Source organism: Streptomyces sp. YGL11-2 (assembly GCF_050054615.1).
Taxonomy (GTDB): Bacteria; Actinomycetota; Actinomycetes; order Streptomycetales; family Streptomycetaceae; genus Streptomyces.
Window position 1 is genome coordinate 131,460 of the sequence record NZ_JBNHIN010000014.1, and the last position, 57,671, is coordinate 189,130.

Annotated in this window: 44 protein-coding genes and 2 pseudogenes (1 of these 46 only partly in view); 20 read left to right on the forward strand and 26 right to left on the reverse strand. The window is 72.0% G+C overall.

The genetic code is table 11. The features are described from left to right. Nucleotides 1-66: 66 nt before the first annotated feature. The 3 genes from ACO1BR_RS18310 to ACO1BR_RS18320 form a co-directional block, all read right to left on the reverse strand. Nucleotides 67-270: a hypothetical protein gene (locus ACO1BR_RS18310; protein ID WP_426796128.1), complete on the reverse strand. Its 204-nt coding sequence runs from the start codon at nucleotides 268-270 to the stop codon at nucleotides 67-69. 158 nt (nucleotides 271-428) lie between these two features. Continuing rightward, entirely contained in the window at nucleotides 429-908 is a 480-nt protein-coding gene (locus tag ACO1BR_RS18315) for an indole-3-glycerol phosphate synthase (RefSeq protein WP_426796129.1), read from the reverse strand. A gap of 156 nt (nucleotides 909-1,064) precedes the next feature. After that, the gene (locus ACO1BR_RS18320; protein WP_426796130.1) at nucleotides 1,065-1,925 is read right to left on the reverse strand and encodes a pyrimidine reductase family protein; all 861 of its coding nucleotides are present in this window, start codon (nucleotides 1,923-1,925) and stop codon (nucleotides 1,065-1,067) included. Nucleotides 1,926-1,992: 67 nt separating this feature from the next. Between ACO1BR_RS18320 and zapE the strand changes: the two genes are divergently transcribed. Further along, nucleotides 1,993-3,123, forward strand: coding sequence for a cell division protein ZapE (zapE, locus tag ACO1BR_RS18325; protein ID WP_426796131.1), 1,131 nt, complete (start codon nucleotides 1,993-1,995; stop codon nucleotides 3,121-3,123). A 221-nt stretch (nucleotides 3,124-3,344) separates the two neighbouring features. On the opposite strand, the gene ACO1BR_RS18330 is transcribed toward zapE, so the two are convergent. From ACO1BR_RS18330 to ACO1BR_RS18340, 3 genes are all read right to left on the reverse strand, one after another. Beyond that, the gene (locus tag ACO1BR_RS18330; RefSeq protein WP_426796181.1) at nucleotides 3,345-3,677 is read right to left on the reverse strand and encodes a hypothetical protein; all 333 of its coding nucleotides are present in this window, start codon (nucleotides 3,675-3,677) and stop codon (nucleotides 3,345-3,347) included. Between the two features lie 205 nt (nucleotides 3,678-3,882). Continuing rightward, nucleotides 3,883-4,551 (reverse strand): ABC transporter, encoded by a 669-nt coding sequence (locus ACO1BR_RS18335; protein ID WP_426796132.1) that lies wholly within the window; start codon nucleotides 4,549-4,551, stop codon nucleotides 3,883-3,885. After that, nucleotides 4,548-5,492 (reverse strand): ABC transporter ATP-binding protein, encoded by a 945-nt coding sequence (locus ACO1BR_RS18340; protein WP_426796173.1) that lies wholly within the window; start codon nucleotides 5,490-5,492, stop codon nucleotides 4,548-4,550. The genes ACO1BR_RS18335 and ACO1BR_RS18340 overlap by 4 nt, the downstream gene beginning before the upstream one ends. 393 nt (nucleotides 5,493-5,885) lie before the next feature. Between ACO1BR_RS18340 and ACO1BR_RS18345 the strand changes: the two genes are divergently transcribed. The 5 genes and pseudogenes from ACO1BR_RS18345 (at nucleotide 5,886) to ACO1BR_RS18365 (ending at nucleotide 11,882) form a co-directional block, all read left to right on the forward strand. Next, nucleotides 5,886-6,131: a helix-turn-helix transcriptional regulator gene (locus ACO1BR_RS18345; protein WP_426796133.1), complete on the forward strand. Its 246-nt coding sequence runs from the start codon at nucleotides 5,886-5,888 to the stop codon at nucleotides 6,129-6,131. Further along, complete coding sequence (locus tag ACO1BR_RS18350; RefSeq protein WP_426796134.1) at nucleotides 6,128-6,688, forward strand: hypothetical protein; 561 nt, start codon at nucleotides 6,128-6,130, stop codon at nucleotides 6,686-6,688. Before ACO1BR_RS18345 ends, ACO1BR_RS18350 begins: the two co-directional genes overlap by 4 nt. Nucleotides 6,689-7,403: 715 nt before the next feature. Beyond that, entirely contained in the window at nucleotides 7,404-8,087 is a 684-nt protein-coding gene (locus ACO1BR_RS18355) for a peptidyl-tRNA hydrolase (protein ID WP_426796174.1), read from the forward strand. Between the two features lie 181 nt (nucleotides 8,088-8,268). Then, a pseudogene (locus tag ACO1BR_RS18360) lies at nucleotides 8,269-9,784 on the forward strand (DUF692 domain-containing protein). Nucleotides 9,785-10,178: 394 nt separating this feature from the next. Beyond that, a complete protein-coding gene (locus ACO1BR_RS18365; RefSeq protein ID WP_426796135.1) occupies nucleotides 10,179-11,882 on the forward strand; it encodes an alpha/beta hydrolase in 1,704 nt (567 codons plus the stop codon). Nucleotides 11,883-11,980: 98 nt separating this feature from the next. Here the strand turns inward: ACO1BR_RS18365 and hemQ are convergent, their stop codons facing one another. Next, entirely contained in the window at nucleotides 11,981-12,715 is a 735-nt protein-coding gene (gene hemQ / locus ACO1BR_RS18370; protein ID WP_159507577.1) for a hydrogen peroxide-dependent heme synthase, read from the reverse strand. Nucleotides 12,716-12,717: 2 nt separating this feature from the next. Continuing rightward, on the reverse strand, nucleotides 12,718-14,178 hold the full coding sequence (gene hemG / locus ACO1BR_RS18375) for a protoporphyrinogen oxidase (RefSeq protein ID WP_426796136.1): 1,461 nt from the start codon (nucleotides 14,176-14,178) through the stop codon (nucleotides 12,718-12,720). Between the two features lie 406 nt (nucleotides 14,179-14,584). Here hemG and ACO1BR_RS18380 point away from each other — a divergent pair, with 406 nt between their 5' ends. Beyond that, complete coding sequence (locus tag ACO1BR_RS18380) at nucleotides 14,585-15,781, forward strand: thiolase family protein (protein WP_426796137.1); 1,197 nt, start codon at nucleotides 14,585-14,587, stop codon at nucleotides 15,779-15,781. A 153-nt stretch (nucleotides 15,782-15,934) separates the two neighbouring features. After that, a complete protein-coding gene (locus tag ACO1BR_RS18385) occupies nucleotides 15,935-17,395 on the forward strand; it encodes an aldehyde dehydrogenase family protein (RefSeq protein WP_426796138.1) in 1,461 nt (486 codons plus the stop codon). A gap of 183 nt (nucleotides 17,396-17,578) precedes the next feature. Here the strand turns inward: ACO1BR_RS18385 and hemE are convergent, their stop codons facing one another. Continuing rightward, nucleotides 17,579-18,625, reverse strand: coding sequence for a uroporphyrinogen decarboxylase (gene hemE / locus ACO1BR_RS18390; protein WP_426796175.1), 1,047 nt, complete (start codon nucleotides 18,623-18,625; stop codon nucleotides 17,579-17,581). Nucleotides 18,626-18,787: 162 nt separating this feature from the next. Between hemE and ACO1BR_RS18395 the strand changes: the two genes are divergently transcribed. From ACO1BR_RS18395 to ACO1BR_RS18420, 6 genes are all read left to right on the forward strand, one after another. After that, entirely contained in the window at nucleotides 18,788-19,444 is a 657-nt protein-coding gene (locus tag ACO1BR_RS18395; RefSeq protein ID WP_426796139.1) for a DUF3000 domain-containing protein, read from the forward strand. 347 nt (nucleotides 19,445-19,791) lie between these two features. Further along, nucleotides 19,792-20,454 carry a response regulator transcription factor gene (locus ACO1BR_RS18400; RefSeq protein WP_016573641.1) on the forward strand — a complete coding sequence of 221 codons (663 nt, stop codon included), beginning with the start codon at nucleotides 19,792-19,794 and terminating at the stop codon, nucleotides 20,452-20,454. Nucleotides 20,455-20,534: 80 nt separating this feature from the next. Continuing rightward, on the forward strand, nucleotides 20,535-21,809 hold the full coding sequence (locus ACO1BR_RS18405) for an HRDC domain-containing protein (RefSeq protein ID WP_426796140.1): 1,275 nt from the start codon (nucleotides 20,535-20,537) through the stop codon (nucleotides 21,807-21,809). 224 nt (nucleotides 21,810-22,033) lie between these two features. Beyond that, nucleotides 22,034-23,254 carry a thiolase family protein gene (locus tag ACO1BR_RS18410; protein ID WP_426796141.1) on the forward strand — a complete coding sequence of 407 codons (1,221 nt, stop codon included), beginning with the start codon at nucleotides 22,034-22,036 and terminating at the stop codon, nucleotides 23,252-23,254. Next, nucleotides 23,251-25,380, forward strand: a complete 2,130-nt coding sequence (locus tag ACO1BR_RS18415; RefSeq protein ID WP_426796142.1) for a 3-hydroxyacyl-CoA dehydrogenase NAD-binding domain-containing protein — start codon at nucleotides 23,251-23,253, stop codon at nucleotides 25,378-25,380. The genes ACO1BR_RS18410 and ACO1BR_RS18415 overlap by 4 nt, the downstream gene beginning before the upstream one ends. Before the next feature lie 260 nt (nucleotides 25,381-25,640). Further along, nucleotides 25,641-26,039: an NTP pyrophosphohydrolase gene (locus tag ACO1BR_RS18420; protein ID WP_426796176.1), complete on the forward strand. Its 399-nt coding sequence runs from the start codon at nucleotides 25,641-25,643 to the stop codon at nucleotides 26,037-26,039. Between the two features lie 119 nt (nucleotides 26,040-26,158). Here the strand turns inward: ACO1BR_RS18420 and ACO1BR_RS18425 are convergent, their stop codons facing one another. The 9 genes and pseudogenes from ACO1BR_RS18425 to ngcE all read right to left on the reverse strand — a co-directional run bounded on the left by ACO1BR_RS18425 (nucleotide 26,159) and on the right by ngcE (nucleotide 38,441). Next, nucleotides 26,159-27,721, reverse strand: coding sequence for an amino acid permease (locus tag ACO1BR_RS18425; protein ID WP_426796143.1), 1,563 nt, complete (start codon nucleotides 27,719-27,721; stop codon nucleotides 26,159-26,161). A gap of 207 nt (nucleotides 27,722-27,928) precedes the next feature. Further along, nucleotides 27,929-29,999, reverse strand: a pseudogene (gene dxs / locus ACO1BR_RS18430) (1-deoxy-D-xylulose-5-phosphate synthase); the annotation flags it as partial. Between the two features lie 221 nt (nucleotides 30,000-30,220). After that, nucleotides 30,221-31,492 (reverse strand): sugar ABC transporter permease, encoded by a 1,272-nt coding sequence (locus tag ACO1BR_RS18435; protein WP_426796144.1) that lies wholly within the window; start codon nucleotides 31,490-31,492, stop codon nucleotides 30,221-30,223. Next, nucleotides 31,489-32,289, reverse strand: coding sequence for an ATP-binding cassette domain-containing protein (locus ACO1BR_RS18440; RefSeq protein WP_426796145.1), 801 nt, complete (start codon nucleotides 32,287-32,289; stop codon nucleotides 31,489-31,491). Before ACO1BR_RS18440 ends, ACO1BR_RS18435 begins: the two co-directional genes overlap by 4 nt. A gap of 98 nt (nucleotides 32,290-32,387) precedes the next feature. After that, nucleotides 32,388-33,482: a substrate-binding domain-containing protein gene (locus ACO1BR_RS18445; protein ID WP_426796146.1), complete on the reverse strand. Its 1,095-nt coding sequence runs from the start codon at nucleotides 33,480-33,482 to the stop codon at nucleotides 32,388-32,390. 140 nt (nucleotides 33,483-33,622) lie between these two features. After that, nucleotides 33,623-34,822, reverse strand: a complete 1,200-nt coding sequence (locus ACO1BR_RS18450) for an ROK family transcriptional regulator (protein ID WP_426796147.1) — start codon at nucleotides 34,820-34,822, stop codon at nucleotides 33,623-33,625. 269 nt (nucleotides 34,823-35,091) lie between these two features. Further along, nucleotides 35,092-36,021, reverse strand: a complete 930-nt coding sequence (locus tag ACO1BR_RS18455) for a carbohydrate ABC transporter permease (RefSeq protein WP_426796148.1) — start codon at nucleotides 36,019-36,021, stop codon at nucleotides 35,092-35,094. 11 nt (nucleotides 36,022-36,032) lie between these two features. Further along, nucleotides 36,033-36,956, reverse strand: a complete 924-nt coding sequence (locus ACO1BR_RS18460; protein WP_159507592.1) for a carbohydrate ABC transporter permease — start codon at nucleotides 36,954-36,956, stop codon at nucleotides 36,033-36,035. A 51-nt stretch (nucleotides 36,957-37,007) separates the two neighbouring features. After that, the gene (ngcE, locus tag ACO1BR_RS18465; protein ID WP_426796149.1) at nucleotides 37,008-38,441 is read right to left on the reverse strand and encodes an N-acetylglucosamine/diacetylchitobiose ABC transporter substrate-binding protein; all 1,434 of its coding nucleotides are present in this window, start codon (nucleotides 38,439-38,441) and stop codon (nucleotides 37,008-37,010) included. Between the two features lie 422 nt (nucleotides 38,442-38,863). On the opposite strand from ngcE, the gene ACO1BR_RS18470 reads away from it, so the two are divergent. Beyond that, nucleotides 38,864-42,283, forward strand: a complete 3,420-nt coding sequence (locus tag ACO1BR_RS18470; RefSeq protein WP_426796150.1) for a GH92 family glycosyl hydrolase — start codon at nucleotides 38,864-38,866, stop codon at nucleotides 42,281-42,283. Between the two features lie 105 nt (nucleotides 42,284-42,388). On the opposite strand, the gene acnA is transcribed toward ACO1BR_RS18470, so the two are convergent. The 3 genes from acnA to ACO1BR_RS18485 form a co-directional block, all read right to left on the reverse strand. Continuing rightward, entirely contained in the window at nucleotides 42,389-45,103 is a 2,715-nt protein-coding gene (acnA, locus tag ACO1BR_RS18475; protein WP_426796151.1) for an aconitate hydratase AcnA, read from the reverse strand. Nucleotides 45,104-45,351: 248 nt separating this feature from the next. After that, nucleotides 45,352-46,044 carry a response regulator transcription factor gene (locus ACO1BR_RS18480; protein WP_426796152.1) on the reverse strand — a complete coding sequence of 231 codons (693 nt, stop codon included), beginning with the start codon at nucleotides 46,042-46,044 and terminating at the stop codon, nucleotides 45,352-45,354. After that, the gene (locus tag ACO1BR_RS18485; RefSeq protein WP_426796153.1) at nucleotides 46,037-47,191 is read right to left on the reverse strand and encodes a sensor histidine kinase; all 1,155 of its coding nucleotides are present in this window, start codon (nucleotides 47,189-47,191) and stop codon (nucleotides 46,037-46,039) included. Before ACO1BR_RS18485 ends, ACO1BR_RS18480 begins: the two co-directional genes overlap by 8 nt. Before the next feature lie 165 nt (nucleotides 47,192-47,356). Between ACO1BR_RS18485 and ACO1BR_RS18490 the strand changes: the two genes are divergently transcribed. Both ACO1BR_RS18490 and ACO1BR_RS18495 read left to right on the forward strand, forming a co-directional pair. Further along, the gene (locus ACO1BR_RS18490) at nucleotides 47,357-47,821 is read left to right on the forward strand and encodes a hypothetical protein (RefSeq protein ID WP_426796154.1); all 465 of its coding nucleotides are present in this window, start codon (nucleotides 47,357-47,359) and stop codon (nucleotides 47,819-47,821) included. Nucleotides 47,822-47,967: 146 nt separating this feature from the next. Further along, complete coding sequence (locus tag ACO1BR_RS18495; protein WP_426796155.1) at nucleotides 47,968-48,324, forward strand: YciI family protein; 357 nt, start codon at nucleotides 47,968-47,970, stop codon at nucleotides 48,322-48,324. Nucleotides 48,325-48,373: 49 nt separating this feature from the next. Here the strand turns inward: ACO1BR_RS18495 and ACO1BR_RS18500 are convergent, their stop codons facing one another. Then, complete coding sequence (locus ACO1BR_RS18500) at nucleotides 48,374-49,333, reverse strand: sigma-70 family RNA polymerase sigma factor (protein ID WP_426796156.1); 960 nt, start codon at nucleotides 49,331-49,333, stop codon at nucleotides 48,374-48,376. Between the two features lie 385 nt (nucleotides 49,334-49,718). Here ACO1BR_RS18500 and sigJ point away from each other — a divergent pair, with 385 nt between their 5' ends. Then, nucleotides 49,719-50,636 (forward strand): RNA polymerase sigma factor SigJ, encoded by a 918-nt coding sequence (sigJ, locus tag ACO1BR_RS18505; protein WP_426796177.1) that lies wholly within the window; start codon nucleotides 49,719-49,721, stop codon nucleotides 50,634-50,636. A 62-nt stretch (nucleotides 50,637-50,698) separates the two neighbouring features. Here sigJ and ACO1BR_RS18510 read toward each other — a convergent pair whose 3' ends face one another. Beyond that, nucleotides 50,699-51,919, reverse strand: coding sequence for an RNA-guided endonuclease InsQ/TnpB family protein (locus ACO1BR_RS18510; RefSeq protein ID WP_426796157.1), 1,221 nt, complete (start codon nucleotides 51,917-51,919; stop codon nucleotides 50,699-50,701). A gap of 311 nt (nucleotides 51,920-52,230) precedes the next feature. Between ACO1BR_RS18510 and ACO1BR_RS18515 the strand changes: the two genes are divergently transcribed. Further along, entirely contained in the window at nucleotides 52,231-53,511 is a 1,281-nt protein-coding gene (locus ACO1BR_RS18515) for an MFS transporter (RefSeq protein WP_426796158.1), read from the forward strand. A gap of 45 nt (nucleotides 53,512-53,556) precedes the next feature. On the opposite strand, the gene ACO1BR_RS18520 is transcribed toward ACO1BR_RS18515, so the two are convergent. Further along, nucleotides 53,557-53,916 (reverse strand): GntR family transcriptional regulator, encoded by a 360-nt coding sequence (locus ACO1BR_RS18520; RefSeq protein WP_159507602.1) that lies wholly within the window; start codon nucleotides 53,914-53,916, stop codon nucleotides 53,557-53,559. Between the two features lies 1 nt (nucleotide 53,917). Beyond that, the gene (locus tag ACO1BR_RS18525; RefSeq protein WP_426796159.1) at nucleotides 53,918-54,904 is read right to left on the reverse strand and encodes a DUF1648 domain-containing protein; all 987 of its coding nucleotides are present in this window, start codon (nucleotides 54,902-54,904) and stop codon (nucleotides 53,918-53,920) included. 101 nt (nucleotides 54,905-55,005) lie between these two features. On the opposite strand from ACO1BR_RS18525, the gene ACO1BR_RS18530 reads away from it, so the two are divergent. Beyond that, nucleotides 55,006-56,535 carry a helix-turn-helix domain-containing protein gene (locus ACO1BR_RS18530; protein WP_426796160.1) on the forward strand — a complete coding sequence of 510 codons (1,530 nt, stop codon included), beginning with the start codon at nucleotides 55,006-55,008 and terminating at the stop codon, nucleotides 56,533-56,535. A 150-nt stretch (nucleotides 56,536-56,685) separates the two neighbouring features. Here the strand turns inward: ACO1BR_RS18530 and ACO1BR_RS18535 are convergent, their stop codons facing one another. Continuing rightward, nucleotides 56,686-57,671: the 3' portion of a tyrosine-type recombinase/integrase gene (locus ACO1BR_RS18535; RefSeq protein WP_426796178.1), read on the reverse strand. It continues 235 nt past the right edge of the window; only the last 986 of its 1,221 coding nucleotides appear in the window; its start codon lies beyond the right edge, outside the window — the gene reads right to left on this strand; its stop codon occupies nucleotides 56,686-56,688.

A 57,671-nucleotide genomic window follows, 5' to 3' on the forward strand; every position in this document is an offset into this window, starting at 1 on the left:
CCGACCGGGTCGTGTCCGGTGGGCCGGGGCCGGAAAGGTCCTGGGGCCTGTCCGGTGGCTGAGGCCCTAGTCGTCGCGGTGCGAGAAGGTGGGGAACAGGCCGGGCTCGCCGGACGCCCGGCCCTTGTGCGGCCGGTCCGCCGCGGACTTCGGCTTCTCGTTCTCCGCGGCGGCCGTGCGCCCCGCCTCCTCGCCGCGCTCCGCGCCCTCGTCACCGTCCCGCTCGCGTCCGCGCTCCCGGTCCGGGTTCGGCTCCCGCTGCTCCGCCATGGCGATCCCTCGTCTCGTTCCGGCTTTCCTCAGATGGCGCTTTCTGACCAGGAACGCACCGATTCGGGCCATCGGCGCGCTCCAAGCAATCCATTTGAGTGAGCGGCTGACGCGAGGTTGACGAGCGGGTCGCGGCGGGCGCGGCGCTCCCAGGGGGCTCAGGCGCCGCCGTCCGCCTCCGGCTGGTCGTCGGCCGCGTGCGAGAAGAGTTTCAGGACCGGGACGCCCACCTTGTGCCGGGCGCGGGAGGCCCAGTCGCGGTGGAAGAACTCCTCGACGAAGTGCGGGGCGGTCAGCACGATCACCTCGTCCGCGCCGGTCTCGTCGACGACGGATTTCAGCAGGTCCAGCGGGTGGTCCTGGACCACCTGCCCCAGGGCCTCCGCGCCGGCGGCGCGCAGCTGGGCCAGGGTGTGTGCCAGTGCGCGCTCGGCGGGGACCTCGGCGTTGGCGCCGCCCGGCTCCGCGCCTTCGCGGACCGCGTCCTCGAACTCCCCCAGGGCGACATCGTCGATCGCCCGCAACAGGACGTCCTGTTTGCCGCGCGGCTGCATGAGGACCACGAAAGAGACCTGGTCATCGCCGTGCAGTGTGGTCACAAACTCGACGTCGGTGGGCGTCAGAGGCTTCTCGATCATCAATACGCTCGTGAACACGACGGACGCCCTTCTTCTCTCCCGGGCGCCGCATGGCACGGAGCCCACAGAAACCATCCTGCCCCGTCGCCACACGGGACCTGTCGGCTTTTAGTGTGCCCAGCCGACGCTAAGCGGAACAGGCAATTCCGCTGTTTGTCAGGACCGACGGTAACGGGTGAACAGGAACCCGGCCTCCTCCAGCATGGACGCCAGAACGAACCGCCCGGGAACCGCCACCGCGGGACCGTCCATGATCCGCGGGGCGTCGCCCACCGCCACCACCGGGGCCAGCGACAGGCACATCTCGTCCAGCGCCCCGGCCGCGGCGAACTGCCCGAGGAGCCGCGGCCCGCCCTCCGTCAGCAGCCGGGTGTGCCCCCGCTCGGCCAGCACCCCGGTCACCCGTTCCGGGTCCACACCCGTCCCCTCTCCCGCGAACAGCACCTCGACGCCCGCGGCACGGGCCGCGCGTACCCGGTCCTCCGGGGCGCCGGCGCCGGTCAGCACGAGGGTGGGCACCAGTGGCTCGGTGAACAGCGGCAGCGCGAAGTCCAGCCCGAGGCCGGCGGTCACCACCGCGATCGCCGGGGCCGGTCCCTGGCCCGCGGCCGCCCGCCGCGCGGCGAAGGCCTCCCGGGCGCGGGCGGGCCGGTAGCCCTCCTGCCGGACCGTTTCCGCACCCACCACCACCGCGTCCGCCAGGCTCCGCAGCACTCCGAAGATCCGCATGTCCGCGGCCCCGGAGAGCGGCTGCGAACGCCCCTCGTGATGGGCCGCACCGTCCAGGGAGGACACCATGTTCGCGCGCAGCCACCCGGCCCGGCCGGACCGCACCGGATCGTCCGCCTCCGGATACGCGTAGGCATCCGCCAGCTCGTCCAGCGTCCACTCGCGGTCGACCGTCCAGTCACGGACAATGCCCGGCTCGGGGGGCGATGGCGGCACCGCCTCCGCGAGGGCGTCGCCGGCCTCACAGGCCGGTGCGGGCAGGGAGGGGAGGGGGAACAGGCGTCGCATGGCCGCAGTGTGACATGCCTCGCTCACCGGTCCGGGCGGTCCCGCACAGCGACTAGGCTGGACAGCCGTGTCACCTTCCCAGCCCTCGTCCTCCCCGCAGCCCTCCCCGATAGCCGGCACCCCGGCCAACGGGGACACTGCCGCGGCCCCCGCCGCGCTCACCGCCCGCGCACCGCAGGTACCGGCCGACCGCCTGGTGGCCGAGATGGTGCCGCCGCCGCGCTTCCAGGGCGCCCGCTTCGACACCTACATACCGGACCCGAACCAGGCCAGCCAGGCCGAGGCCGTCCGGACGCTGAGCGCCTTCGCCGCGAGCATCGAGTGCGGCGCGACCGCGATCGGCGGCGGAAGGCGCCGCTGGTTCTCCAGGAGCCCCAAGAAGCCCGCCGCCCCCCAGGGCCCGCGCGGCGTCTATCTGGACGGCGGCTACGGCGTCGGCAAGACCCACCTGCTCGCCTCCTTGTGGCACGCGACCACCGCGGCCCCCGAGCTCAAGGCGTTCGGCACCTTCGTGGAGCTGACGAACCTGGTCGGCGCGCTCGGCTTCCAGCAGACCATACGGACCCTCAGCGGCCACCGGCTGCTGTGCATCGACGAGTTCGAGCTCGACGACCCGGGCGACACGGTGCTGGTCTCCACCCTCCTCGGCAAGCTCGTGGACGCCGGCGTCGCCCTCGCCGCCACCTCCAACACCCTGCCGGGCAAGCTCGGCGAGGGCCGGTTCGCGGCGGCGGACTTCCTGCGCGAGATCCAGGGGCTGTCGGCCCACTTCCGCCCGCTGCGCATCGACGGCGAGGACTACCGCCACCGCGGCCTGCCCGAGGCACCCGCCCCGTACGACGACGAGACGGTGACCCGCGCGGCGCACCGCACCCCCGGCGCCTCGCTCGACGACTTCCCCGCCCTCCTGGAGCATCTGTCCAAGGTGCACCCCAGCCGCTACGGCGCGATGTGCGACGGCATCACGGCGGTCTGCCTGACCGACGTCCAGGCGGTGCCGGACCAGTCCACCGCGCTGCGCCTGGTGGTCCTGGCGGACCGGCTCTACGACCGGGAGGTGCCGGTGCTGGCCTCCGGCAAGCCCTTCGACGAGCTGTTCAGCGACGAGATGCTGCGCGGCGGCTACCGGAAGAAGTACTTCCGCGCCATCTCCCGCCTGACGGCACTGGCCCGGGACGCCGGGACGTTGGTGCCGTAACGGGCGACGCCCCATTCCCCTTTCCCGCGTGCGGAGTTGGCAGGGCGTTCGGAGTTGACGGGACAGGGCGCGGCGCCGGGCGCGCTGCGGCTCGGCCCCGTCGGCCGCCCTGGCACCGGGCGCCTCGGCCTCACGGGGCGCCGACGGCCGGATCGGGTGCGCTGACCGGTCGGAGACGACGGCCGGATCAGAGACGACGGCCGAATCGGAGGCTGTCCGCACTAGCCAGAGCAGGCCGAGCGCTGGGCCTCCTGCCATTCGCAGACCGGGCACAGGACGATGCCGGGGCGGGAGACCGGGTGTTCGGTCGGCCGACGGCACTGCACGCACTCGGCGAAGGACTGCACGCGGTCCGCGGCGGGCGGGCCGACGGAGCTCCCCCGCACGGCCGCGGGCTCGGCCTCCGGGCGCGCATCGGCATAGCAGCCGCCCTCGGAGGGCGCGGCGGCCCCCGCCCGTCCCGCCGCGGCGCCCGGGACGCCGGGGGACTCCACGCCGGCTGAGGTGCTGGGAGCGCTGTCCCGCTGATCCTGGTGCTCGTCGGTGCCCGGCATGGGGCGAGCCTACGCCGCCGGGCGGAACGCTTGCCCCGCGGCGGCGTGCGGGGCGACCGTGACGGACCGCAGAGGCACTCCGGACAGGCCGGGACCGGGCCCTGCCCGGCCGGGCCCTGCCCTCACCTTCCCTGCCGGGGCCTCTGCGCGCGGGCCGTGTCCGACGGCCGGGGCGGAGGCTGCGCCGGCCCCCTGAGGCGGAGGGTCAACCGCGGCGCGCACTCAGGGCGCAGGCCGCGGCGGTGGCACCGGCCGCCCCCAGGAGGGCGGCGGCGAACGGCAGCCAGGGGGCACTGATCGTGCCGTGCTCGGAACCGCTGATCATGCCCGTCAGCGCGGCGTTGGCGGGCGAGCCGCTCAGGACGAGGAGCAGCAGGGCGAAGACCAGCCCGACGGGGACGCCCCAGCCGGGGCGGCGGAGCACCGGCCAGTTGCACAGCGCACCGGTCGCGACGCCCGGCAGCAGGCAGGACAGCGCGGTGAGCAGCCCCGCGCCGGTCGCGGGCAGGACCGGAACGGCGACCTGGTGATCGCTGGAGTGCGGGTCGGACAGCAGGGCGACAAACGCCGTACCGAGGAGCCCGAGGAGCAGCGCGGCACCGATCGCGGTCAGCACGCAGGCGAGGTGCACCCGGCCCGGCGTGGTGGCCGCCGCGGCGCAATTGCGGGCGGCCGGCGGCTCGTTGGTGACGCAGACCCGGGTGAGCCAGACGGCGACCGGCAGCAGACCGGCGGCGGCGAAGCCGTACGCGTCCAGGATCGGGCCGCCGGTCTGGACCCCGATGGCCAGGAACGCCGCGTAGACGATGACCGGCGGCAACCAGCGGTGCGAGCGGATGAGCAGGGCCGCCTGATAGCGGAGCAGTGCGGTCATGAGAGGGGAGCCTCGTAAGGGGTGTCCTGGAGAGTGGCCTGCTGGGCGGCCCGGGAGGTGTCGTCCGGGGGTTGGTGGGCGGTGCCCTGGGTCGGCGCGGTGGCGGTGACCGCGCGGATGTGCCAGGGGGGTTGGGCGGTGAGCAGGGCGCGCAGCAGCGCGTCGGAGTGGGCGGCCGGGACCGTCAACCGGGTCGTACCACCGGGGCCGGGGACGATGTCCGGCGCCCCGGGCAGGGGCCCGGCGCTCCCCGGGACGCTTCCCGGCGGCCCCTCCGCCTCGATGACGACCCGCGGGCCCACCGGGGCCGCCCGCCGCTCCTCCGCACCGTCTTCCCCGGGCAGCAACAGCCCGTCCGCGACGCGGTGTACGGAATCCGCGGCGCCCGCCAGCCGGCGCGGATCGTGATCGACGAAGACGACGGTGCCGCCGCCGGCGACCCGCTCGGCGACCACGCGGTCGAGAAGCCCGCGCGCGGCCCGGTCCAGGCCGGTCCACGCCTCGTCCAGGACGAGGAGTTCGGGCTCGACGAGCAGCGCCTGGGCGACCGCGACCTTCTGACTCGTCCCCTTGGACAGCTCGGCCAGCGGCGTATGCGCGTGCCCGGCCGCGCCGAACCGTTCGAGCCACTCGGCGGCACGGCGGGCGGCCTGCGGGGTGCGCAGGCCATGGACGCGGCCGAGGTGGGTGAGGTAGCCGGCGGCCGTGAACGGCAGCGCCGCCGGGAACCGTTCGGGAACGTAGGCGGTACGCGGGCGTCCCGTGATCCGTCCGGCGGTGGGCCGGTCGATACCGGCGAGCAGCCGCAGCAGCGTGGACTTACCGCTCCCGTTGGTCCCCTCGATGCGCAGCAACGCACCTACGGGAACGTCGAGTTGCACATCACGCAACACCCATGGTTCCCGCATCCCGTAACGCCGCCCGACCCCGTCCAGCCTCATCCGCTGCGACACCGCTTCCCCTCCCCCGTCCTCATGGCCACGGCGACATATCAGGCCGTGGGACCGCTGCGACGCCCGCTGGTCTGTGGTGGCTCGTGCCGGCCGGTAGCGCGTTCTCGGCACGACGGTCCCACCGGCGGGCGCTCCGGTCTCCTTACGCCGTCGACGGTAGTCGGACCCGTCAACCGCCGCCTCGCCGGGGGCGATCGCGGCCGCTCGGGAGTGGGTGGGGCTGGGTTGGGGGTTGGGGGTTGGGTTACGAGTTCCCCTATGCGTGGTGATCCCTCCCTTCCCCCAGCAGTCCCACCCGCCGCGGACCACCCCGCATTCCAGAACCGGGGCTCTTACTCACATGCGTTGCGCATCTCTAACGAGATGTAGTACTCCTTATACATGAGTGAGCAGGTGCACAATAGACTGGCGATGGTCCGGGCAGACCGCAAAGTGTCCCGCGCCCGTCTGGCCGAGGCCGTCGGTGCCCACTACCAGACCATCGGCTACATCGAGCGCGGCGAGTACAACCCGAGCCTCGATCTGGCATTGAAGATCGCCAAGTTCTTCGAGCTGCCGGTCGAGGCGCTGTTCTCCTTGGAGCCGTTCCGGTCGCTCACTGACGAGGTTTACGGGAGGAAGTCATGACCGCACGACAGACCGCAGCACCCACGCGCTATGACCGGCGCATGCTCGCCATCATGAACAACCCGGCCGGCAGGCCCTATTACGCCACGAGCGCCCGCCGCCGCACCGTCGTCGCCGCGCATATCGCGCTGACGGCAGGGCTGTTGACCACGCAGATCGGCGGCGCCGCGGCGCACCAGCCGTGGCTGATGCTGGCTGGAGTGCTCGTCGTGCTGCCGCTGTGGTGCATAGCGACGGGCATCATCAACGGCTCCACCCGCGGACTGCTGGAACTGCGCGCCCGCGTCCTCGACGAGCGTCAACTCGCCGAGCGGCAGCGGGTCCACGCCCTCGCCCACCGTATCTCCGTCGCCATGCTCTTCGGCGCGGTCCTCGCCGTCGGCGCGCTGCACTGGGTGGGCAGCACGATCCCCGCGGGTGCGCTGCCGGCCGTACTGGTCGTCGCCCTGGTGACGTTCTGGCTGATGCCGCTATGGACGGCCGGTCTGACTGCCCGGAACGAGGTGGCCGACGACGCTCTCGACGAGGCCGCCGACCGGTTTGCCACCGGCCACTAGGGTCTGTGTGACGTCGTGATCAATCTTCGGCTTCCGTCCTCGGACGGGGACGGAACCTGGTAGGACGCTGGGCGTGACGCGCAGGCAACTCACTGATGAGGAGGGGAAGTTCATCGAGCCCCGGCGGCTTCGTGCATCCCCTGACGCCAGACGCCGACGCTGCCGCCACCCTCTTCCCACTGCTTGACGAATTCCTGGAAGTACGCGACAGGCGCGACGGTCCCCTAAAGATCTATGGCGCCTACCAGACGTGGTGGAACGCCCAGAGCTGGTATCACCCAGAACCGCCTCCTCCGGACCAGATCCGCTGAGACTCCGGCCGGTATTCACGCCTGCGGGACCAGATCATCTGAGACAACCGCCCTCTCGGCGTCTCAACCCATCTGGCCGCCGCAGGTCACAGCCTTGATCACGGACCAGATCCCATGTGACGGGACACCCCGTTGTCAGTGCCCGCTGGCACACTGAGCGAGTGACCACCAGTACCGAGACCGCCGGGCAGGCCGGCGACAGCTCCAGCAGCCCGTTCGGCAGCCCGTCCGGGCCTGCCGAGACCCACCACGCCGAGCCGAGCCGCGCCCCGACCGATCGCCCCGTGGCCGACCACCCCGCGCCCCACCGCACCGAGACCACCCACCCCGACGCCAGCTACCCCAACACCGATCGCCACGAGGCCGCTCGCCATGAGGCCCGGCCCGGCGAGGACGACCGGTGTGTGCGGGACGAGGCGGGCGCGGAGGAGGCACCGCAGTTCGTGCTGCCGCTCGTGGTGCGACGAGAGCGGGCCGCACCGCCCGCGCGTACGGACGCGCTGGAGACGGCGGCGCGGGCGGTGCTGGTGCTGCTGTCCGACGAGCGGGCCGCCGGGGAGGGCGAGTGGGCCCAGGCGGTGCGGGACTGGGAGGACTCCCGGATCCGGAAGGTCGTACGGCGGGCCCGAGGCGCGGAGTGGCGGCGTGCCGAGGCGCTGCCGGGCATCACCGTCACCGGCCGCGATGCCGAGGTGCGGGTCTTCCCGCCGGTGCCGCTGGACGGCTGGCCGAAGGATCTGGCACGGCTCCAGGTTTCGGGGACCGAACTCGACGATCCGGAGCCGGGCGGGGAGCCGGCCGCCGGGGAGCCGGTGCTGTGGCTCAATCCCGGGCTGGAGATGTCGGCGGGCAAGGCAATGGCCCAGGCGGGGCACGGCGCCCAGGTGGCGTGGTGGACGCTGCCCGAGGCGGGGCGTGCCGCCTGGCGGGAGGCGGGATTCCCGCTGGCCGTACGGGTCGCCGAGCCCGCGGCATGGGAGGCGCTCACCCGGAGCGGGCTGCCCGTGGTGCGGGATGCCGGGTACACGGAGATCGCGCCGGGCTCGTGCACGGTCGTCGCGGACCATCCGGCACTTCGGGGGTCCTGACCGTCGCCGGTGCGCTGACCGGTCGACGCCCGTCGAGCGGGCAACCGACCCACCCGGCAATCGCCCCGCCCCGAAGCTCAAATCAAGCTCTGAAGCACACGGGTGCATGATTAGCCCGCTTTGGCGAGGTCATGAGTACTCCGACCACGGAGCAGGACAAGAGGGGTACGAGGGGGGAGCAATGGAGCGGCTTGGTACGGGCATCGGCTGGCGGCCGGAGATCGCCGCGGAGATCGCCGCGCTGCCCGGCGTGGACTGGGTCGAGGTGGTGGCCGAGAACGTCTGCCCCGGTCATCTGCCGTCCGCCTTGCGGCAGTTGCGCGAGCGCGGCACGACCGTCGTACCGCACGGGGTCTCGCTCGGCCTCGGCGGCGCCGACCGTCCGGACGCCGGGCGGCTGGCCGCGCTGGCCGAACGCGCCACGGCCCTGGGTTCCCCGCTGGTCACCGAGCACATCGCGTTCGTCCGTGCCGGCGGCCCGCTGACCGCGTCCCCGGTCGTGGAGGCCGGGCATCTGCTGCCGGTGCCGCGCACCCGCGACGCGCTCGATGTGCTCTGCGAGAACGTCCGGATCGCCCAGGACGCGCTCCCGGTGCCGCTGGCGCTGGAGAACATCGCCACGCTCGTCAACTGGCCCGGCGAGGAGATGACCGAGGGCCGGTTCCTGTCCGAACTCGTCGAGCGGACCGGCGTACGGCTGCTCATCGACGTCGCCAACCTCCATACGAACCACGTCAACCGGGGCGAGGACCCGGCCGCGACCCTCGACGGGCTTCCGGTCGAGGCCATCGCGTACGTGCACGTCGCGGGCGGTGTCGAGCGCGACGGGGTGTGGCACGACAGCCACGCCCACCCGGTCACCCGGCCGGTGCTGGACGTGCTCGCCGAGCTCTGCGCCCGGATCGCCCCGCCCGGTGTACTGCTGGAGCGCGACGACGACTTCCCCGAGGGCGGCGAGCTGGCCGGTGAACTCGACGCGATCCGCGCGGTGGTGAAGGGAGGCGTCCGTCATGCGCAGGCGGCTTGAGCCGGTACGGGGGAGCGAGGACGCGGTACGGGAGGACCAGGCCCCGGGACGGGCCGGCGAAGGCACCGCCCCGGTGGACGAGAGGGATGAGAGGGTCGCGAGAACCGCGCGGGCCGCTCGGGAAGCCAGGGACAGCAAAGGCGCCGCCCAGGGCGGCGACGAGGCGGTCCCCGCGGCGCCGTCCTCGGGTGCGACCGGCCCGCAGCCGTCGCCCGGTGCCGGCGGGGCCGAGCGGCGCCCGGCCTCCTCCACCGACGCCGCGCGGGAGCGGCTGGCGCTGGCGCAGACCGCGCTGCTGTCGGCACTGGTGGCGGGGACGCCCGCGCCGGAGGGCTTCGACCGCGGCCGGCTGCGGGTGCAGAGCCGGGCGCTGACAGCCAAGCGAGCCGCGGTCGTCGCCAAGGTTGCCCCCGAACTCCCGGAGATCCTCGGCGACGCCTACCGTCCCGCCTTCCTCGGCTACGCCCGGTACCGCCCCCTGCACGGCGGCTACCGCCAGGACGCGCTGGACTTCGCGGCGTACCTGCTGGCCCAGGGCCGCCCCGAAGACCCGGCCGCGCGGCGGCAGTTGACGCGCTGGTGGCGCGAGCGCGCGAGCTCGCGGCCGCCGTCCGCACGACCGGTGGCCCGGCTCGCGCGCGCCGTGCGGCGTGCGCTGCACCGGCGTTGAGGACCGCCCCGTCCCGCCGCCCTTCGCCGCGCGGGTCCGTTCGCCACATGGGTCCACACATGGGTCCACACATGGGTCCACACGGGGGTCCATTCGCCGCGTAGGTTCGCGCCGGTCTCGCGTTGCCCGGCGCGGTACGTACGGGCATCCGGAACGCGGTCCACCGGGTGCCGGGCCGCCTCCCGGACCTGCTGGTCGTGCGCACGGCGCCGGCCGGTCTTGCGCACACTGCTCCACTCTTCCGGGGCATAGCGTCCGACACCGGAGCGTGGTGCTTTACTTCGTCACCATCTGGCCCAACTATCCCTTTTGTATGCACACCGTGCGGCCTAGCGCAACGAACCCCTCCGGGAGCCCCGCACGGCGCGCCACGCACCATACGAAGGGACGGCTCGTGAGAGCACTTGCGTTGTACGGCGCCCTCGGGTCGCTGGTCCTGACCCCCCTCACCACCGCACCGGCGGGTGGTGCGGTCCGGGACCCCGCCGCGCCGCCCGCCCCCGTCCACCCGATCTCCTTCGGCCGGTGCGCGGCGGTGGAGCGTCTGCCGGCCGCGGTCGAGTGCGGCACCCTCGCCGTGCCCCTCGATTACGCGCGCCCCAACGGCAGGAAGATCCGGCTCACCGTCAGCCGGGCCCGGGCCACCGCGCCCGGCGAGCGGCAGGGCGCGCTGGTCTTCAACCCCGGCGGGCCCGGCGCGTCCAGCATGCAGTTCCCGCTCTACGGTGGGCTGCCCACCTGGCGGCAGACCGCCCGCTCCTATGACTTCGTCGGCTACGCACCGCGCGGGGTGGGGCGTTCGGCGCCGCTGTCCTGCCAGGACCCCAAGGAGTTCACCAAGGCGCCGACGGACAGCCCGAAGTATCCCAGTGACGCCTTCAAGCGCCAGAAGGTGGCGGAGGCGAAGGCGTATGCGCGCGGCTGTGCGCAGCGGGCCGGTGCCGACCTGCCGTACTACAACTCCCTGAACAACGCCCGCGACCTGGACATGCTGCGGGCCGCGCTCGGCGAGCGGAAGCTGACGTTCATGGGCGCGTCCTACGGGACGTACTTCGGGGCGGTCTACGCGACGCTCTTCCCGGGCCATGTCCGCCGGATGATCTTCGACAGCATCGTCAACCCGCAGCCGCAGCAGATCTGGTACCGCAACAACCTCGACCAGAGCGTCGCCTTCGAGAGCCGCTGGAGCGACTGGCTGCGCTGGGTCGCCAAGCACAACGACACCTACCACCTGGGCACGAGCAAGGCGGCCGTCCAGCGCGCGTACGACACCGCCGTCGAGAAGCTGCGCCGCAAGCCGGTCAACGGCAAGATCGGGCCGGCGCAGTTGCAGGCCGCGTTCCTCAAGACCGGCTACAACGACCTCTTCTGGCCGATGCGCGCCCACGCGCTGTCGAAGTACCTGCACGGCGACGCCAAGCAGCTGATCGCCCAGGCCATGCCCTCGGGCGACGGCAAGGACGAGGAGAACTCCAACGCGGTCTACACGGCGGTCGAGTGCAACGACGCGGCTTGGCCGCGCAACTGGAGCACCTGGGACCGGGACAACACCCGGATCGCCCAGACCGCGCCGTTCGAGACCTGGGACAACGTCTGGATGAACCTGCCCTGCGCGTTCTGGCCGGACCGGGCGCGGTCGGCCCAGGCGGGCGTCGACGACGCGGTGCGCGGCACGGCCGACCGCGCGGCCCACGGCACGCTGGACGCCGGGGAGCTGACGGACGCCTCGCTGCAGGCCGCGGCCGACCTGGACGACACGCTGCACGGCCGGCGCCGTCCGCTCGACATCCGGACCGAGCCCGGCGCGCTGCCCCCGGTGCTGCTGCTGGCGGCCGAGCGGGACGCGGCCACGCCGTACCCGGGCGCGCTGGAGCTGCAGCGGCGGCTGCCGGGCTCCTCGCTGGTCACCGAGCGGCGGGCGGGCACCCACGGCATCGCGCTCGGCGGCAACGCCTGTGTGAACGCCTACGTCGAGGCGTATCTGGTGCGCGGCAGGGTCCCCGGGCACCGGGTGTACTGCGGCCCGCGCGCCGAGCCGGTGCCGGGCCAGCAGCTCCAGCGGGCGCGGCAGCTGGTGCAGCAGGCGCAGGGCAAGTAGCGGCCGAGAACCCTCGGCGCACCACGCACGACGCACGGGCCGTCCCCGAGGGGGCGGCCCGTGGCGCTGGGTGCCGGCGGGTCGGACCGGCCGGCGGGTCAGGCCAGGCCCGCGACCAGCTCGGCGACCGGCTTCCGGCGGCCCGTGTAGAACGGGATCTCCTCGCGGACGTGCATCCGGGCCTCGGAGCCGCGCAGGTGGCGCATCAGGTCGACGATGCGGTACAGCTCGTCGGCCTCGAAGGCCAGCACCCACTCGTAGTCGCCGAGCGAGAACGACGGCACGGTGTTGGCGCGGACGTCCGGGAAGCCGCGGGCCATCTTGCCGTGGTCGGCGAGCATCCGGCGGCGGTCCTCGTCGGGGAGCAGGTACCACTCGTAGGAGCGCACGAAGGGGTAGACGCTCACGTAGGCGCGGGGCTCCTCGTCGGCGAGGAAGGCCGGGATGTGCGACTTGTTGAACTCGGCGGGGCGGTGCAGCGCCATGTTCGACCACACCGGCTCCAGGGCGCGGCCCAGACGGGTCCGGCGGAAGAGGTTGTACGCCTCCTGGAGGGCGTCCGAGCTCTCCGAGTGCCACCAGATCATGAGGTCGGCGTCGGCGCGCAGGCCGGACACGTCGTACGTGCCGCGGACCACCACGTCCTTGGCGGCGAGCTGGGCGAACAGCTCCTCGACCTCGTCGGCGTAGCCGCCGCGGTCCTCGGGGAGGACGTCGCGCAGCTTGAAGACCGACCAGAGGGTGTAGCGGATGACCTCGTTGAGGTCCTTGGCCTTCTTGCCGGCGTTGGGGATCTTTTCGGGGGCGGTGGAAGCGTCTGTCATGTGGTCCATTCTCACTCGCCTGTGGCGGGGCCCGCCGCCAGGGTCCCGAGGATCTCGTCGGCGGCGCGTCGCGCCGAGCCGATGCAGGCCGGGATGCCGACGCCGTCGTAGAGCGCGCCACACACCCGCAGCGGGCCGGGCGCGCCGGCGACCGCGGCGCGGATCCGGTCCACCCGGTCGACGTGCCCGACGGCGTACTGCGGCAGCCCGCCGTCCCAGCGGGTGACCGTGGTAGCCACCGGCCGGGCGGCCAGGCCGACGGCCGCGCCGAGGTCGGCGAGCGAGAGCTCGACCAGCTCGGCGTCGTCCCGCTTGAGGTCGGCGTCGTCGCCGTACCTGCCGAGGGAGGTGCGCAGCACGAAGAGGTCCGGGTCGGCTCGGGCGATCCAGTCCCATTTGTGGCTGGCGAAGGTCGACGCCTTGATGCGGTGGCCGTCGACGGGCGGTACGAGGAAGCCGCTGCCGCTGGGCACGGTGCCCAGGTCGGAGCGGCGGAAGGCCATGGTGACCAGCGCCATCGAGGCGTAGTCGACGGCTTCCAGCTCGTCGGCCGCGGCCGGGCAGCCGGCGCGGAGCAGTCGCGCGGCGGCGCCCGCGGGCGCCGCCATGATCACCGCGTCCGCCGCGATCCGCCGGTCGCCGGCCGCGATCCGCCAGCCGTCCGCGGCGGTGTGGCGCAGCTCCCGCACCTCCGTACGGAGCAGGATCTCGCCGCCGGCGCGGCCCACCGCGTCGGCGACGGCGCCCGGCAGGGTCCCGATGCCGCCGTCGATGCCCATGAAGAGGGGGCCGCCGGCGGCCGGGCCGCCCGGGGGCACGAGGGCCGCGGCGCGCGCCTGGATGGCGCGTACCCCCTCGATCAGCGAGCGCTCGGTGCGGGCCGCCTCGAAGAGCTGCGGGACGGCGGCGCGCATCGAGATGCGGTACGCGTCGCCCGCGTACACGCCGCCGAGCAGCGGCTCGACGAGCCGGTCGACGACCTCCCGGCCGAGCCGTGCCGCGACGTACTCGCCGACCGCGACGTCCGTCCCGGCCTCGGTGCGCGCCAGCGTCGCGTCCTCGGCGATCCGCGCCATGCCCTCCGGGGAGATCACACCGGAGGCGGCGAGCGGCGCCAGGTCGCCGGGGACGCCCATGACGTGACCCTTGGGCATCGGGCGCAGCGCCCCGCGGGTCCACAGCGACGCGGTGGCGGTGCCGGGCGGCTGGAGGCGCTCGCCGAGCCCGACGGCCCGCGCCAGTTCGACCGCCTCCGGCCGCCTGGCCAGCATCGACTCGGCTCCGAGGTCGACCGGTACGCCCGCGATCTCGCCGGCGAGCAGCTTGCCGCCGAGCCGGCCCGACGCCTCCAGGAGCGTCACCCGGGCGCCGCCCTCCAGCAGGCGGTGCGCGGCGGTCAGCCCCGCGATGCCCCCGCCGATGACCACGACATGACCGGGCGCCCGGCCCCTGCTGGTGTGCGCTGCGCTCATGCCTCCACTCTCTCAGAGTCCCCTCCGGGCCCGGACCGTGACCTCGTCGAGACGCCCGGACGGCACTCCGCTTCGGGTGCCTGCCGTCGAACCGGCGCTCAGATCAAGCCAGTTGGCACAGCCGGTCGGAATCAGAAGGGAAGGCGTCATGTGGGGATCGCGGGGGCAGCGGGGGACGGGCGCCCGGCACCGGCGGCCCGGACGGCCGGGTACCGGAGGGACCCGGCGGCGATGCGCCCGGCGGACCGGGCCGGGGCGGCGGGCCCGGTACCTCCGGGGAAGGTGGCCGAGCCTCCCGTTGACAGCGGGCGGTGCCGGGCAAAGACTCGGGGCGGCGAGCGGCGATCTTTCGTACCGCCCGCCGGCCGCCGAGCCGGGACCGCGAGTGCAGCGAGGACAGAACCTGATGACCGACCCACGCGTACGGGATGTCTACATCGTCGATGCGGTCCGCACCCCCGTGGGCAAATTCGGCGGCGCGCTGGCCCCGGTCCGCCCCGACGACCTCGCGGCCCACGTGGTGCGCGCCCTGGTGGACCGCACCCCGCGGCTCGATCCGGCACGGATCGACGATGTGTACTTCGGCGACGCGAACGGCGCGGGCGAGGACAACCGCAATGTGGCGCGGATGGCCGTACTGCTGGCGGGACTGCCGGTGACGGTGCCCGGGGTGACCGTCAACCGGCTGTGCGGTTCCGGCCTGGAGGCGGTCATCCAGGCCGCCCGCGCCATCGCGCACGGCGACGCGCAGATCGCGGTGGCGGGCGGGGTGGAGTCGATGAGCCGGGCGCCCTACGTGCTGCGCAAACCGGAACGGGCCTTCCCCGCGGGCCATCAGGAGCTGTTCTCCTCGACGCTGGGCTGGCGGATGGTCAATCCGCGGATGGCGCCGGAGTGGACGGTGGCGCTGGGCGAGGGCGCCGAGCTGATCGCCGAGAAGCACGGCATCAGCCGCGAGCAGCAGGACGTGTTCGCGCTGGCCAGCCATCAGAAGGCGGTACGGGCCTGGCAGGCCGGCGCGTACGACGCGGAGGTGGTGCCGCTGCCGGACGTGGCGCTGGCCCGGGACGAGACGGTGCGGGAGAACTCCTCGTTGGAGTCGCTGTCCAAGCTGAAGCCGGTGTTCCGTTCCGACGGCGGCACGGTGACCGCCGGGAACTCCTCGCCGCTGAACGACGGCGCGGCGGCACTGCTGCTGGTCGGTGAGGAGGGGTTGCGGGCCACCGGGCGGGAGCCGCTGGCCCGTATCCGGGCGAGCGCGGTGACCGGTGTCGAGCCGCAGCTGTTCGGGCTCGGCCCCGTCGAGGCGGTACGGCGGGCGCTCGGCCGGGCCGGGCGCGGCTTCGGTGATCTGGCGACGTTCGAGCTCAACGAGGCGTTCGCGGCCCAGGCGTTGGGCTGCCTCGGCGAGTGGCCCGAACTGGACCCCTCGGTGGTGAATCCGCGCGGCGGCGCGATCGCCATCGGCCACCCGCTGGGGGCGTCCGGTGCCCGGCTCGCGGGCGCGGTGGCCCATCAGCTGGCCGCCGCGGGCTCGGGCACCGGGCTGGCCGCGCTGTGCATCGGCGTGGGGCAGGGGCTCGCGCTGGTGCTGGAGCGCTAGGAACCGTCCGATGGGTGGGGGCGGCTGCGCGGGGTCGCCGCGGGCCGGTGGGCCCGTCCCGGGGGCGCGGGCGGCCCTCGTGGGGCACTCCGACCGCCGTGGGGCACACTCGTTCAGCTATCAACTGTCGCCCGTCTCCCGGAGGTTGACGCGATGCCCCTGCTCGATGCCAAGGACTGGCTCTCCCTGCGAGGCGGCGCGGCCGAGGCGGTGGAGCCCGCGACGGGCGAGGTCCTGGGCGCCCTGACGCTCGCCGCCGGTCCGGACGTCGAGGAGGCCACGGCCATGGCCGCCGGCGCGCAGCGCGACTGGGCCCGCAGACCGTACGCGGAACGGGCCGCGGTGCTGCGCCGCGCCGGCGACCTGATCCACCGGCACGCGGCGGAGATCGGCGAGTGGATCGTCCGGGAGGCCGGCAGCATCCAGGGCAAGGCCGACTTCGAGATCCGCACCGCGGCCGAGGAGTGCTACGAGGCCGCCGCGCTCGCCCACCGCCCGCTCGGCCAGGTGCTGCCCTCCGGGGCGCCCCGGCTCTCGTACACCACGCGGGTGCCGGCCGGGGTCGTCGGCGTGATCGCGCCGTTCAACGCCCCGCTGATCCTCGCCACCCGCTCCGTGGCGCCCGCCCTGGCCCTCGGCAACGCCGTGGCCCTCAAGCCCGATCCGCGCACCGCGGTCTGCGGCGGGCAGGTGCTCGCCGCGGTGTTCGCCGAGGCCGGTCTCCCCGAGGGGCTGCTGCACGTCCTCCCCGGCGGTGCGGACACCGGGCGGGCGCTCGTCGAGGACCCGCGGGTGAGGGTCGTCTCGTTCACCGGCTCGACCGCCGCGGGCCGCAGCGTCGGCGCCCTCGCCGCGCAGCACCTCAAGCGCGCCCATCTGGAACTGGGCGGCAACAGCGCCTTCCTGGTCCTGGAGGACGCCGATCTGGACGCCGCGATGTCCACCGCTGCCTGGGCGTCGTTCTTCCACCAGGGCCAGGTGTGCATGACGGCCGGGCGGCACCTCGTCCACGCCTCGCTCTACGACGCGTACGTCGAGCGGCTGGCGGCGAAGGCGGACGCGCTGGCCGTCGGCGACCCGTTCCGCGAGCAGGTCCACCTCGGCCCGGTGATCGACCGCGGACAGCTCGACAAGATCGACGCGCTGGTCCGCGAGAGCGCCGCGTCCGGAGTGCGGATCGCGGCCGGCGGCACCCACCGCGAACTCTTCTACCGCCCGACGGTCCTCGCCGACGCGGACCCCGGCGCGGGCGGCGGGCCGGGGTCGGTGGGCGCCTGCCCCGCCTACACCCAGGAGGTCTTCGGCCCGGTGGCCCCGGTCCGCGCCTTCCGCACCCTCGACGAGGCGGTGGCGCTGGCCAACGAGTCCTCCTACGGGCTCGCCCTGGGCATCGTCACCCGCGACGCGGCCCGCGCGCTGGACCTCGCCGACCGCATCCCGACCGGCCTGGTCCACATCAACGACCAGACCGTCAACGACGAGCCGGTCGCGGCCTTCGGCGGGCTGGCCGACTCCGGCACCGGCTCCCGCTTCGGCGGTGAGGCCAACCTCGACGCGTTCACCGAGACCCGCTGGACCACGGTGCGCGCCACGCCCGCCGGGTACCCGTTCTGAGCGCGCGGCCCCTCCGGACACACCGGGACAGGCGGTGGTGGCCGGCGCCGCGCCGTGACGTGGCGGCACCACTCGCCGTCGACCGCCGGCAGGCGCGACGAAGGCGGCGGTGCGGGCGGCTGGGGGCACCGCCCAGCGTTGGCTGGGGGAGGGCCTGACCCCGCCGCCCGCGGTGCGGTCCGGTCAGCGCGCGGTCTGCGCGTGGACGTACTCGACGAGCCGGGTCAGCGCCTCCGGGTCGGTGTTCGGCAGCACGCCGTGGCCCAGGTTGAAGACATGGCCCTCCAGGCTCGCCGCCGCGTCCAGCACCTCGCGGGCCTTGGTCTCGACGGCCTCGCGCGGGGCGAAGAGGACGGCCGGGTCGAGGTTGCCCTGGAGCGCCCTGCCGGGGCCGACCCGGCGGGCCGCCTCGTCCAGCGGGACCCGCCAGTCGACGCCGACCACGTCGGCGCCCGCCTCGCCCAGCAGGCCGAGGAGTTCGCCGGTGCCGACGCCGAAGTGGATCCTGGGGACGCCGTAGGAGGCGACCGCGTCGAAGACCTTGCGGGAGGCGGGCATGACGGAGCGCCGGTAGTCGGCGGGGGCGAGCGCGCCGACCCAGGAGTCGAAGAGCTGCACGGCGCTCGCGCCGGCCTCGATCTGGACCTTCAGGAACGCCGCGGTGATGTCCGCGAGCCGGTCGAGCAGGTCGGCCCACAACTGCGGGTCGCCGTACATCAGGGCCTTGGTGTGCTCGTGGTTGCGGGACGGGCCGCCCTCGACGAGGTAGCTGGCGAGCGTGAACGGCGCGCCCGCGAAGCCGATCAGGGGGGTGCCGCCCAGTTCGCGGGTGAGCATCCCGATGGCCTCGGTGACGTACGGGACGTCGCCTGGCTCCAGGGCGCGCAGCCGCTCCAGATCGGCGCGGGTGCGGATCGGGTTCTCGACGACCGGGCCGATGCCGGGCTTGATGTCGAGGTCGACGCCGATGGCCTTGAGGGGGACGACGATGTCGCTGAAGTAGATGGCGGCGTCGACACCGTGCCGGCGCACGGGCTGGAGCGTGATCTCGGTGACGAGCTCCGGCTGCATGCAGGAGTCGAGCATCGCGGTGCCCTCACGGACCTTGCGGTACTCCGGCAGCGAGCGCCCGGCCTGGCGCATGAACCACACCGGCGTGTGCGGCACCGGCTCGCGCCGGCACGCCTTGAGGAATGCCGAGTCGTACGTTGCGGTCTGCTGCTGGCCCACAGTTGGGGTCTCCCCTGCTCGATCGGAGTTGAGAGCTTGGGGAATGTCGTTGGCGCTCACGACCCGAATCTTCGCATGCACCCGTCGACACCTCCGAACGGGCGACGCGCGCATCGGGTGTCCTCCGCGTATGAGCGCCGTCTTCCGCCTAATCTTCCGGGCATGGCTGCGGCTCACGAACACCTCGCGGACAGCGCGGACGAGACCCCGATCCCCTTCCGCCAGGCGGTCGAGGCGCTCCGGGCGGCACGACTGCGGCCGGAGATCGAGATCGACCCGACACCCGCGCCGAAACGGCTCGCCCCCTTCGCGTACGCGCTGGAGGCCGCGGTGGTCGAGCGCGAGGCGGGACCGGGCGGGGAGGACAAGGACCTGGCGGACGGGCGGCTGGTGGTCCTCCACCAGCCGGCCGGCGACGACACCTGGCAGGGCACGTTCCGGCTGGTGACGCTGGCGCGCGCGGAGCTGGAGCCGGAGATGGGCGCCGATCCGCTGCTGCCGGAGGTGTCGTGGTCCTGGCTCACCGGCGCGCTGGAAGCGCGCGGCGTGCGGTACGGGGCGCCCAGCGGCACGGTCACGCGGGCCGGGTCGCACTACTTCGGCGGGCTGTCGGCGCGGGAGCCGGCGACCCAGATCGAGATCCGGGCCTCCTGGACGCCGACCGAGGGGCCGGGCGGGGTGCCGGATCTGGCGGCACACCTGTCCGCGTGGTGCGATCTGCTGTGCCAGGTGGCCGGGCTGCCGCCGACCCCGCTCGACCCGGCGCCGCGCGGCGGTGTCGTACCGCTCCCCCAGCGGCGCGGTCCGCAGCCCCACTGAGCTGCGGCGCTTTCCTCTTCGTACGGCCCGCGGGCGGCGGGCCGCCGTGTGCGGGCCGGCCGCGGCGCCGCTTGGTCCGCCGGCCCGGCCGCTCCCGTGATCATCTCGGCGCCGACTCGTGTTGGGTCCGGGCGGCATCGCGTACGCCTGTGATCACCTCGATATGCACTCCATGCTCACCTTGATCGCTCACGCATCCGATTTGCCCGAATTGCCCCTAACTAAATCGTGATCAAAGTCTAAAGTCCCGCCGGTTTGCTGCCGAAGAGGTCAGTGACCCTTCAAACACGGATCTTTCCGGCTCTCCCCAGCCGACTTCCGTCCCCGCCACTCCCCCAGGAGGCCCGGTGTCAGTTCTCCTTGAGCAACCTTCGAGCCTGGTCGCCTACCGCCCGAACAAGCCGACCGCCATGGTCGTCGTGGCCGACCCTCGTGTCCGCTCCACCGTCACCCGCCACCTGTGGGCCCTCGGAGTACGTGACGTGATCGAGGCGTCGTCCATCGCGGAGGCCCGTCCCCGCGTCGGCAACCCGCGCGACATCTGCGTTGCCGACGTCCACCTTCCCGACGGCTCCGGCCTCACGCTGCTGTCCGAGACACGGGCGGCCGGCTGGCCCAACGGTCTCGCACTGTCCGCCGCGGACGACATCGGCGCCGTACGCAACGCCCTCGCCGGCGGCGTCAAGGGCTATGTCGTCACCGGTACCCGCACCAACCTCGGCCTGCCGGGACGGCCGGGCGCCGCGCCCATCGGCGCCAACGCCGCCCGGATGCAGCGCCGCCCTCCGGGCGCGCCCGGACACCCCGGTGGCTACCGCGAGCTGTCGGGGCGCGAGGTCGAGGTGTTGCGGCTGGTGGCGGAGGGCCAGTCCAACAAGGCCATCGGCGTGTCGATGGGGCTGTCGGCGCTGACCGTCAAGAGCCACCTCGCCCGCATCGCGCGCAAGCTGGGAACCGGCGACCGGGCCGGAATGGTGGCGGTGGCCCTGCGCACCGGCATCATCCACTGAACCCCCGCTTCCGACCCGTCTCGCCCGTCGAGGGAACATTCCCCCGACGGGCGACGTGCATACACAGATACCCTTGACTGGTGACCGACGCCCAAAAGACCGCAGCAGACACGACACTGCGAGTACCCGGAGACTCGCCTCCGGATTCCCGACCGGCGCCGGTACCCCTACTGGAACCCCGCGAAGGCATCCCCCCGGTGACCGCCACCCCCGAGGCGCTCGCCGAGATCGTCGCCGCCTTCGCCGCCGGCCGCGGCCCCGTCGCCGTCGATGCCGAGCGCGCCTCGGGATACCGCTACGGCCAGCGCGCCTACCTCGTCCAGCTGCGCCGCGAGGGCGCCGGCAGCGTGCTGATCGACCCGGTCGGCTGCCCCGATCTCTCCTCGCTCGGCGAGGCGGTCGCCGGCGCCGAGTGGGTGCTGCACGCCGCCACCCAGGACCTGCCCTGCCTGCGCGACATAGGGATGGTCCCCACCCGGCTGTTCGACACCGAGCTGGCCGGGCGGCTGGCCGGCTTCGCCCGGGTGGGCCTCGGCGCCATGGTCGAGAACGTCCTCGGCTACGCCCTGGAGAAGGGCCACTCCGCCGTCGACTGGTCCACCCGCCCGCTGCCCGACCCCTGGCTGCGCTACGCCGCGCTCGACGTCGAGCTGCTGGTGGACCTGCGCGACGCGCTGGAGGAGGAGCTGGAGCGGCAGGGGAAGCTGGAGTGGGCCCGGCAGGAGTTCGCCGCCATCGCCGCCGCTCCCCCGCCGCCACCCCGCAAGGACCCCTGGCGCCGTACGTCCGGGATGCACAAGGTCCGCCGGCGCCGGCAGATGGCGGTCGTACGGGAGCTGTGGACCACCCGCGACCAGGTCGCCCAGCGGCGCGACGTGTCGCCGGGCAAGGTGCTCGGCGACGGCGCGATCGTGGAGGCCGCGCTGCATCTGCCGCCGAACAGCCATGCGCTGGCCGCGCTGCCCGGCTTCGGGCACCGGATGGGCCGGCGCCAGCTGGAGCAGTGGCAGGCCGCCGTCGACCGCGCCCGGGCGCTGCCGGACAGCGAGCTGCCGCAGCCCGGCCAGCCGCTCAACGGCCCGCCGCCGCCCCGTTCGTGGGCCGACAAGGACCCCGCGGCGGCGGCCCGGCTGTCGGCCGCGCGGGCCGCGGTGACGGCGCTGGCCGAGCACCTGAGCCTCCCGCAGGAGAACCTGATCACCCCGGACACGGTGCGCCGGCTGTGCTGGGAGCCGCCGGCCCGCCCCACCGAGGAGGCGGTCGCCGGGATCCTGGCCGGGCACGGCGCCCGCCCCTGGCAGGTCGACCAGGTCGCTCCGATCCTCACCGAGGCGCTGCTGACGAACGGCGAGTGAGCCGGCTCCCTCCGTTTCCCGGTGGCACACGGCCCCGGCCGCGCGAGACCGCGCGGCCGGGGCCGTGTGCGTGCGGCCGCCGCGGCCGGGGGGCGGTGTGACGTTCGCCGCTCCGGGCGAGAGGGGTGTGCAGCTTGGTTACCCGTAAGTAGCATGTGGGGTGTGACGCGTCCTCCGGGGCGCGCCCCGCAGCAGTGCCACCCCGCACCTGGAGGAGAGCCAACGTGCCTCGTACCGCTAGGGACGTCGTCTTCGTCGACGGCGTCCGCACCCCGTTCGGCAAGGCGGGCCCGAAGGGCATCTACCACGAGACCCGCGCCGACGACCTGGTCGTCAAGTGCATCCGGGAGCTGCTGCGCCGCAACCCGGACCTGGACCCGGCCCGGATCGACGAGGTCGCCCTCGCCGCCACCACCCAGATCGGCGACCAGGGCCTGACCCTGGGCCGTACCGCCGCCATCCTGGCGGGCCTGCCGCAGTCCGTGCCCGGCTTCTCCGTCGACCGGATGTGCGCCGGCGCGATGACCGCGGTGACCAGCGTCGCCGGCGGGGTGTCCTTCGGCGCGTACGACATCGCCGTCGCCGGCGGTGTCGAGCACATGGGCCGCCACCCCATGGGCGAGGGCGTGGACCCCAACCCGCGCTTCGTCTCGGAGAAGCTGGTCGACCAGTCCGCGCTCTTCATGGGCATGACGGCGGAGAACCTCCACGACCGGCTGCCGCACATCACCAAGCAGCGCGCCGACGAGTACGCGGTGCGCAGCCAGGAGAAGGCCGCGAAGGCGTACGCCGACGGCAGGATCCAGGCCGACCTGGTGCCGATCTCGGTGCGCCGCACCAACGCCGAGGCCGGCGAGACCGGTTGGGGCCTGGCCACCGCCGACGAGCCGATGCGTCCGGGCACGACGCTGGAGAACCTCGCCGGCCTGAAGACCCCGTTCCGCCCGCACGGCCGGGTGACCGCGGGCAACGCCGCCGGCCTCAACGACGGCGCCACCGCCTCACTGATCGCCGCCGAGGACGTGGCGCGCGAGCTGGGGCTGCCGGTCAAGATGCGCCTCGTCGACTACGCCTTCGCGGGTGTCGAGCCCGAGGTCATGGGCATCGGCCCGGTTCCGGCGACCCAGAAGGCGCTGGCCAAGGCCGGTCTGACGATCGACGACATCGGCCTCTTCGAGATCAACGAGGCGTTCGCCGTCCAGGTGCTCTCGCTGCTCGACCACTACGGCATCGCCGACGACGACCCGCGGGTCAACCAGTACGGCGGCGCCATCGCCTTCGGCCACCCGCTGGCGTCGTCCGGTGTGCGTCTGATGACGCAGCTGGCGCGGCAGTTCGAGGAGCAGCCGGAGGTCCGCTACGGCATCACCACCATGTGCGTCGGCTTCGGTATGGGCGGCACGGTCATCTGGGAGAACCCGCACTTCGAGGGGGCAGGCAAGTGAGCACCACCGCTGAGCTGTTGAAGGGTGCGGCCGAGCTGTTCCCGGACGAGGTCGTCACGCAGGCGCACGTGCGCCACCTCGACCTCCCCCAGGGCGCCGGCCGGTTCGCGCTGATCACGCTGGACAACGGCCTGGACCACACCAAGCCGACCACCTTCGGCCCGCAGTCGCTGGCGAACCTCAACACCGCCATCGACCAGGTCGAGAAGGAGGCCGCGGCCGGCGAGATCGTCGCCGCGGGCATCACCGGCAAGCCGTTCATCTTCGCCGTGGGCGCCGACCTCAAGGGCGTCGAGCTGCTCAAGCGCCACGCGGACGCGCTGGCCATCGGCAAGGGCGGCCACGACGTCTTCAAGCGGCTGTCGTCGCTGGCCGTGCCCACCTTCGCGTACTACAACGGCGCGGCGATGGGCGGCGGTGTCGAGGTCGGTCTGCACTGCACCTACCGCACCGTCTCCAAGGCGCTGCCCGCCTTCTCGCTCCCCGAGGTCTTCCTCGGCCTGGTGCCGGGCTGGGGCGGCTGCGCGCTGCTGCCGAACCTGATCGGCGCGGACCGCGCGGTGAGCGTGATCATCGAGAACTCGCTCAACCAGAACAAGCAGCTCAAGGGCCAGCAGGTCTTCGACCTCGGCATCGCGGACGCGCTCTTCGAGGGCGCGGACTTCCTGGAGCAGTCGCTGCACTGGACCGCCGCCGTCCTCAAGGGCGACACCGAGGTCGTACGGCCCGAGGTCGACCGCGGTGAGGCGTGGGACGCGGCCGTGGCACGCGGCAAGGCGATCGCGGACGGCAAGGTGCACGGTGCGGCCCCGGCCGCCTACCGGGCGCTGGACATCATCGCGGCGGCCAAGAACGGCGACCTGCGGCAGGGCTTCGACGCCGAGGACCAGGCGCTCGCCGACCTGATCATGGGCGGCGAACTGCGGTCCGGCATCTACTCGTTCAACCTGGTGCAGAAGCGCGCCAAGCGGCCCGCCGGTGCGCCGGACAAGTCGCTGGCCCGTCCCGTCACCAAGGTCGGCGTGGTCGGCGCGGGCCTGATGGCCTCCCAGCTGGCGCTGCTGTTCGCCCGCCGCCTGGAGGTCCCGGTCGTCCTCACGGACATCGACCAGGCCCGGATCGACAAGGGCGTCGCGTACGTCCACGGCGAGATCGACAAGCTGCTGCTCAAGGGCCGGGTCAACCAGGACAAGGCCAACCGCCTCAAGGGCCTGGTCAGCGGTCACCTCGACAAGGCCGCCGCCTTCGGCGACGCGGACTTCGTCATCGAGGCCGTCTTCGAGGAGATGGGCGTCAAGCAGAAGGTGTTCGCGGAGGTCGAGGCCGTGGTGCCGGAGCACGCCGTGCTCGCCACCAACACCTCCTCCCTCTCGGTCACCGAGATGGCGTCGAAGCTCAAGCACCCCGAGCGGGTCGTGGGCTTCCACTTCTTCAACCCGGTCGCGATCCTGCCGCTGCTGGAGATCGTCCGGGCCGAGAAGACCGACGACGCGTCGCTGGCCACCGCCTTCGCGGTCGCCAAGTCGCTGAAGAAGACGGCCGTGCTGGTGAAGGACGCCCCGGCGTTCGTCGTCAACCGCATCCTGACCCGCTTCATGGGCGAGATCCAGAACGTCATCGACGAGGGCACCCCGGTCGCCGTCGCCGAGAAGGCGGTCGAGCCGCTCGGCCTGCCGATGTCGCCGCTCGTCCTCCTGGAGCTGGTCGGCCCGGCGATCGGCCTGCACGTCTCCGAGACGCTGCACGGCGCCTTCCCGGAGCGCTTCACGGTCTCCCCCAACCTCAAGGCGGTCGTCGAGGCCGGCAAGCGCGGCTTCTACGTCTACGACAGCGGGAAGCCGGAGCTGGACCCGGAGGTCGCCGCACTGCTGAAGCAGGGCGACTCGGTGCTGACCGAGGAGCAGGTCCGCGACCGCGTGCTGGACGCCGTGGCGCAGGAGATCGGCCTGATGCTGGACGAGGGCGTGGTCGCCGAGGCGCAGGACATCGACCTGTGCCTGATCACCGGCGCCGGCTGGCCCTTCCACCTGGGCGGCATCACGCCGTACCTGGACCGTGAGGGCGTCTCCGAGCGGGTGACCGGCAAGAAGTTCCTGTCCCCGGGCATCGCGAGCGTTCCCGTCTAAGGGGCCGCGCGCGGGGATGGTCAGGCGCGCGGGCCGGCTCGGTGGAGCCGGTCCGCGCGTCGCCGCGTTTTTGGGCTCCGCTCCCGGGCGCGGCCGGGAGGCGGCGTGCGTCCGCGCGCGTCCCCCACCCCCGAACCCACCCCCCGCCCCCTCCCCCGAAGGGGGAGAGGGGGAGGGGGCGGGGGAAGACCTCGCGGGCCGAGGCAGACCGGCCTGCCGTGGCAGGTGGCCGACCGTGGCAGGCTGACCGTATGGATTCCATGGACTCCCTGGTCATCGTCGATGCCGCGAATGTGGTCGGCTCGGTGCCCGACGGCTGGTGGCGGGACCGGCGCGGGGCGGCTCGGCGGCTGCGGGACGCGCTCGGGCAGTACGCCGGCACGGGGCTGCCGGGGCTGGTCGCGCCGCCGCTGGAGATGGTCCTCGTGGTGGAGGGCGCGGCGCGCGGCGTGCCGTCCGCCGAGGGCGTGCGGGTGGTGTCCGCGTACGGCAGCGGCGACGACCGGATCGTGCAGCTGGTGGCCGAGGAGGGCCGGGGGCGGGACTGCCTCGTGGTCACCGCGGACCGCGGGCTGCGGGAACGTGTACAGGCGCTGGGGGCCGCCGTGACGGGCCCCCGGACGGTGTGGGGTGGACGCGGTCGCGGCGCGGCGCCGTAGCGGCCCGGACCGGTGCACAGGGCGGTGCGCGGCCCCCGCGGCACCGTTCCGTACGGCCGCGGGGACGGCCCGTACCGCCCCAAGGGCCGTACGGGCCGCGGTGGTTGGCGAGCGGTCCGCTATGCGCGGGCGCCGGCCGGGCCCCGGTCCTCGGTGCGGGTGCCGAGGCGGCTGTGGCCGCGGCCGTAGACGAAGTAGACGGCGAAGCCGATCGCCATCCAGATCGCGAACCGGATCCAGGTCTCGGCGGGCAGGTTGAGCATCAGCCAGAACGAGGCGAGGACGGAGAGGACCGGGATCAGGGGGACCAGGGGCGTGCGGAAGGCGCGCGGCAGGTCGGGGCGGGAGCGGCGGAGGAGGACGACGCCGATGGCGACGACCACGAAGGCGAAGAGCGTGCCGATGTTGACGAGTTCGGCCAGCACGTCGATGGAGGTGAAGCCGGAGACGACCGCGACGACGGCGCCGAGCACGATGGTGGAGCGGTGCGGGGTGCCGAATGTCGGGTGGACGCGGGAGAAGACCTGGGGCAGCAGCCCGTCGCGGCTCATCGCGAAGAACACCCGGCTCTGGCCGAGCAGCAGGATCATGCAGACCGAGGTCAGGCCGACGGCGGCGCCGAAGCTGATCAGGTCCGCGAAGAACGGGTACCCGACGTGCTTGAAGGCGTCGGCGAGGGGGGCGTCCACGGAGAGCCGGTCGTACTTCTCCATGCCGGTGACGACGACGGACACGGCGACGTAGAGCAGGGTGCAGATGGCCAGCGAGCCGAGGATGCCGCGCGGTACGTCGCGCTGCGGGACCCGGGTCTCCTCGGCGGCGGTGGCCACGATGTCGAAGCCGATGAAGGCGAAGAAGACCACCGCGGCGGCGGCGAAGATGCCCATGATGCCGAAGTCGGACGGGGTGAAGCCGAACATCAGCTGGGAGAGCGGCGCGGCCAGTCCGCCGCCGCCCACGGCCGGCCGGCTCGGCGGGACGAACGGCTGGTAGTTGGCGCCGGAGACGAAGAACGCGCCGGCGATGACGACTAGCAGGACCACGGCGACCTTGATGCCGACGACCACCGCCGTCACCCGGGAGGACAGCTTCATGCCGAACACCAGGACGGCGGTGAGCACCAGGACGAGGACGCAGGCGAGCAGGTCGAAGCCGAACCGCCCGCCATGGGTGCCGGACAGTGCGGACGGCAGGTGCAGCCCGGCGGAGTCCAGCAGCGAGCGCACATAGCCGGACCAGCCGACGGCGACCACCGCGCAGCCCAGGGCGAGTTCGAGGATCAGGTCCCAGCCGATGATCCAGGCGGGCAGCTCGCCCAGTGACGCGTACGAGAAGGTGTAGGCCGACCCGGCGACCGGGACGGTGGAGGCGAACTCCGCGTAGCACAGCGCCGCCAGCGCGCAGACCACGCCCGCGACGACGAAGGACACCGCGACGGCGGGCCCGGCCTGTTCCTTGGCGATCTTTCCGGTGAGGACGAAGATGCCGGTGCCGATGACGACACCGACGCCGAAGACGGTGAGGTCGAGCGCCGAGAGGGACTTCTTGAGCGAGTGCTCCGGCTCCTCGGTGTCCCGGATCGACTGCTCGACGGTCTTCGTGCGGAACACGCCGCGATCGCGGCGGGATTCCCCGGGCGGTCCCGGTGGCCGGTGACCTTGCGGTCCGTGCTGTGTGCTCATGGGCGAACCTCCGCCTGGATGGCCCTGACGCAACTGTCCTGAACTGACCGAGTGTCTGCAATGTCCGTAAACAGTGAGCTTCGGCGGGCCTTTCGGACGCGGGGATTCACCCGATGGGGTGCGACCGCGGTCATGCCGATGGGCCGACCGGAACACCCGTACGGATGTCCGGCCGGCCCATCAGGGGTGACGGCTGCGGGCGCCGCCTCAGTCGCGGGCCACCTCGGCGGGCTCGGCCGCCTTCCCGGTGCCGCCGGCCCCCGGGACCGCCTCGCCGTCCGCGGCCGGGGCGCCGGTGGCGTCGCCGCGGTTGTCCATCTTGGCGACCAGGCCGGTCACCTGGCGCGCGATGTCCGGTGCGGTGAGCCCGATCTCCGCCAGCACCTCCTTGCGGGAGGCGTGGTCCAGGAACCGCTCGGGGATGCCGAAGTCGCGCAGCGGGATGTCCACCCCGGCGTCCCGCAGCGCCTGGGCGATGGCCGAACCGACGCCGCCGGAGCGGATGTTGTCCTCGACGGTGACCACCACGCGGTGCCGCGCGGCCAGGCCCGGCAGCGCCTCGTCGACCGGCTTGACCCAGCGCGGGTCGACGACGGTGGTGGAGATGCCCTGCTTGTCGAGGAGGTCGGCGACCTCCAGGCACATGGGGGCGAGCGCGCCGACCGAGACCAGCAGCACGTCGGGGCGGTCGGCGGCGGGCTCGTGGAGCACGTCCATGCCGCCGACCCGTCCGACCGCCTCGACGGCCGGGCCGACCGCGCCCTTGGAGTAGCGCACCACGGTCGGCGCGTCGTCGACCTCGACGGCCTCGCGCAGCTGGGCGCGCACCTGGTCGGCGTCGCGCGGGGCGGCGATCCGCAGGCCGGGGACGACCTGGAGGATCGACATGTCCCACATGCCGTTGTGCGAGGCGCCGTCGGTGCCGGTGACGCCGGCGCGGTCCAGGACAAAGGTGACGCCGCACTTGTGCAGCGCGACGTCCATCAGGACCTGGTCGAAGGCGCGGTTGAGGAAGGTGGCGTACACCGCGAAGACCGGGTGCAGGCCGCCGGTGGCCATGCCGGCGGCGGAGACCGCGGCGTGCTGCTCGGCGATGCCGACGTCGTAGACCCGGTCCGGGAACCGCTTGGCGAACTTCTCCAGGCCGACCGGCTGGAGCATGGCCGCCGTGATGGCGACGATGTCCTCGCGCTCCTTGCCGAGCGCGACCATCTCGTCGCCGAAGACGGAGGTCCAGTCCTTGCCGCCGGAGGAGATGGGCAGGCCGGTGTCGGGGTGGATCGGGCCGATGCCGTGGAAGCGGTCGGCCTCGTCCTGCTCGGCGGGCTGGTAGCCGCGGCCCTTCTGGGTGAGGCAGTGGACGATCACCGGGCCGCCGAAGCGCTTGGCGCGGGTCAGCGCGGACTCCAGCGCCTCGATGTCGTGGCCGTCGATCGGGCCGACGTACTTCAGGCCCAGGTCCTCGAACATGCCCTGCGGCGCGATGAAGTCCTTCAGGCCCTTCTTGGCGCCGTGCAGGGTCTCGTAGAGCGGCTTGCCGACGACGGGGGTGCGCTCCAGGAGGTCCTTGCCGCGGGCCAGGAAGCGCTCGTAGCCGTCGGTGGTGCGCAGGGTGGCGAGGTGGTTGGCTAGGCCGCCGATGGTGGGCGCGTAGGAGCGCTCGTTGTCGTTGACGACGATGACGAGCGGGCGGTCCTTGGCGGCGGCGATGTTGTTGAGCGCCTCCCAGGCCATGCCGCCGGTCAGCGCCCCGTCGCCGATGACGGCCACGACCCGGTCGTCCATGCCGCGGACCTCGTTGGCCTTGGCGAGGCCCTCGGCCCAGCCCAGGACCGTGGAGGCGTGGCTGTTCTCGATGATGTCNGACCCGGTCGTCCATGCCGCGGACCTCGTTGGCCTTGGCGAGGCCCTCGGCCCAGCCCAGGACCGTGGAGGCGTGGCTGTTCTCGATGATGTCGTGCGGGGACTCGGCACGGGAGGGGTAGCCGGAGAGCCCGCCCTTGGCCTTGAGCCTGGTGAAGTCCTGGCGGCCGGTCAGCACCTTGTGGACGTAGGACTGGTGCCCCGTGTCGAAGAGGATCTTGTCCTTCGGGGAGTGGAAGACGCGGTGCAGGGCGATGGTCAGCTCGACCACGCCGAGGTTCGGGCCGAGGTGTCCGCCGGTCTTGGAGACCGCGTCGACGAGGAAGCCACGAATCTCCCCCGCCAGCTGTGTCAGCTGGTCCGGACTCAGACGGTCCAGGTCGCGCGGCCCCTTGATACGGGTCAGCAATGCCACCCCATGCCTCCTTGCTGCCGTGGTCGAGCTTGCCGATCAGATGAGTCTAATGTTGCGTCCGCCGCGGGCGCGGCCGGGTGCGGCGATGTATGTCACTTGGGTGACAGCGGCCCGAAACGGCGCTTTTCGGCCGCCGTGGCGTGGGTCACCGCACGGAAACCGGCCCCCACCGGGACACGCCCGGTAGAGGCCGGTTTCTGCCGATATACGGCCGGTGGGGATCAGGTCCGGCCGGCGGTCTTCTGCGTCCGCCGCGACACCGAGTCGATCACTACGGCGGCCAGTAGCACCGCGCCGGTGATCATGTACTGGATCTCGCTGGCCATGCCGAGCAGGTTCAGCCCCTGCTGGATCGACTGGATGACCAGCATGCCCAGCAGCGCGGACCAGATCTTGCCGCGCCCGCCGAAGAGGCTGGTGCCGCCGATGACCGCCGCCGCGATGACGTTCATCAGCGTGTTGCCGGCGCCCAGGTTCTTGGTGGCGCCGCCGGAGAGGCTGGCGATGAACAGTCCGCCGAAGGCGGCCAGCATGCCGGAGATGGCGAAGACGGTGATCCGGACCCGGTTGACGTTGATACCGGCCCGGCGGGCCGCCTCCGCGTTGCCGCCGACCGCGAAGATCTGCCGGCCGTAGGAGGTGCGGCGCACCACGAAGTCGGCGACGACCAGGACGGCGAGGAACAGCACCAGGGCCAGCGGCAGCCCGCGGGCGCCGCTCGGCTCGTTGAGTTCGTAGGCGACGACGAAGGCGATCACCGCGACGACACCGGTGCGCAGCAGGATCTCGCCCAGCGGCCGGGACGGCAGGGCGGCGGCCCGGCGCCGCTTGCTCTCCAGGAGGAGCGAGCCGGCGTACGCGAGGACCGCGATCGCGGCGAGGCCGTAGGCGGCGGCCTTGTTCTCGAAGTAGTAGCCGGTGAGGTTCTCCACCAGGCTGCCGCTGGGGGTGTTGATGGAGCCTTCCTTGCCCATCATCCAAATCTGCAGGCCGCTCCAGCCCAGGAACCCGGCCAGGGTGACGACGAAGGCGGGCACCCCGACCTTGGCGAAAAAGAACCCGTGCAGGGCGCCGATGGCGGCGCCCGCGGCGATGGCCAGCACGACCGCGAGCCAGTCGTTGAGGCCGTGCGTGACGCTCAGCACGGCCCAGACGGCCGCGCCGACGCCGGCCACCGAGCCGACCGACAGGTCGATCTCGCCGAGCAGCAGCACGAACACGATGCCGACGGCCATGATGCCCATGCCGGAGGTGTAGACACCGATGTTGGCGAGGCTGTCCGCGGACAGGAAGCTGCTGTTCTTGATCTGGAAGACGACCGCGATGACGAGCAGGCCGATGATGACCGGCAGCGAGCCCAGCTCACCGCCGCGCACCCGGCGCACGAACTCTTCGAGGTAGCCGGCGAAGCCCTTCTCCCGGACCAGCAGCCGGGGGTCGACGGCGGCCGGCTGCGGGGTCTCGGGGCCCGCTTCGGTGGTCTGCTCACTCATGCCCCGGCCTCCTTCTTCACCTGGTCCGTACGCGCCTTGCGGCGGGTGACGGCGTTGTCCGAGGCGCCGGTGATGGCGGCGATGATCTCTTCGTGGGAGGTGTCCGCGACGTTGAAGACACCGTTGTTGCGACCCAGCCGCAGCACCGCGACGCGGTCCGCGACGGCCTGTACGTCGGCCATGTTGTGGCTGATGAGGATGACGCCGAGGTCGCGTTCGCGCAGCCGCTCGACGAGGTCGAGGACCTGCGCGGTCTGCTCGACGCCCAGGGCGGCGGTCGGCTCGTCGAGGATGACGACCTTCGGCTCGCCGATCAGCGCACGGGCGATGGCGACCACCTGCCGCTGGCCGCCGGAGAGCGCGGCGACCGGGATGCGGACGCTGGGGATGCGGATGGACAGCGTGTCCAGGAGCTCCTTGGCGCGCTTCTCCATGGCGATCTCGTCGAGGACGCCGGCGGAGCGGATCTCGCTGCCGAGGTAGAGGTTGGCGACGACGTCGAGGTTGTCGCAGAGCGCGAGGTCCTGGTAGACGGTCGCGACGCCGAGTTCCTGGGCGTCGTGCGGCTTGCCGATACGGACCGCCTTGCCCTCCCACTCGATGACGCCGTCGTCGACCGGGTGGACGCCCGAGATGGTCTTGACGAGCGTGGACTTGCCGGCGCCGTTGTCGCCTACGAGGGCGACCACCTCACCGGGGCGGATCTCCAGGGTGACGTCCGTGAGGGCTTGGACGGCGCCGAAGCGCTTGGAGACTCCGCGCAACGCCAGCACAGGCGTAGCGGACACGTGAATCATCTCCTTCACCGCCGTCGCTGCGGCGGGAGTGGTGGTGCGAAGAGCGGGGGTACGGGCCCCCGGCCGGTGGCGGGGCCGGGGGCCGGGGGCGGGGCGCGTTACTTGATACCCGCTGCCTCGCAGGCCGCCTTGACGTCGCCGGTGCAGATCTGGCTCGCCTGGTAGACCTTGTCCTTGATGATCGTGTCCTCGATGTTGTCCTTGGTCACGATCTGCGCGTCGTAGAGCTTCGCCGGGATGCCCTTGACCTCGCCGCTGAGGCTGTCGACCTTGGTGGGCGTCAGGGAGTCGATCTTCTCGCCCTTGAGCAGGTTGACCGCGATCTCGGCGGTGGAGTCGGCCTGCGGCTTGATCTGCTTGTAGATCGTGAACGCCTGGTCGCCCTTGAGGATCCGCTGGAGACCCGCGAGCTCGGAGTCCTGGCCGCCGACCGGGACCTGGATGCCCTGCTGCTTGAGGGCGGTGATGATGCCGCCGGCCATGCCGTCGTTGGCCGAGTAGACGCCCTGGAAGCCGTCCTTGCCGAGCGAGTCGATGGCCGCGCTCATCTTCTTGTTGGCCTCGTCCGGCGACCAGTCCGGGATGTCCTGCTCGTAGACGACCTTCTTGACCTGCTTGTCGAGGACGCTGTGGGCGCCCTTCTTGAAGAACGGCGCGTTGGGGTCGGTCGGCGAGCCGTTGATCATGACGACATTGCTGTCCTTGGCCTTGTCGCCGAGCGCCTTGACCAGTGCCTGGCCCTGGAGGCGGCCGATCTTCTCGTTGTCGTAGGAGACGTAGGCGGAGATGTTGCCCTCGGCCAGCCGGTCGTACGCGACGACCTTGACGCCCTTCTTCGCGGCCTCGTTCACCCAGGACTTGGTGGCCTTGTAGTCGACCGAGTCCAGGATGATCACCTTCACGCCCTGGGTGATCAGGGCGTCGAACTGCTTCTTCTGGTTCTGGGTGTCCTGGTCGGCGTTGTTGTACTTGACCGTGCAGTCGGCGCACAGCGCCTTGATCTTCGCCTCGATCAGCGGGCGGTCGAAGGTCTCGTACCGCGTGGTCTTGTTCTCCGGCAGCAGCAGGCCGATGGTCTTGGTGTCGCCGCCACCGCCCTTGCCGCCGTCGCCGGCCTTGCCGCAGGCGGCCACGGAGAGGGCCATCGAGACGGCGGCGGTACCTATGACGACGCGACGCGTCCAAACGTTCATGGGGGTTGCCTCCCTGACATGGCCGCGTCGTTGCGGCCGAGGTGGCTGGAAGTCAACTCGGCCGCCGCCCGACCGTCAAGGAGTAAATCCTTAACGAGATGACAACGGTGCCATGCGTTTGGGGTGTGAACGTAAGCCGCTCACGCTATAGCGGGTGCGTCCGCACTGTGCGTACCGTCGAGCAGGCTCGAATCGCCCATCTCGCTCAGCACGAGGGCCAGCGCCCCCAGGACTTCGGCCCGGCCGCCGAGCGTGCCCGGCACGATGCCCAACTGGCGTGCCGCGCTGGGGATCGCGTACCGCGACACCGACTCCCGGATCGGCGCGAGCACCAGCTCGCCGGCGTCCGCGAGGTCACCGCCGAGCACCACTCGGCTGGGATTGAGCAGATTGCACAGATTCGCCACACCACTACCGATATGGCGGCCTACGTCCGCAATCACCCGGCGGCAGCCCGGGTCGCCCTCGCGCGCCAGCTGCACCACCCGCGCCATGGTCAGATCGGGGCCGTGGCTCGGCTGGAGCAGCGGGAGGACGTAGCGGGCGGCGGTGAAGGTCTCCAGGCAGCCGCGGTTGCCGCAGCGGCAGACCGGCCCGGACTCGTCCAGGGTGATGTGCCCGATCTCACCGGCCGTGCCGCCCGGCCCGCGGTAGATCTGCCCGCTGATCACCAGTCCGGCGCCGACACCGCTGGCCACCTTGATGTACGCCAGGTCCGCGGCGCCGCGACCGCCGCCCCACACCAGCTCGCCCAGCGCGCCCAGGTTGGCGTCGTTGTCGACGTACACGGGCACGCCGAGGCGCCCGGACAGCTCCTCGCCGGGATTGGTGCCGGACCAGCCCGGCAGGATCGCCGTCGACCCCAGCGTGCCGGATTCCACGTCGATGGGGCCCGGCACGCCGAGTCCGACGCCGATGACCTTGTCGGCGCTGATACCCGTCTCCGCGATCAGCCGGCTGACCAGGCGCTCGGCCCGGTCGAAGCCCTCCGCCGCCGAGGCGTCCACGTCGATCGGCTCGGCCTCCTCGGCCAGCACCTCGTGGGCCAGGTTGCCGACCGCGACCCGCAGGTGGGAGTGGCCGAAGTCGACGCCGACGACGATGCCCGCGTCCCCGGAGAGTGAGACGCTGCGGGCCCGTCGACCGCCCGCGGAGGTGGGCGTCACCTCGACGGTCCCGCCGTCCTTCAGCTCACGCACGATGTTCGAGACGGTGGCCGCCGACAGCCCCGTGGTCCGGGCGATCTCCGCCTGCGTGAGCGAGCCGGCCATGCGCACCGCGCGCACGACCCGCTCCAGATTGGCCCGGTGCAGCGAGGACTGCGACCCCGGAGTCTCCATCGACTCATCCACTCCCGCCTGGGTCGGGCAGTGCGACGACTGCCCGCCGGCCGCACCCACACCATCGGGGGGCGGCTTTCGATTTCAACATGTGAACTCTAAGCAGAACGCCGACGGGGAAGTCTCGTCAAGGCGTTGAGCCCTGAGTGATCGGCGGGGCAGGAGCGCGGCGGCGCCTGCACCGCAAGGGCGGCCCGCCGCCGCGGAACCGCCCGGTGTGGCGCAAAACATTCGCCGTGGGACGTGAGCGCCCCCTCCGTGCCGGAGCGCTACTTGAGCGCCCCCGCCGTCAGTCCGGCCTGCACCTGGCGCTGGAAGACGAAGTAGACGAGGAGCACCGGCAGCATCGCGATCATCATGCCGGCCATCAGACCGCCCCAGTCGCCCTCGTAGCCCTGCTGGAGCGCGATATTGGCGAGGCCCTGGGTCAGCACGTATTTGTCCTCGTCCTGGTTGAGGACCATCGGCAGCAGGTACTGGTTCCACTGCCCGAGGAAGTTGAAGATCCCGATGCTGATCAGGCCGGGCTTGGCCATCGGGAGCATGACCTGGAAGAACGTCCGGGCGTGCGAGGCCCCGTCGATCATCGCCGCCTCCGCCACAGAGGTCGGCAGGGTGCGGAAGAACGACGTCATGAAGAAGACGGTGAACGGCAGCGAGTAGGCGATGTAGACGGCGATCAGGCCCTGGTACGTCGCCAGCAGCGGGATTCCGGGAAAGTCCCGCATCACGAAGAACAGCGGGATGACCAGCATGAAGACCGGGAAGGACATACCGGCGACGAAGAGGTAGTAGATGACCCGGTTCCCGGGGAACTGAAAGCGTGCCAGGACATAGCCCGCCATGGATCCGAGCACCATCGTGCCGGTGACCGAACCGCCCACCACGATCAGGGTGTTGAGGAACATCTTGCCGATGTTCGCCTTGTCCCAGGCGTTGACCCAGTTCTCGAAGTGCAGCTTTCCCGGGAGCGACCAGGGGGTGGTGAGGATGTCGCCGCTGCTCTTGAAGGAACTCCAGAGCACCCACAGCAGCGGCATGCCCACCATCAGCGCCCAGACGAACAGGATGCCGTGCGAGAAGACGTTGAGCGTGCCGCCCTCGGAACTCCGGCGCGTGGTCCGGGCGCCTTTCCGGTCGTCCGATCGCGGCCCGCCGAGCACCGGACGCTCTTCCGCCGCATTGGTTTCCGTCGTCATGCGCCCCGCCCCTAGAACTCGATCCGCTCACGGCGCGCGAAACGCATCGTGAGGACGGCGAACAACAGCGTCACGACGAGCATGGCCACACCCATCGCCGCCGCATAGCCGAACTGACTGTCACGGAAGGCGGTTTGGTACAACCGGAGCGGTACGACGTCCGTCGCGCCGGCCGGGCCGCCCATGTTGACCGACATGATCTGCACCAGCGCGAAGGCGTCCATCGCGATGATGCCCATATAGACCCAGCCGGTCTGCACGGTGTCCCACAGCAGCGGCAGGGTGATCCGGAAGAAGGTGTGGAAGCGGTTGGCTCCGTCCAGCAGCGAGGCTTCGTAGATCTCCCGGGGAATGGAGGCCATGGCGGCGGAGAACAGCACGACGTAGAAGCCGACGTTCGCCCAGACCATCACCACCATGATGCAGGCGAGCGCGATGCTGCCGGCGCCCAGCCAGGAACTCTGGAGGGAGTGCAGACCGACCGCGCCCAGCAGCGAGTTGAGCATGCCGTCGTGCGGATCCGGATTGTAGATGTTGAACCAGATCACCGAGATGATGGTGATCGAGATGACCTGCGGGAAGAAGTAGACGAATTTGTAGAACGACGCGCCGCGGACGCCGGTGATGACCGCCCCGCGGCGGGCCCTTCCGCCGACGTTCAGCATGAAGGCGAAGAACAGTCCCAGCGTCAGCGTCGCGATCGGCACCAGCACCAGCATGACGACGTTGTGCCGGAGCGCGTTCCAGAATTCGCCGCTGTGCAGCAGCTTGGCGTAGTTGTCCAGTCCGACGCTCTTCGCAGTACCGCGCAGCCCGCTCCACTCCGTCGTCGAGATCTGGAACGCCTGGACGAACGGGGAGATCACAAAAACCCCGTAGAGCAGCAGAGGCAGGGCCAGGAACCCCACGATGAATCGGTACTTGCCGTGTCGCATGGCGCTCCCCGGCCCTCCCTCGTCAGCGGTGGTACGTGGTCGGATCCCCGGTCAGGAGCCGCGGTGGAACTTGGTGACGGAGCTGTCCTTGGCGGTCTCGTCCGCGTACTGCTGGGCTTTCCTGATCCAGTCCGCGGCCTTCATGTCACCGGTCAGCAGCTGGCTGGTGAGCCCGCCCAGCTTTTCGTCGGTCAGCTTCGGGTACCACTCCTGAAGCTGGATCATCAGCAGGTTCTTTCCGCCCTCCTTGACGGCGCGCGCCGCGGAGGAGAGGCCCGGGGACAGCTGCATTCCGTCGGTCGCGCCCTGGACGGAGGTCAGCGACTTGACCTTGGTCGCGAAATTCTGTGCGTGCTTCTTGGACAGCATGATTCTCAGCAGTTCCATGCCGCCGACGGGGTTCTTGCCACCCTTGGCGACGATGAACGGTTCACTGGGCTCGGCGCGCAGGGTGCCGTGCGGCATCTTGTCGCCGCTGCCGCCGTTGAAGAGCGGGCCGACGGCCATGCCGAAGTCGGCGGGGGTGGTCGGCGCGGCCTCGTTCTCCACCCAGGAGCCGTTCGGGATGAAGGCCGCCTTGCCCCGGGTCCAGGCGGTCTGCGCCTGAATGTGCGTCAGGCCCTGGCTGCCTTCCAGGAAGTAGCCCTTGGCGGCCAGTTCCTCGTAGTGCCCGATGACCTGCTTGACCGCGTCGTTCGAGGTCCAGGCGTTCGGCTCCAGGTTGTCGATGGCGATCCACTTGTCGAGTCCGCCGATCTTGGCGATCTGCGCGAAGATGTTGAAGTGGACGTAGTACGGGTACTTCCCCGGATACGTCCAGGGCGCGATCCCCGCCTTCTTGATCTCGGCGCAGAGCGTGATCATGTCGTCGAACGACGCGGGATAGGTCCAGCCCTTGTCCTTCAGCAGTTTGCCGGAGTACCACGTGCCGTAGACCGTGAAGGCGTAGTAGAAGACGTCGAAGGTGTCCTTGTGCTTGCCCTTTTCGATGGTGCTGGGGTAGAGCGTGTCCCGGACCTTCTTCTTCGGGTCGTCCATCGACGGGGCGTCGAGCAGCGGCGTGAGATCCTGCAACTGTCCCTGTGCGGACAGCTTGTTCATATCGAGGTGGTCGGCTCCGGAGTTGTCGATCAGATCCGGCGGATTGCCGCCGGCGAAGCGCGGCTGGAGCTTGGGGCCGACCTGCTGGGTGCCGATGTGCTTGACGGTGGTGCCGTACGCCTTGTTGAAATCGGCCTCGGCGTCCTTCGCGTACTGGTCGCCCAGCCCGCCCTTGAAGATGAACGCCTCCAGCGGCGCCCCGTTCTTCACGCCGAGGGGATTCCTTGCCGAGGTGGCGCCCTTGTTCTTGGTACCGTCGTCCGAGCCGCCACCGCCGCCGGTGGCACAGGACGACAGTGCGCCCATGGCCGGTACGGCGAGAATTCCCAGGGCCGCGGCCCGCTTGACCAGATCGCGACGGTTGACTTCAGAGGTGGATCCCATGCTCAAGTCCTCGCCTTCTTCAGGACTCAGGCGGTGTACCGGAGCCACCCCGGCACCGCAGGTCAGATGAAGCTGAGTGGTACGGGATGTGCACCGGGCTCGCCGGGGATACGCGGGGAATTCCTCCGACCCGCCCTTTCCCCCGGTTTTCCCCGGCATCCACGGCCTCTGGTCGCACGGCCGCTCGGACGCCGATAGGTATAGTCCACTTCCGGCCGAAGGGGCAAGATCGGATACCGGGTCGGCCGGGCTTCTTTCCCTAGTTGAGACCTCACCGGTATGCACACACCCGGCCCCTCGTTCTCCGCGACACGGGCACCCGCGGATCACCCCGGCACCCTTGACACCAAAGTGCCCACGCACCTTACTTATCTCTGCAATACGCAACTGACAACGATGTCAATCTCGTTGAGAGGGCTCGCGTGCGGCACAGACACCGGCACAGTCCACCGCGGGGGATCGCCCGCCCCGTCGCCCTCGCGGCGGCGGCTCTGCTCCTGGTCACCGCGCCGGGCGCGACCGGCGCGGCCCAGGCCGCGCCGCCGCAACCGCCCCAGGGGTCGGCGCGGTTCAGCTCCTCCTTCGAACCGGGCCAGCCGCAGCCGGACTGGACCGACACCGTCGAGACCGGCCCCGACGGCACGCCGAAGACCTCCGGCGTCAGTGCGGAGGCCACCCCCGGGGCGCCCGGCATGAGCACCCGGACCGACACCGGCCCGTCCGACTCCCCCACCGCCAAGGCGCACGCCGGCTTCACCGGCGGCCACGCGCTGCGGTACGCCGGCACCCACACCGCCGCCGGCCGCGGGTACGCGTACAACAAGATCTTCCGGGTCAACACCCCGGTCACCGCGGCGACTTCACTCTCGTACAAGATCTTCCCGGAGATGTCCGCCACCGATCTGGACTACCCCGCGACCCATGTCGCCGTCGACCTGGCCTTCACCGACGGCACGTATCTGAGCCAGCTGCACCCGGTCGACCAGTACGGGGCGCCGCTGACCCCGCAGGGCCAGGCCGCGGCCAAGACGCTCTACGTCAACCAGTGGAACAACCGGGAGTCGCGGATCGGCGCGGTCGCCGCCGGCAAGACCATCGCGCGCATCCTGCTCGCCTACGACGCGCCCGCCGCGCCGCGCACCGCGCCGGCCTTCCGCGGCTGGGTCGACGACATCGCCATCGGCCCCAAGGCCCCGGAGAAGCCGCTCACCCACCTCTCCGACTACGCCGTCACCACCCGCGGCACGCTCTCCAGCGGCAGCTTCTCGCGCGGCAACACCTTCCCCGCCACCGCGGTCCCCAACGGCTTCAACTTCTGGACCCCGGTGACCAACGCGGGCTCCGCCGACTGGCTCTACGACTACGCGCGGAGGAACAACGCCGACAACCTGCCCACCCTCCAGGCGTTCAGCGCCAGCCACGAGCCGAGCCCCTGGATGGGCGACCGGCAGACCTTCCAGGTGATGCCGACCGTCGCCGCCGGCACCCCGGACGCCTCGCGCACCGGCCGGGCGCTGCCCTTCCACCACGCCAACGAGACGGCCCGCCCGCACTACTACGGCGTGACCTTCGACAACGGCCTGAAGACGGAGATCGCCCCGGCCGACCACGCCGCGATGATGCGCTTCACCTTCCCCGGCGACCACGCCGGCCTGATCTTCGACAACGTCAACGACAAGGGCGGCCTGCACCTGGACCTCGCGCACGGTGTCGTCAGCGGCTACTCGGACGTCAAGAGCGGGCTGTCGATCGGCGCCGGCCGGCTGTTCGTCTACGGCGTCTTCGACAAGCCGGTGACCGGCGGCGGCCGCATCGGAGGCGGAGGCGGCAAGGACGTCACCGGCTACCTCCGCTTCGCGCCCGGCGCGGACCGCACCGTGACGATGCGGATCGCCACCTCGCTGATCGGCGTCGACCAGGCGAAGGCCAACCTCGCCCGGGAGATCCCCGACGGCGCCACGTTCGCCGCCGTCCGGGACCGCGCGCAGGCGCGGTGGGACGCCCTCCTGGGCCGCATCGAGGTCCAGGGCGCCACCCGCGACCAGCTGACCACCCTCTACTCCAGCCTCTACCGGCTCTACCTCTACCCCAACTCCGGGTCGGAGCAGGTCGGTTCGCGGGTCCGCTACGCCAGTCCGTTCTCCCCGCCGGCCGGTCCGGACACCCCCACCCGCACCGGCTCGAAGATCGTCGACGGCGCGGTGTACGTCAACAACGGCTTCTGGGACACCTACCGCACCACCTGGCCCGCCTATTCCCTGCTCACCCCGGGCCTGGCCGGGAAGATGGCCGACGGCTTCGTCCAGCAGTACAAGGACGGCGGCTGGATCTCGCGCTGGTCGTCACCGGGCTATGCGGACCTGATGACCGGGACCAGTTCCGATGTCGCCTTCGCCGACGCCTATGTCAAGGGCGTGCGGTTCGACGCGGCCGCGGCCTACGACGCGGCCGTCAAGAACGCCACCGTCGCCCCGCCGTCCTCCGGCGTCGGCCGCAAGGGCATGACCACCGCACCGTTCCTCGGCTACACGAGCACCGACACCCGCGAGGGCGCGTCCTGGGCGCTGGAGGGCTATCTCAACGACTTCGGCATCGCCCGGATGGGACAGGCGCTCTACGCGAAGACCCACAACCCCCGCTACCGGGAGGAGTCCGCGTACTTCCTGGGCCGGGCCCGCAACTACGTCACCCTCTTCGACCGCCGGATCGGTTTCTTCCAGGGCAGGGACGCGCAGGGCCACTGGCGGCTGCCCCCGGGGACGTTCGACCCGCGCGTCTGGGGCTACGACTACACCGAGACCAACGCCTGGACCTACGCCTTCACCGCACCGCAGGACACCCGGGGGCTGGCCAACCTCTACGGCGGCCGGGCCGGTCTGGCGAGGAAGCTGGACGCGTACTTCGCCACACCGGAGACCGCGGCACGGCAGTTCGCCGGCTCGTACGGCGAGGTCATCCACGAGATGACCGAGGCCCGCGACGTCCGGATGGGCATGTACGGGCACAGCAACCAGCCCGCCCACCACATCGCCTACCTCTACGACGCCGCCGGGCAGCCCTACAAGACCCAGCAGAAGGTCCGCGAAGTGCTCGGCCGGCTCTATCTCGGCAGCGAGATCGGCCAGGGATATCCGGGCGACGAGGACAACGGCGAGATGTCCGCGTGGTACGTCTTCAGTTCGCTCGGCTTCTATCCGCTGGTGATGGGGCAGGGCGAGTACGCGGTGGGCTCCCCGCTGTTCACCAAGGCCACCATCCACCTGGAGAACGGCCGCGACCTCACCGTCAACGCCCCCCGCAACAGCGCCCGCAACGTCTACGTCCAGGGCCTGCGGGTCAACGGGAAGCCGTGGAACTCCACCGCCCTGCCGCATGCGCTGCTGGCCCGCGGCGGCACCCTGGACTTCGCCATGGGCCCCCGTCCCTCCCGCTGGGCCACCGGTCCGGACGCCGCGCCCACCTCGATCACCCGGGACGACCGGGTGCCGGCGCCGCCGGTGGACGTGACGATCCCGTCGGGCCCGCTCTTCGACAACTCCTCGGCCACGTCGCAGGAGTTCACGTCGGTGGAGCTGCCGGTGGCGCGGCCGGTGCGGGCCGTGCAGTACACGCTCACCTCGGCGGACCGTGCGCGGGCGCCCGGCGACTGGGTGCTGGAAGGGTCGCAGGACGGGACGTCGTGGACGGAACTGGATCGGCGGACCGGTGAATCCTTCGCCTGGGACCGCCAGACCCGCGCGTTCTCGATCGCTGCGCCGGGTTCGTACCGGCACTACCGCCTGGTCTCCTCGCACAAGGCGGTACTGGCGGAAATAGAGCTTCTCGCGCCGCCGCAGGGGTAGTCGGCGGCTGAAGGCCCGTGCAGAATCCTGAGCCCCGGAAAGCAGAGGGCCGCACCCCCCTTCCGGGGAGTGCGGCCCTTGTGCTCAAGCGCCCTCGGGCGCCGCCTACTTGCGGATCAGGCTCCGCAGCACGTACTGCATGATGCCGCCGTTGCGGTAGTAGTCCGCCTCACCGGGGGTGTCGATGCGGACCACCGCGTCGAACTCCACACCGCTGTCGGTGGTGACCTTGACCGTGCGCGGCGTGCTGCCGTCGTTCAGCTCGGTCACACCGGAGAAGGCGAAGGTCTCCTCGCCGGTCAGGCCCAGCGACTGGGCGGACGCGCCCTCCGGGAACTGGAGGGGCAGGACGCCCATGCCGATGAGGTTCGAGCGGTGGATGCGCTCGTAGGACTCGGCGATGACGGCCTTGACGCCGAGCAGCGCGGTGCCCTTGGCGGCCCAGTCGCGGGACGAGCCGGAGCCGTACTCCTTGCCGGCCAGGACGACCAGCGGGATGCCGGCGGCCTGGTAGTTCTGCGACGCGTCGTAGATGAAGGAGACCGGAGCGCCGTCCTTCGTGAAGTCGCGGGTGAAGCCGCCCTCGGTGCCCGGCGCGATCTGGTTGCGCAGGCGGATGTTGGCGAACGTGCCGCGGATCATGACCTCGTGGTTGCCGCGGCGCGAGCCGTAGGAGTTGAAGTCGCGGCGCTCCACACCGTGCTCGGTGAGGTACTGGCCGGCCGGGGTGTCGGCCTTGATCGCACCGGCCGGGGAGATGTGGTCGGTGGTGACCGAGTCGCCCAGCTTGGCGAGGACGCGGGCACCGGCGATGTCGGTGACCGGGGTGGTCTCCATCGTCATGCCCTCGAAGTACGGGGGCTTGCGGACGTAGGTGGACTCGGCGTCCCACTCGAAGGTGTTGCCGGTCGGGATCGGCAGCGCCTGCCACTGGGCGTCGCCCGCGAAGACGTCGCTGTAGGACTTGTTGAACATGTCCTCGCCGATGGCGTTGGCCACGACGTCGTTGACCTCGGCCTCGGAGGGCCAGATGTCCTTGAGGTAGACCGGGTTGCCCTCGGTGTCGGTGCCCAGCGCCTCGCGGGTGATGTCCACCTTCATGGAGCCGGCGAGGGCGTACGCGACGACCAGCGGCGGGGACGCCAGGTAGTTCATCTTGACGTCGGGGTTAATCCGGCCCTCGAAGTTGCGGTTGCCGGAGAGGACCGAGGTCACGGCCAGGTCGTGGTCGTTGACGGCCTTGGAGACCTCCTCCGGCAGCGGGCCGGAGTTGCCGATGCAGGTGGTGCAGCCGTAGCCGACGAGGTTAAAGCCGACCTTGTCCAGGTACGGGGTCAGGCCCGCCTTGTCGAAGTAGTCGGTGACGACCTTGGAGCCGGGCGCCAGGGTGGTCTTGACCCACGGCTTGCGGGTCAGGCCCTTCTCCACGGCCTTCTTCGCGACCAGCGCGGCGGCGACCATGACGTAGGGGTTGGAGGTGTTGGTGCAGGAGGTGATGGCCGCGACCGTCACCGCACCGTGGTCGATCTGGTACGTCGAGCCGTCGGGGGCGGTGACGGTGACGGGGTTGGTCGGGACGCCGTTGGCGGTGGCCGGGGCGTCGGAGGCCGGGAAGGACTCCATGCCGGCCTCGTCGGCGGTGTCGACGTAGTTGCGGACGTCCTGGGCGAACTGCTGGGCGGCCTCGGCGAGGACGATGCGGTCCTGCGGGCGCTTCGGGCCGGCGATCGACGGGACGACCGTCGAGAGGTCCAGCTCCAGCTTCTCGGAGAAGTCCGGCTCGGCGGCCGGGTCGAGCCAGAGGCCCTGCTCCTTGGCGTACGCCTCGACCAGCGCGACCTGCTGGTCGCTGCGGCCGGTCAGGCGCAGGTAGTTGAGGGTCTCGCCGTCGATCGGGAAGATCGCGGCGGTGGAGCCGAACTCCGGCGACATGTTGCCGATGGTGGCGCGGTTGGCGAGCGAGGTGGCGGCGACGCCCTCGCCGTAGAACTCCACGAACTTGCCGACGACGCCGTGCTTGCGCAGCATCTCGGTGATGGTCAGCACCAGGTCGGTGGCGGTGGTGCCCGGCTTCAGCTCTCCGGTCAGCTTGAAGCCGACGACGCGCGGGATGAGCATGGAGACCGGCTGGCCGAGCATCGCGGCCTCGGCCTCGATGCCGCCGACGCCCCAGCCCAGCACACCGAGGCCGTTGACCATGGTGGTGTGCGAGTCGGTGCCGACGAGGGTGTCCGGGTACGCCTGGCCGTTGCGGACCATGACCGTACGGGCCAGGTGCTCGATGTTGACCTGGTGGACGATGCCGGTGCCCGGGGGGACAACCTTGAACTCGTCGAACGCGGTCTGGCCCCAGCGCAGGAACTGGTAGCGCTCCTTGTTGCGGCCGTACTCCAGCTCGACGTTCTGCGCGAACGCGTCGTGGGTGCCGAACTTGTCGGCGATGACGGAGTGGTCGATGACCAGCTCGGCCGGCGCCAGCGGGTTGATCTTCGCCGGGTCGCCGCCCAGCTCCTTGACGGCCTCACGCATGGTCGCGAGGTCCACGACGCAGGGCACGCCGGTGAAGTCCTGCATGATCACGCGGGCCGGCGTGAACTGGATCTCCTGGCTCGGCTGCGCCTGGGAGTCCCAGTCGCCGAGCGCACGGATGTGGTCGGCGGTGATGTTCGCGCCGTCCTCGGTACGGAGCAGGTTCTCCAGCAGCACCTTCAGGCTGTACGGCAGGCGGGCTGCGCCCTCGACCTTGTCCAACCGGAAGATCTCGTAAGACTCGTCGCCCACCTTCAGGGTGCTGCGGGCGTCGAAGCTGTTCGCCGACACGACAGTCTCCTTCATGCATGATTTCGCGCGTACCACCTGCATCCTGCCGTCACAGGTCCCAGCCGATCCGCTAAGGTACGCCTTAGTTAGGTATGCCTAACTAGCGCGGCAGCGGTACGCCTCTCGCCAGATATCTCGATGTCGAGATAACTCTAGTACATCGCCGCGGCGGGGTCATGCCCTGCCCGCGTGATCTGGCCCCCTCCCGCGGGCGGCGGCCCCGCACGGCCGTCCCCACCGGCGGCACCTCACCCCCGCTCGCCGCGCACCCGCTCGACCAGCTCCGCCGCCTGCGCCCGGTTGCCGACCTGGAGCTTGCCGAAGAGGTTGTTGATGTGCGTCTTGACGGTGGCGACCGAGACGAACAGCTCCTCCGCAATGGCCCGATTGCTCCGCCGTTCGGTGAGCAGCTGGAGGACCCGGGTCTCCTGGACGGTCAGCGCGTGCGCCGCCGCGATCCGCTCCAGCGCCGTGCGGCGGGTCAGGCCGCGCACCATCACCGAGGCGACCTCCGGGGCGAAGGTGCGGTGCCCGTCGGCGGTGGCGGTGATCGCGGAGACGATCTGGGCGCGCCCCGCGCTCTTGGTCAGATAGCCGGCCGCGCCCGCCTGGAGCGCCCGGACCACCGACTCGTCGTCGGCGTAGGTGGTCAGCACCAGCACCGCGGGCCCCGGGCCGGGCGCGGTGATGGCGCGGGTCGCCGCGACGCCGTCGACGCCGGGCATCCGGAGGTCCATCAGCACCACGTCCGGGGCCAGGCGCCGGGTCAGCTCGACGGCCTCGGCGCCGTCCGCGGCGGTCCCCACCACCTCGATCTCCGGCTCGTGGTCGAGGATGGTCACCAGACCGTCGCGCACCGCGGCCTGGTCGTCGGCGACAACCACCTGGACCGGCCGGCCACTTCGGCCCCCACGGTCGCCATACGTGCTGCCGTCACTCATACGGAACCCGGCATTCCACCGTCCACACCCCGTCCTTCCGGCCCGCGTCGAGTGTGCCCCCGACGATCTGTGCCCGCTCCCGCATGCCGGCCACGCCGTGCCCGCCCGAGGGCAGCGGCACCGCCGGGCCGCCCGGCGCCGCGAGCCGGTTGGCGATCCGGAGCAGCACCGCGTCCCGGCCGGTCTTCAGCGTCACGGCGACCGGCGCGCCCGGCGCGTGCTTGCGGGCGTTGGTCAGCGCCTCGACGGTGACCGAAGCGGCCACCTCGGCGACCGGTGCGGGCACCCGGGCCGCCTCGCCGCGCAGCTCGACGTCCACGGTCATGCCGAGCGCGCGGGCCCCGGCGACGATCTCGCCGAGCGCGGCGTCGATACCGGCGGGCAGCCGGCGCAGCGCGTCGACCGCGTGCTTCGCCGCCACCAGGCCGTCCGCCGCCATCTCCCGCGCCCCGCGCACCCGGACGAGCACCTCCTCGTCCGCGCCGCGCGCCGCCGAGACCGCCTCCAGCGCGTCCAGCTGGAGCACCAGGCCGCCGAGCGAATGGGCCAGTACGTCATGGATGTCCCGGGCGATCCTGGCGCGCTCCTCCAGCACCGCCTTCTCCGCGCGCCGCTCGGCCGCGCTGCGCTCGCTACGGCGGTCGAGGCCGTTCAACCGGGCCAGGAGGCCGAAGCCGCCGCCCGTGACGGCCGAGATCAGTGACGGGACGGCCGCGTCCGGGCTCCCGCCGGCGGCGGCGTGGGCGAGCGCGAAGCCGGCGATCCCGGCCGCGGTGGCGACGGCGATCCACCGGACGTCGCTCTCGACGGCCGAGGTCAGCAGGAACAGGCCCGCCGACGCCACGAACGCCGGGCCGGACGGCTGCGTGCTCATTCCGGCGCAGACCGCGCCGCCGACCAGCAGCACGCTCCACATCGCGCCCGGCCAGGGCGGCGCCAGCAGGTGCCGGATCACCGTCGTCACCGCCCACAGCGCGATCAGTACGGAGAACAGCACGGTGACGCCCGGCAGTTGAGGGGTGTCCCGCGGCAGGACGACCGCGACGGCGATGGCGAGCCCGTTCAGGGCGATCCGGCGCAGCCGGGACGCGTCCAGGCCGTCCCGGAACCGGCCGGGCCGCAGCCGTCGTATCCCCTCGTTCCGCACCCGCCCATCATGGCGGCACGCACCGCAGGTCCCGTACCGGGCCGACGTGATCTCCACCCCTTTCTCCACCCCGGCGGCCGATCCCTCCGCCCGCGCCCGGCCGCACCGTGGAAGGCACGCGGCGCAGCCCGCGCACACCCGTTTCACAGAGAAGGCCCAGGGGTCATGGACCACAACACCACCACCGCCAACCTCGTCATCACCGCCGCCGTGCTGGTATGGCTGCTGTCCCGGCAGCTCACCGATCGCCCGCTGCGCGAGAAGTCGCCGATCGGCCTGGTCCTGGTCGTCATCGGCGCGGTGGAGACCGCCGCGTACACCACCTCCAGTCCGCTGTCCGGGCACGACGCCGGGATGCTCGCCGCGAGCCTTGCCGTCGGCGTGCTGCTCGCCACGGTCCGCGCGTTCACCGTGCGGCTGTCCCTGAAGGGCGGCACGGTGATGCGTCAGGGCAACCTGGCCACCGCGGCACTGTGGATCGCCGGCCTGGGGCAGCACTTCCTGATCGACACCACGGTCGCGGCCGGGCTCGGCACGGTCACCGTCCTGCTGTACTTCGGCGTCGTGCTGCTGGCCCAGCAGCAGGTGCTGGTCGCCCGCGCACGACGGGACGGTGCGCTCGCCCGGTGACCGCACGGGGCGCCACCGTCCGGCTCCCGGCGGGTCCCGGAGAATTTTTTCCCGAAGGCCGCGGAAGCTGTCGATCCGGCCGCCGCCCGTTCGACGCACGGGTGAGAGGCGGGGACGGACCCCGCCCACCCGACCGAGGAGTCACCATGCCGCGCTTTCTGACGCTGATCCGCATCGACGAGCAGCACATCCCCGCCGGGGGCCCCAGCCCCGAGATGGCGCGGCGGATGGGCGAGCTGCTGGAAGAGATCACCAAGGCCGGGGTCATGCTGGACACCGCCGGACTCACCCCGAGCGCCCAGGGGACCCGGGTCACCTGGTCCGGCGGCGCACTGTCGTACACCGACGGCCCGTTCGCCGAGGCCAAGGAGGTCATCGGTGGCTACGCCCTCCTCCAGGCCGAGGACAAGGCCGAGGCGCTGGAGTGGACCGAGCGGTTCCTCCGGGTCCACGACGCGCATCTGACGGTCACCGCCGAGGTCCGCGAGATCGCCGAGGGCTGACCGGGGCGCACGGGCTCGTTCTCGCCGTCCCGGCGCCGGGGGACCCGCCCTACGCGTCGAGGACGGCCAGGTCGAGCCCGCGCAGCCGTGCCGGGTCGGCGATCACCTCGTAGCCGGTGATCCGGGTGCCGCCGGCGGTGGTCCCGAGGGTGAAGGTGAGCACGATCCGCAGCCGGCCGCCCGGGGCCACGACGGCTCCCACCGCACCGTTCACCAGCGCCGGCGCCGCGAACCGCGCCCGCTTGCCGAGGACCACGGTCTGCTCCACCACGGCCGCCGCCCCGCGGACCTCGGCGGGGACGCCGGCGGGCAGCGCGGCGCGGTCCGCCCGGCGGACCGCATCGGGGTCCAGCACCGCCAGCAGCCCGGCGATGTCGCCGTCGCGGCAGGCCGCCAGGAAGGCGTCCACGACCCGCCGGTGGCGGGTGAGTTCGGCGGCGGGCAGCGCCGGGGTGCCGCGCACCTTGTGGCGGGCGCGGCTGGCCAGCTTCTTCGCGGTGACCGGGGTGCGCTCCACGATGGGCGCGATCCGGTCGAACGGCACGGCGAACATGTCGTGCAGCACGAACGCGATCCGTTCGGCGGGGGCGAGGGTGTCCAGCACCACGAGCAGCGCCCGGCCCACCGCGTCGGCCAGCAGCGCCTCCTGTTCGGGGTCGCCCGCCGCCGGCCCGCCGCTCCCGGCGCCGGGGCCGGCGAGCCGGTCGGGCAGCTCCTCGCCGAACGGCTCCTCGCGCCGGGCCGTACGGGCGCGCAGCATGTCGAGGCAGATCCGGGAGACCACGGTGGTCAGCCAGGCGGCCAGGTTCCCGACCCCGCCGGCACCGGCCCGGCCGAGCCGCAGCCAGGCTTCCTGGACGGCGTCATCCGCCTCGCCGGACGAGCCGAGCATCCGGTAGGCGACCGCGTGCAGCCGGCCGCGCTCCGCCTCGAAACGCTCCGCCAGCCGGTCCTGCCCGTGCCCCACCGCCGGCTCGCCCCGCCCGTCCGTCCGGTCCTGCTCGCGCATCGGTCACCTTTCCTCGCCGCGGCCCGTCACCTCCATGACGTACGCCACCGAGCCGAGGTGACCGCGATGGCCACGGCCGTGACCACGGCCACGACCACGGCGCCGCGCCGGCGGCGCTTCCACGGCCCGCTGATCGCCCACCCCGGTCTCGTGGCCCGGTTCGCGAGGGGGCACGATCTTGACCGAGGGCACCCGCTCCGCGTACCGCGCGGGCGGCGCCAGGGGAGATGCCCGCCGTCCGGTGAGCCGGTGGCCGGACGGGGAGGTGTGGCGGGTCGGGACCGGCGCGGCGGCCGCCCCGCCCGACGCCTCCTGTCACACCTGCACCCTGGCATCCGTCATTGCGGTGACGGACGACGACGGAGAAAGAGGGCGGAAGCGAGCGATGGACGAGAACGACGGGACGGGCACCCCCGGCCGGGACGACCGCGAGTGGCTGGCCGAGCGGTTCGAGGAGCACCGCGGCAATCTGCGGGCGGTCGCCTACCGGATGCTGGGCTCGCTGAGCGAGGCGGACGACGCGGTCCAGGAAGCGTGGCTGCGGCTGAGCCGAGCCGGCGTGCACGGCGTGGAGAACCTGGGCGGCTGGATGACCACCATCGTCGGACGGGTCTGCCTGGACCAGCTCCGCAGCCGCCGGGCACGGCGCGAGGACCCCCTCGGCATCCACGTCCCGGAGCCGATCGTGAGCCGCGAGGACGGCCCCGACCCCGAACAGGAGGTGCTGCTGGCCGACTCGGTGGGGCTCGCGCTGCTCGTCGTCCTGGAGACCCTGGCACCGGCCGAGCGGCTCGCCTTCGTCCTGCACGACATGTTCGCCGTCCCCTTCGACGAGATCGCCCCGATCGTCGACCGCTCCCCCGCCGCCGCCCGCCAGCTCGCCAGCCGGGCCCGCCGCCGGGTGCAGGGCACCGCCCCGGCCCCCGACACCGACCGGGCCCGGCAGCGCGAGGTGGTCGGCGCCTTCCTCGCCGCCTCGCGCAGCGGCGACTTCGACGCGCTGCTGGCGGTCCTCGACCCGGATGTCGTGCTGCGGGCGGACAGCGGACCCGACGCCCCGGGCGCCTCGCGGCTGGTCCGCGGTGCCGCCGCGGTGGTCGAACAGGCCCTGCTCTACTCCCGGTTCGTCCCGTTCGCGCGCCCGGCACTGGTCAACGGGGCGCCGGGGCTGGTCACCGCGCGCGGCGGGCGGCCGTTCTCCGTCATGGGCTTCACCGTCGCGCACGGCAAGATCGTGGAGATCAACATCCTGGCCGACCTGGCCCGGCTCGAACGGCTGGACCTGACGATCCTGGACGATTGAATCCTCCCCTCCCTGAAGGGAGGGGATTCCTCACCCTCCAGGGCTGATCGGGGATTTCTAGCTCAGGCTGCCACCGGGGCCAGCGGCCCCGGTGGTCTTACGCCCTCAGCACTAGCCGGGTTGAGACCAGCCCGGACCAGCATCACGCGGGCGGAGTTCCTATCCCTGGGGGATACGGCTCCGCATGCGGTGCAGGCATACGTTCGTTCTGAGAGAGGTAGTGCGTGCTTGGTTCTCGCTCCGCACTGCGCGCAATCCATGGTGGTGTGCGCGGGGTGCACCAGGTGCACGGCCCGTGCGTGCTTGCGGCCCATCTCGATCAGGGCCTGTTTGGTGGCGCCGATCGCTGCGTCAGCGGCCTTATGGGCCATGTTCGACTTGGCGAGGAACTTCGGACGGAAGTCCTCCACCGCCAGGGCGTCATGGTCCCGGACAACCCGCTTTGCCCACTTGCGGCCGGTGTCCTGACGCTGCCGGGCCACCTTCTTGTGCAGCTTCGCGGTCTGCCGCTTCGCTTCGCGGTAGCCCTTCGAACCCGCCTGCCCCTTCTTCGGTTTCCGCCTGGCCATCATCCGCTGGTAGTGGGCCAGCTTCTGCGCGGCCGTGCGCCCGTGCTGGGCATGGGGGAGGTCGTGGGCGTCGGATGTGGTGGTCGCGGTCTCCTTCACGCCCCAGTCGATGCCTATCAAGCGGCCGGTCTCCGGGAGCGGCTGGACCTCGGCGGGTACGACGAAGGACGCGTACCACGCCCCCGTGCTGTCTTGGTAGACGCGCACGCTGGACGGGGCGGCGGGAAGTTCCCTCGACCAAACCACCGTCAGCACGATGCCACCCGCAAGGTGCAGACGGCCGTCTTTGAGGCGGAAACCGCGCTTGGTGTAGTTCAGGCTCGGCAGCGCCTCGCGCTTCTTCTTCCACTTCGGCATACCAGCCCGGCGGCGCATAGGCAGCCGGTCTTTGATGTCCTTCTGCGCCTTGGCACGGGACTTTCCGAAGTCGCGTATCAGCTGCTGCTGAGGGACCGAGGATCCCTCACGCAGCCACGGCGTACGCGAGCGGGCCTCGGTCAGCATCTTGTCGAGCTGGGCCGGGCCACATGTCTGCTTCCCGCCGGTGGCCTTGTTGCGCAGATGCACGTCCTTGGACTTGGCAACGGACTCGTTCCAGATCCACCGGCATCGGTCCCACTCACCCATCAAGGCAGTTCGGGCCGTGGACGACACGCGCAGCCGGAAGGTCCACCGGGCGAACCCGGCCCCCTCCGTCTTCGCTTCCGTCGTCATACACATCAACCTAACCGGGAGGACTGACAGTTGAGAACAATCGATCTTGGTGGGCATCCTCGCCCCGTCGGAGAGTGGACGCCGTTACGCCCTGGCAGCGAAACGGCTATCTCTTCCCTGCTCCACAAGAGCCCGATTCCTCCCCGCCCTATAGGACGGGGCATCCTCGGAGGAAGCCGGTGAGAGCCGGGGACGACGGCCGTCGGGACGACACGACCGGGGCCGGTCCCGTACTGCTCAGCCGCCCCCGTGCGCGTCCAGCGTCCGCTCGATCGCCGGGCCGAGGGCCCCCACCCCCTACCCTGGCCGCCGTGACGGCCACCCCGGAACCCGCGCCCCCTTCCCCCCTGCCTGCGCAGCCCCCGCCCGAACCCGCCCTCCCCGCACCGCCGTTGCGGCGCGACCGCCGCTTCGCGCTGCTCGCCGCCGCCCGCACCGTCTCCGTCCTCGGCAACGGCTTCGCCCGGGTCGCGCTGGCCTTCGCGGTGCTCGCGCTGCCGGGCGCGGGCCCGGGCCGGCTGTCGCTGGTGTTGGCGTGCCAGGCGGTGCCGCAGCTGGCGTTCGTCCTCGTGGGCGGGGTGATCGCGGACCGGTTGTCGCGCTCCCGGTTGATGGTCGTCTCGGATGCCGTGGGCGCCGCCGCGTACGCGGGCCTGGCCGCGATGGTGCTGACCGGGCACGCGCCACTGGTCGGGCTGTGCGCACTGGCCGTCCTGGCGGGCACCGCCACCGCCCTCTTCGCCCCGGCCATGGACGGGGTGCTGCCGCTCCTCGTCCCGGCCGCGGGGCTGCAACGGGCCAACGGGCTGCTCCGGGTCGCCACCAACAGCTCGATGCTGCTGGGGCTGGCGCTGTCCGGCGTGACCGTCGCCCTGGTCGGCGCCGGCTGGGCGCTGGCGTTGAACGCCGCGTCCTTCGTCGTCAGTGCGCTGCTCATCCGCGGCCTGCGGCTGACCGCGGTGCCGCGGTCCGCCGCCTCGTCCGGGTGGGCCGATCTCCGCGACGGCTGGCGGGAGTTCGCGGGCCGCCAGTGGCTGTGGGTGGTCGTCGCACAGTACTCGGTCGTGGTCGCCGCGCTCAACGCCAACGCCGGGGTGCTGGGGCCGCTCGTGGCCGAGCGCGATCTGGGCGGTGCGCGCGCCTGGTCGGTGATCGTCGCCGCGCAGGCGCTGGGCACCATCGCGGGCGCGGGGCTGACCGCGCGCCTGCGGGTGCGCCGCCCGGTGCTCGTCGCCGTACTGGCCACCTTCCCGCTCGCGCTGCCGCTCGCGTTGCTCGCCGTACGGGCGCCGGTTGCGGTGGTCGCGCCGGCGATGTTCTGCGCCGGTGTCGCCGCCGATGTCTTCGGCGTGCTCTGGGCCACCACCATCCAGCAGGAGGTCCCCAAGGAGGCGCTCTCCCGGGTCAGCTCCTACGACTGGTTCGGCTCGCTGGCCTTCGCCCCGCTGGGGCTCCTGGTCGCCGGCCCGCTGGCGGCGCGGATCGGCGCCGGCCACGCGCTGGCCGGCTGCGCCGCCCTGGTCGTCCTGGCCACCGCGGCGGCGCTGCTCGCCCCGCAGGTACGCGGCCTGCGGAGCGCGGCGGCGGGCTGAGCGCGGGACGGGGGCGGCACCGCCCCGCCGCCCCCGCCGTGGCGCTCACCGCCCCGCCAGCCCCGTCCGCACCACCCGCACGATCTCCTCGTCGGAGAGGCCCAGCCCGCGCGCCTCGGCGATCAGGCGCTCGGCGGTCTCGCCCAGGCGGGCGCGGGCCGGGGAGGCGGCGCCGGTGACCACCGCGCCGCGCCCGCGGCGGAGTTCGATCAGGCCCTCCTCCTTGAGGCGCTGGTAACCGCGCAGCACCGTGTGGACGTTGACACCGAGCGACCCGGCGAGTTCCCGGGCGGCGGGCAGGCGCTCGCCGGCCGCCACCGTGCCGTCGGCGATCGCCCCGCGGACTGAGCCCGCGATCTGGTCGCCGAGGGGGACGGACGAACCGGGGTCGACACGGAAGAGCACGTCAGCCTCCTTGCGGTGAACGGGCGCGGTCGAGATACGTGTTGAGCACCGCGGCGGCGGTGGCCGCGTCGTCGACGGTCACCACGAACTCCCGCCCGTTGGTCATCCGCAGCACGATGCCGTCGCCGGAGCGGAGCACCAGGCCGCTGCCGCCCGGTCGGACACGGTAGCCCCAGCCGCCGAACTCCGTCCCGATCGAGATCCGGCGGCTGGTCACCTCCACCAGCCGGCCGAGCGGTATGCGGCGGATCCGGAAGGGCACCAGCGTCGGGGCGAGGGTCAGGCCGCGCCGGTCGACCGTCACCCGGACGGAGGCGGGGAGGATGATCAATATCGAGCCGAGCGCCAGGGCCGCGCCGGCGATCACGTCGGCGAGCGCTCCGATGACAACGCCTGCGCACAGCGTGACGACGCCCAGGACGGCCAGCGGCGTCGAGCTGACGGTGCGTGACCAGCCGGCGGTCATCCCGTCGGGCAGGTCGAGCCGGGGAGCGGCGCCAGGAGCCGGGCGCTCCGCGGGCGGTTCGGCGCCGGCCAGCAGCCAGCCGAGTCCGCCGGCCGCGGCGGCCGCGGCGAAGGTCACGGCGAGCTGCCAGAGCGGCAGCCGGACGGTGGCGGCGTCGGTGACGTCGACATTGCCGAGCAGGGTCAGCACGCCCGGATAGCCGGTCGCGGCGGCGGTGGCGTACCCGGCGGCGGTCAGCCACCGGCCGCTCTGGGCGGGCACCCGCCGCTGGACGCACACGACGACCGCGGTGCCGAAGACGAGCAGCAGCACGAGGCACACCGTCAGCAGGCTCTGGACCGAGGAGTAGCCGTCGGCCCGGCCGTCGTCGCCGAAATGGGTGGCGAGCCGGGCGGGCAGCCGGCCCGCCGTCGCTGCGTAGACGCCTCCGAGCGCCACGATCGCGGCGACGAAGGGGAATGCGGCAATCCCGCCCCGCGGGCGGTTGTTCGCGGGCAGGGCCGAACGCGTGGATCGCTTCATGGCAACCTCCAGTTGTTCGCATTCTAGTAGAACAACTGGTGATGGAGCAGCGAGGGATCACCGGTGGCGCACCCATCTCATATCTGAGATACGGTCACCCCATGGCAGACGACTACCTCGTACGCATCGGCAGGCTCATCCGTGACGCCCGGCAGCACCGGGGCTGGACGCAGACGCAGCTCGCCGAGGCCCTCGGCACCAGTCAGAGCGCGGTCAACCGCATCGAACGCGGCAACCAGAACATCAGCCTTGAGATGATCGCCCGCATCGGCGAGGCCCTGGACAGTGAAATCGTCTCGCTCGGCTACGCCGGGCCGATGCATCTGCGGGTGGTCGGCGGACGCCGGCTCTCCGGCAGCATCGACGTCAAGACGAGCAAGAACGCCTGTGTCGCGCTGCTGTGCGCGACCCTGCTCAACGCGGGCCGGACAACTCTGCGCCGGGTGGCCCGCATTGAGGAGGTCTACCGCATCCTGGAAGTGCTGGGCAGTATCGGCGTCCGCACCCGCTGGATCAACGAGGGCAACGACCTGGAGATCGTGCCGCCCGCCGAACTCGACCTCGGCGCCATGGACTTGGAGGCGGCCCGCCGCACCCGCAGCGTGATCATGTTCCTCGGTCCGCTGCTGCACCGGATGGACCACTTCAAGCTGCCGTACGCGGGCGGCTGCGACCTCGGCACCCGCACCGTCACACCCCATATGACCGCACTGCGGCACTTCGGCCTGGAGATCACCGCGACCGACGGCACCTACCTCGCCGAGGTCGACCGCACCATCGCCCCCAAGCGCGCCATCGTCCTGACCGAACGCGGCGACACCGTCACCGAGAACGCCCTGCTGGCCGCCGCCCGGCACGACGGCGTCACGGTCATCCGCAACGCCTCGTCCAACTACATGGTCCAGGACCTCTGCTTCTTCCTGGAGGAGCTGGGCGTCCGGGTCGACGGCATCGGCACCACCACCCTCACCGTCCACGGCGTCGCGAAGATCGACCGCGATGTGGACTTCTCCCCCTCCGAGGACCCGGTCGAGGCAATGAGCCTGCTGGCCGCGGCGGTTGTCACCGAGTCGGAGCTGACGATCCGCCGGGTCCCGGTGGAGTTCCTGGAGATCGAGCTGGCGGTCCTGGAGGAGATGGGCCTGGACCACGAGCGCAGCACCGAGTACCACGCCGACAACGGCCGCACCCGGCTCATCGACCTGACCGTCCGCCCCTCCAAGCTCCAGGCCCCGCTGGACAAGATCCACCCCATGCCCTTCCCGGGGCTCAACATCGACAACGTCCCGTTCTTCGCCGCCATCGCGGCCAGCGCCCAGGGCCAGACCCTGATCCACGACTGGGTCTACGACAACCGCGCGATCTACCTGACGGACCTCAACCGCCTCGGCGCCCAGGTCAAACTGCTCGACCCGCACCGCGTCCTGATCGACGGCACGACCCGCTGGCGCTCCGCGGAGATGATGTGCCCTCCGGCCCTGCGCCCGGCCGTCGTCGTCCTCCTGGCCATGATGGCCGCCGAGGGCACCTCAGTCCTGCGCAACGTCTATGTCATCAACCGCGGTTACGAGGACCTGGCCGAACGCCTCAACTCCATCGGCGCGCAGATCGAGACCTTCCGGGACATTTGACACACGGATGCCGCCGCACCCCGTTTGACCTGCTACTTAGCGAGTCAAGGAGGGGTGCGGCGGCATCCGTGGGACTTCTCTGGGACTTTGCGATCGAGCCGGGGCTCCTACGGACTCATCAGTCCGGACCCGACGCTGTCCGGTCCGCGGCTACGCGAAGATCGCGTCGATGGCGGTGCTGCCCCGCGCGCCCGCGCGGGGCAGGAAGTGGGAGTACTTCCGCAGCGTGAACCCGGGGTCGGAGTGGCCCAGCCAGCGTGCCAGGGAGACGACCGATTCACCAGCTTCCAGTTCCTCGGAGGCGTAGAAGTGGCGCAGGGCGTGAAAGCCGTGCTCCCGGGACGGCTCCCACACGCGAGCACCGTCGGTGCTGCCCTCCTGCAGCGGGGCGATCACACCCGCCGTGGCCAGAGCGGGCTTCCACACGTAGGAGTTGAAGTAGTTCCGGTTGATGGCCTTCCGCTCGCGTCCCGTCACCAGGAGGCTGTAGGTCCTCGGCCGCCGGTGTTTGGCCTCCACCGGCGTTTCGGCCGGAGTCGGGTCGTCCCAGGGCAGCGTGACCGGCACCGGCGTGAACTGCTCCATGTGCTGCCGGATGGCCCGGGCCACGCTGGATGGCAGCGGCACGTCCCGGACCTTGCGCCCCTTGGGGAGCGCGAAACACAGCTTTGTCCGCACCATCTTGACCTGCCGCCGGACGTGGACGACTTCCTTCTCGAAGTCGATGTCGTCCACGGAGAGCCCGAGGGCCTCCCCTTGGCGGAGCCCGAGACCTGCTCCGATCACGAGGAGGAGCCGGTAGCGGTCCGGCAGTGCCTCCCGTACCGCCAGGACCCGTTCGCGCGGCCACGCTTCGACCCTGCCGGGTGCGGCGGCCGGAGGACCGACCGTGCTGGACCGACATGGATTGCGTCCGAGGCGCCGGTCCTCGACAGCGGCCTGGAAGACGCTAGAGAGCGTCGCCCAGACCATCCGGATCGAGGTCGGACCGAGGTCCTTCTCCAGCCTCTTCTTCCAGTGACGCAGGACTTCCGTGCCGATGGCGTTGAGCGGCTGAGCACCCAGGTGGGGAACGATGTGCCGCCGTACCCTCTGCTCGATCCGCTCGATCGTGGACGGGTCACCGCTCTGGCTGG

Excerpts from the sequence above, each read along its gene's own strand:
- ACO1BR_RS18310 (WP_426796128.1), bottom strand. The coding sequence starts at position 270 with ATGGCGGAGCAGCGGGAGCCGAACCCGGACCGGGAGCGCGGACGCGAG.
- ACO1BR_RS18315 (WP_426796129.1), bottom strand. The coding sequence starts at position 908 with ATGATCGAGAAGCCTCTGACGCCCACCGACGTCGAGTTTGTGACCACA.
- ACO1BR_RS18320 (WP_426796130.1), bottom strand. The coding sequence starts at position 1,925 with ATGCGACGCCTGTTCCCCCTCCCCTCCCTGCCCGCACCGGCCTGTGAG.
- ACO1BR_RS18330 (WP_426796181.1), bottom strand. The coding sequence starts at position 3,677 with ATGCCGGGCACCGACGAGCACCAGGATCAGCGGGACAGCGCTCCCAGC.
- ACO1BR_RS18335 (WP_426796132.1), bottom strand. The coding sequence starts at position 4,551 with ATGACCGCACTGCTCCGCTATCAGGCGGCCCTGCTCATCCGCTCGCAC.
- ACO1BR_RS18340 (WP_426796173.1), bottom strand. The coding sequence starts at position 5,492 with ATGAGGCTGGACGGGGTCGGGCGGCGTTACGGGATGCGGGAACCATGG.
- ACO1BR_RS18345 (WP_426796133.1), top strand. The coding sequence starts at position 5,886 with ATGAGTGAGCAGGTGCACAATAGACTGGCGATGGTCCGGGCAGACCGC.
- ACO1BR_RS18350 (WP_426796134.1), top strand. The coding sequence starts at position 6,128 with ATGACCGCACGACAGACCGCAGCACCCACGCGCTATGACCGGCGCATG.
- hemQ (WP_159507577.1), bottom strand. The coding sequence starts at position 12,715 with ATGGACCACATGACAGACGCTTCCACCGCCCCCGAAAAGATCCCCAAC.
- hemG (WP_426796136.1), bottom strand. The coding sequence starts at position 14,178 with ATGAGCGCAGCGCACACCAGCAGGGGCCGGGCGCCCGGTCATGTCGTG.
- ACO1BR_RS18380 (WP_426796137.1), top strand. The coding sequence starts at position 14,585 with ATGACCGACCCACGCGTACGGGATGTCTACATCGTCGATGCGGTCCGC.
- ACO1BR_RS18385 (WP_426796138.1), top strand. The coding sequence starts at position 15,935 with ATGCCCCTGCTCGATGCCAAGGACTGGCTCTCCCTGCGAGGCGGCGCG.
- ACO1BR_RS18395 (WP_426796139.1), top strand. The coding sequence starts at position 18,788 with ATGGCTGCGGCTCACGAACACCTCGCGGACAGCGCGGACGAGACCCCG.
- ACO1BR_RS18420 (WP_426796176.1), top strand. The coding sequence starts at position 25,641 with ATGGACTCCCTGGTCATCGTCGATGCCGCGAATGTGGTCGGCTCGGTG.
- ACO1BR_RS18425 (WP_426796143.1), bottom strand. The coding sequence starts at position 27,721 with ATGAGCACACAGCACGGACCGCAAGGTCACCGGCCACCGGGACCGCCC.
- ACO1BR_RS18435 (WP_426796144.1), bottom strand. The coding sequence starts at position 31,492 with ATGAGTGAGCAGACCACCGAAGCGGGCCCCGAGACCCCGCAGCCGGCC.
- ACO1BR_RS18440 (WP_426796145.1), bottom strand. The coding sequence starts at position 32,289 with ATGATTCACGTGTCCGCTACGCCTGTGCTGGCGTTGCGCGGAGTCTCC.
- ACO1BR_RS18445 (WP_426796146.1), bottom strand. The coding sequence starts at position 33,482 with ATGAACGTTTGGACGCGTCGCGTCGTCATAGGTACCGCCGCCGTCTCG.
- ACO1BR_RS18450 (WP_426796147.1), bottom strand. The coding sequence starts at position 34,822 with ATGGAGACTCCGGGGTCGCAGTCCTCGCTGCACCGGGCCAATCTGGAG.
- ACO1BR_RS18455 (WP_426796148.1), bottom strand. The coding sequence starts at position 36,021 with ATGACGACGGAAACCAATGCGGCGGAAGAGCGTCCGGTGCTCGGCGGG.
- ACO1BR_RS18460 (WP_159507592.1), bottom strand. The coding sequence starts at position 36,956 with ATGCGACACGGCAAGTACCGATTCATCGTGGGGTTCCTGGCCCTGCCT.
- ngcE (WP_426796149.1), bottom strand. The coding sequence starts at position 38,441 with ATGGGATCCACCTCTGAAGTCAACCGTCGCGATCTGGTCAAGCGGGCC.
- ACO1BR_RS18480 (WP_426796152.1), bottom strand. The coding sequence starts at position 46,044 with ATGAGTGACGGCAGCACGTATGGCGACCGTGGGGGCCGAAGTGGCCGG.
- ACO1BR_RS18490 (WP_426796154.1), top strand. The coding sequence starts at position 47,357 with ATGGACCACAACACCACCACCGCCAACCTCGTCATCACCGCCGCCGTG.
- ACO1BR_RS18495 (WP_426796155.1), top strand. The coding sequence starts at position 47,968 with ATGCCGCGCTTTCTGACGCTGATCCGCATCGACGAGCAGCACATCCCC.
- ACO1BR_RS18500 (WP_426796156.1), bottom strand. The coding sequence starts at position 49,333 with ATGCGCGAGCAGGACCGGACGGACGGGCGGGGCGAGCCGGCGGTGGGG.
- sigJ (WP_426796177.1), top strand. The coding sequence starts at position 49,719 with ATGGACGAGAACGACGGGACGGGCACCCCCGGCCGGGACGACCGCGAG.
- ACO1BR_RS18510 (WP_426796157.1), bottom strand. The coding sequence starts at position 51,919 with ATGACGACGGAAGCGAAGACGGAGGGGGCCGGGTTCGCCCGGTGGACC.
- ACO1BR_RS18525 (WP_426796159.1), bottom strand. The coding sequence starts at position 54,904 with ATGAAGCGATCCACGCGTTCGGCCCTGCCCGCGAACAACCGCCCGCGG.
- ACO1BR_RS18530 (WP_426796160.1), top strand. The coding sequence starts at position 55,006 with ATGGCAGACGACTACCTCGTACGCATCGGCAGGCTCATCCGTGACGCC.